Genomic DNA, 57,479 nt, shown 5'->3' with positions numbered 1-57,479 from the left:
TGCAATGGTCCGTCTTCCTCGCGGGCGGGCGAGCGAGGCTAGTGGGGTTGATGTGGTAACAGGGAGATCGAGCACGGCCGCGTCCACTGCGGCCAGGAGCACGCCGAGCCCGCGGAGGCGAGCCGGGTCACCGAGTCCGTCGTTGGGGCCGGGCAGGCCCATGGCTCGCCGGCCTTGCGTGGCCGGATCGTCGGACGGCAGTAGTAATGCGGCTCGCCGGTGGTCCTCTTCGGGGAGGCGTACGTTGGAGTGCAACGCCTTGGCCAGTCGGAGCCGTTCGCTCTGAAGGGCCCGCTTGTCCAGCTTCCAAATCCGCTCACGCAGTTCCTCCAAGCCGGGACGGGACTGCACGATGGCCAGAGCCTCTTGGGACAGTGTGGGGACCGGGTGTTCTGCTGCCTGGCGGTACATGGCGCAGGAGGCGCCGGCGGACAGGCACAAAGTGCTCGGACGGTGACGTCACGCCGCAGTCGACCTCGGACGTCCGGGCCGCGCTCCTCGCGCTGGTGACCGCGTCAAAGGTGGGTGCCGTACGTTCAGAAACGCGAGGTTGTCGCTTTCGGCCCGCGCTGCTTGTCACTACTCCTACAGTGTTTCCGGGGAAGAGCAAGGTGATCAGGAACGGGGGCTGTCGCCATGTCGACCACAGCTGATGGCAGTGCCGATGAGAGTGCATTCGTACGCGGATTCTGTCGCACCACTCTGCGCAGGCTGCTGATCGAGGCCGGAGTGGGCGCTGGCGATGCACAGGTGGTTGCCGCCGATGTGGCAGGCCGTGCGCGGATGCTGGCTGCGCTGCCTGCCCCGTACTTCGACGTACTGGTGACGCCGTTCATCGAGGAGGTCTCCCAGCATCGGCCTCTGTCGCAGCCGGTCTGGCTGCGAGCGGCCGTCGTCGTGGCTGTGCGCAACAGCCGCCTAGAGGACTTCCATGCGTTGGGTGGGCCGGTCGGTGACGAGCACATTGCAGCTATCACAGAGGCTGCCGTCGGCCCGCTGGCCGAGCACCTCCAAGGGCCTGCCGCGCCGGTCAAGAACAATGCGTTCGCCGGATTCAACATCATGTTTCCCCGTGCTTGGGCGTGCCTGACCGCCTTGTCCGACATGATGGCATCGGACGCGGATACCGAACGCCCCTATGCCATGCCCGACGGGCCATCACCCCAGCTCCCCCGCATGGAGGAGATGGTCCAGGCGAAGGAAGCTACGGGCGTCACAGGGTTCACACGTGGTCAGGCCGTGGTCGCTTCGGCGATTGATCCGCGCTTTGATCAGGCACTCATGTCCATGATGCGGCAGGTAAAAGAGGGCCTCGCTGAACTGGTTCCGCTGTCAGCACTCAGCCGTCTGTCCCGCAACAGCGGCAAGCAACTGCGTGTACTGGAGTTCCTTTTGGCGCATGGGGCTACCGTGCTCACCACCAACTACCTTCTGACCCCTGCCATGGCGGGCGCCCGCACCCGCCCACTGGTCAAGCCCGACTCCTACGATCCGCGACGCACTATCAGGCAACTGCGGGGCCTTGGCCCGGCGCACACGCACTTGGCCAAGTCGTTGAGTCAGCACCTGTAGCGCCTTCACGGCTCGTGGTGTGCGCCCGCACCGCGTTGCGGTTCACACCAGGCGTCGGTCCAGCACGGTGCATTCATTCGGCCCCGGACAGGCGTTGTAGGTGCCAAGAACTACGTCCGCGCTGGTCACGCCGCATGCTGGTACTCGTGAAGGATGCCGTATAGGCGGTCGTTTCGGTGGATGTCGAGGCGGGCGAGCCGATCAGGTTCGGTGATCGGTTCGGGCAGTGGGCGTAGGGGAGCGGCGCTTTTGAGGGTGCGGTGGGGGCGGCGCCCGTTGTAGAACTGCTCGTACTCGCTTAGTGCGTGGAGTAGATGGGCCTGGTTCCAGATGAGGGTGCGGTCGAGGAGTTCGGACCGGCAAGTTCGTACCCAGCGTTCCATGATTGCGTTCATGCTGGGGATACGGATGCCGGTCTGGACGACTTCGATGCCTTCGGCTTGTAGGACGGCATCGAAGGTGGCCGGGTAGCGCGCGTCCCGATCGCGGATGAGGAACTTCAATTTGGTTCCTGCGTCGTGGAGGTCCATGACTGTGTTGCGGGCGAGCTGGGCGACCCAGTCCGCGGTCGGGTGTGCGGTTGCGCCGAGTATCCGCACGCGTCGGGTGGCGTGTTCGATGACGGCGAGGACGTACAGGGTCGCACCGGTCAGCGTCTTGGTCTCGAAGAAGTCGGCGGCGAGGATGGCGTGGGCTTGGGAGCGCAGGAAGGTGGTCCAGGTGGTGTGGTGGCGCTCGGGTGCGGGGTCGATGCCGTGTTCTTTGAGGATGTTCCACACGATGGAGGCGGCGACCGTGATTCCGAGGGCGACGAGCTCGCCGTGGATGCGTCTGTATCCCCAGTTGGGATTCTCTCCGGCGAGCCTCAGCACCAGGACTCGGACGGAGCGGATGGTGCGCGGTCGACCGGAGCGCCTGGGGCGGGAGGCCTTGGCATGGCGCCGGCGCAGCAGGTCGCGGTGCCAGCGCAGCACCGTGTAGGGGGAGACGATCAAGTGAAGGCCACGAAGTTGCATCCGTGGGAGGTGGCGGAGGAGGGCGGCGAGCAGCGCGCGGTCTGGCCAGGTGAGCTTCGGCTTGTCGATCTGCCGTTGTAGTACGGCGAGTTGGTGGCGCAGTGCCATGATCTCAGCGTCCTTGTCCCGGTCACTCATCGGTAGGAGCCGTATCAAGGTGAACATGCTTGTCAGGGCCATGTAGGGCAGTCGCATCAGCACCGGATCATCCCGGCGCCGGCCGGAGCTGCCCGGCAATCACCGAGGGCGCCCCTATCACCGGCGATTGGCAGGAACTCACGACCACGCCCCTGCGGGACCTGACCAGCGGGGACGAGGTTTCTGGCACCCACAAGGTTGGCGCCGGTGAGGACGGCGTCGATGGCGTCGGAGAACTTGCCGTCCCGGTCACGCAGGAAGTACTGGAAGCGGTCCACCCGATCCTCGAGCGTCATTGTCAGGTTGCGGGCCTGCTGGGTGGCCCAGTCCCGGTTGGGGTGTGCGGTGATGCCGAGGATATGCGCGCGGCGCATGGCGACCTCCATGACGAACAGGACGTACAGGCGTCGGCCGAACGTGGTGTCCACGTGGAAGAAGTCGCAGGCCAGCAGCCCGGAGGTCTGGGTGCGCAGGAAGGAGGACCAGGTGTCGCGGGCACTTGGCGCTGCAGGACGGCGATCTGGTGCCGTAGCACCAGCAGTTCGACCTCCTTGGCCGTTGCCCAGCGACCACCGCATGGACTCCGATCATCCTCGTGTCGGCTCCACCCTCGCAGGGAAACGGCCCAGACCAGCCGGCCGAACCGGGATTTTCACGCGGGACAGGCTGCAGTAGGGATCAGTGGTGTCGCCGTCGGCGCCCTGGGCACCCTGCTCGGTGCCCGCATGCAGGCCAGCGGCGCTCACGCTCAGGCGGACGCCACTGACAGCAGCGTGGTCCCAGGCCCGGAACGCCGACCAGAACTGGATGGCGTCCGCTCCGGCGCACGCTTACGCCTAGCTGATCACCAACGCACTCGAACTCGAAGGAAAGATCATGTTCATGGAGGCGCACTTCAACCGCAGCGGGCGTCCCTGGTGGCGGCGGTGGACGTGGAAGCCGCCCGGCCACGACGAGCGCTCGGAGGAGTACGCCAGCGTTGCAGCGATCTTCGTCCGACTCCGGCACGCCGGCTCCGTAATCGAGATGTACGGCGGCGACACGGTGTTCGAGCGGACCGTTGAACTCGTCGGCGTCGCTGATGAGATGCGCCTGCTGGCCCGAGCGGGCGCCCTGGGTTCGGGCGCCGCAGGCTGGCCCTGTGGAATACCCCGTCGCTGTCGCGCTCGCCGAGGCCGTAGCGACGCTGCCCGCGGCGAGGGCTGGTGGTACGCGATCAAGTTCGACGGTTCTCCAGACACGTGAGGTTGTCTCGTGTTCCGACGCACCCCCACCCCATACTGGAAGACTGTTCCACGAGTATGGGTGCCGGTAAGAACCCTGTCACCAGCCACAACGGCGGTGATCAGTCCTCGGACCCACGAACGCCGCGACCAAGATCCGACCCCTGGCTATGGCCCGCCGCGGGTTCTCACGACCCGGTGCCATTCAGCGATCGGGTACACGGGCACGGCCGACCGTGTGCGGCGGGAGACGTCGGGCATGTCCTCCCCTGCGTGAAGCGGGCGTTCGGCCCATCCCTGCGCCCACTCACGTTGTGTCCCCCAGTTTGTACTGAACACCGTGCTGGCACGCGCGTTCTTGAGCGTGAGCTTGCCGTGGGCGGCGACGTTGTGGAATATCACCATCCCCGTGAAGGTCGTCGCGTGAAAGTCGGCCCGCTGCTGGAACGTGGTGCTCATGAACACGGCCCGCAGCCCGAACCAGGCGCCCCGGAACGTGACGGTGTCATAGAACACGGCGCGGTGAAAGTAGACGTGGTCAGTGAACTCAGCGAAGGCGAAGTTCGCGCCATCCTTGAACGTGACTCCTGCGAAGTTGGCCACCCTGATGCGGCAGGTAGAGAAGTCCACCCCGTACAGCTCGGCGCCGCTCAGGTCGAGGTCGATGCCTGGCCAGTACTGCTGTGGAGCATCCTGGTGGAACGCGCCGTCGACAGGAGCGGTACGAAGATGACGGGAGAGGATTTCGATCACTGCCCCTCGTACAACGAGCTCCTGTTCGCGCTGAGCCCGTGTCTCCTGATAAGCAAGCTTGGCAGCTCGCCGCTCAGCGGAGGTTGGGGCTTCGCCCTGCGCGCGGGCCAGCAGCTCGAGTTTCGTGATCCGAAGAAGCGGCATGCGAAGATACGAGCACAGCACGTTGACAATGGTCTGCCGGTGGGTGGGGTGGTCCTGGGCCAGGCGCTCGAGCGCGTACAGGCCCGCGAGGCGCACCGACGGGCTATCGCTGCCCAACTGCCCCGCCGCCGCCGTGTACAGCTCGGTGATACGCCGCTCGGTCGCATCGAACTCGGCGATCGTGTCGGCGGCCTCCTGCCGGATATGCGTGTGCTCGCTGAGCCACTGCCGGCGCAGCGCCAGCAGCAGCGCGGCCGCACCGCCGGTGCCTGCTCCGACCGTCAGGGCTGTCTTGATGGCGTCGATCCGAGCCGTGGTGCGCTGGTCACCCTGCAGAGAATTGGTCTGCGCAAGCATCGCCCACATAGTGAGCGCGACCGCCCCTGCGACAAGAGCAGCCGCCAGCACAGCCCACCACCACGAGATCGGGCGTACCCGATGCTGAACAGGAATCCGCATACCGCCCCCCAAGACCCGAGACCACGTGCCTTGCTCCAGATCTGCCCGCTCCCTCGTCGGGCAGACCATGTCTTGAGGAACATCAGAGGTCGCTCCCCAATCGTGCTCTGGCCGGACCAATGACGACCGCACTTCCTTGGCCGAGGCTGTGAGGCATCCCGTGTCTCATGAGACAAGTCAAAAGCCGACGCCGTCACTGGCTACGGAAAGCGATGGCTGCACTCTCCGGCAGGTGTGTACTACCGGCTCGTCTCGGAAGGTCTGATCTGACGTACCGGCAGCTGTCCGCGCGTCCGCGGAGGCCGTCGATCCCGAACCGGAGCCTGCCGCGATAGGAGCCCGCGGTTCGTCAGGCCGGTGTTGACGATGGTGCTGACTCTTGCGGCGGCCTCCATGTCAGGGTGTGCCGCTCGAAAATACGATTCGATGCTTGAGCTGCGGCGAGGCCGTTCGGTCAGGCGGTTCTCTGGTACTGGTTGATCAGGCCGCCGAGGAGGCGTTGTCTCCGGAGGCGGTGGGCCTGGAGTTCGGTGACGGTGGCGGGGGTGGCTGGTTCGGCGCTGTCCGGGGGCAGTTGCTGCCGGGACTGGTGGGGACGGTGCCCGTTGTAGTGCCTGATGTATTCGGCCAGGACCGCTCGGGCGTGGGCCTCGTTGTAGATCAAGATCCGGTCGAGGAGCTCGCGGCGTAGGGTGCCCACGGCTCGCTCGCAGATCGCGTTCGCTTTGGGCGCCGGCGGCGGGCTGAGCAGGATCTCCACGTCGTCGGCCTCGAAGATGGCGTCGAAGGCGCGGGTGTACTTGCTGTCCCGGTCCCGGAGCAGGTAGCGCAGCCAGTCCATCCGGCACCCCAGTGTCATGGCGAGATTCCTGGCCTGTTGCGTGGTCCACTGCGCGGTGGGGTGGGCGGTGACGCCGGCGAGGTGGAGGCGTCTCGTGCCGTGTTCGATGAAGATCAGGGCGTACAGGCGCTTGAGCGCCACGGTGTCGAGGTGCAGGAAGTCGGCGGCGATGATGCCGTGGGCCTGGGTGGTGAGGAATTGACGCCAGGTGGAGCCGGAGCGCTGCGGGGCGGGGCCAACTCCCGAGGAATGCAGGATCTCCCATACGGTGGACGGGGCGATCGGGTGGCCGAGGCGGGCGAGTTCGCCTTGTATCCGGCGGTGGCCCCAGCTGTTGTTCTCCCGAGCCAGGCGCAGGATGAGCTGTTTGACGGTGGATGCGGTGGAGGGTCTGCCCGGGCGGCAGTGTCGGAGGAAAGTCCACGTCCGGGCAACGAGTCGTCGGTGCCAGCGCAGCAGTGCGGTGGGGGTGACTGCGAAGGCTTGACGCCAGTGCTCCCGCGGGACGAGCCGGGAGAGGACGGCGAGCCAGATCCGGTCGGCGGGCTCGTAGCGGACCCGGGCGATCTGGCGGCGCAGCACGGCGTTGTTGTGCCGCAACGCCAACACCTCCGCATCCTTGGCCAGGTGGCTGCGGAACACGGCAGCGGGCACCTTGATCAGATTCCGGACCAGCGTGGTGACGATCGACAGCGACATCGAAGGATCATCCCAGGCGCCGTGGAGGCCGTTGCCCCGCGTGGAGAAGCTGCACGCCAGAGCCGGAATCGTATTTGCGAGCGGGACAGGCGGGCGGCGCCGAGCACAGCATCTGGGGTATGGCCCCGACTTCGGCCGTACTGCCGCCACACCCACGTCGCCGTTCGTCGTGGACGTGCTGCCGCAGTAACAGAACTGGTTCTCGGATGAAACACGGTGCCGCCAGGCTGACTTCATCGCGCATGGCCCTTGTCGACGGGGCGTATGCCAGCCCACGGCGCCGGGCCCACGGACGGGTCCGAGGTCGACCGTGCCCGCGGACCTCTGAGTGTCCGCGGTGGGGGTGCAGGGGCGGTGACTGCACCTCGTAGGACTCGGAGAACACCACTCCGACGTACTCAGGAGTACTTGCCGCGATGAACGACATCACGACGCGTGCTGTGCCGCACACGACGCCCCGATCGACGTACGGCCTCGCCGAACTCGACAAGGAAACCCGCATGGGCGGGGCCGGAACCGAGACCACGGCCCGGGAGATCCGCCGCATCGACCTCTCCGACTTCGAGGCCCGCAAGGCCGAGATCACCGAGGAGCTGTGGGCGGCGGCCACGGACATCGGGTTCTTCCAGCTGGTTAACCACGGCATCGAACAGGCCCTGGTGGACGAGGCGTTCACGAACGCCGAGGCATTCTTCGCGCTGCCCGAGGCCCACAAGGCCCGGCATGGGCTGAAGAAGGGCCTCAACTCCGGGTGGGAGTCCATGACCCAGGTCAGGCCGTCCGTCGGGACACCGGACCAGAAGGAGTCGTACCAGGTCACCCGCCCTCACATGGAGGGGCTGTGGCCCGACGACGTCCTGCCCGAATTCCGGCTGCGCGCCCTCGACTTCGAGACGCGCTGCCGCGAGGTGGCGATGCGGGTCCTGTCCTGCTTCGCCGACAAGCTGGGCTTCGCCGGCGACTTCTTCATCCGCGCCCATGACCCTCGGAGCAGGCACCACCAGTCCACCCTGCGAATGCTGCACTACTTCGCGATCCCCGAGGAGGCCGAGCCCGACCCGAACGTGTGGCGGGCCGGTGCGCACACCGACTTCGACTGCCTGACGCTGCTCTTCCAGCGGGACGGGCAGGGCGGGCTGCAGGTGTGCCCGGGAAAAGAGGCCGAGGCCCAGGAGTGGACGCCCGTGGCGCCCTCGGCCGACGCCATCACCTGCAACATCGGCGACATGCTGATGCGGTGGAGCGACGACCGGCTTCCGTCCAACTTCCACCGGGTCAAGTCACCGGGTCCCGGCGAGGACCGAGGCGCCCGCTACAGCATCGCCTTCTTCGCCCAGGCCGACCGCGACGTGGTGATCGAGGGGCCGGACGGCCGGTATCCGCCGATCACGGCGGAGCAGTACATCCAGCAGCGCATCGCCGCCAACTTCGCACGGTAAGGGGACTGTTGTGATGATGTCCGCGAAGCAGCTGGCGCCGTTCGGGCGGCTCGCGGTGCTGGGTCTCCAGCACGTTCTGGTGATGTACACGGGCTGTGTCACGGTGCCGCTCGTCTTCGGCGCGGCCGCAGGACTCGATGCCTCGACCATCGCTCTGCTCATCAACGCGGACCTGCTGGTCGCGGGCGTCGTCACGATGATTCAGGGCGCGGGCGTCGGGCGGGTGCTCGGCGTCCGCATGCCCGTGATGGCCGGCGCGGCCTTCACCGCTGTGACGCCGATGATCCTGATCGCCGGTGAGTACGGGCTCCAGGCCGTATACGGTTCGATGCTCGCCGCCGGGATCTTCGGCCTGCTCGTCGCCTGGCCGTTCGCCAAGGCAGCGCGCTTCTTCCCGCCGCTGGTGAGCGGTGTGGTGATCACTGTGGTCGGCCTGGCGCTGATCGGTGTCGGCGTAAACCTCGTCGTCGGCAGCGATCCCAAAGCGGCGGACTACGCGGCGCCGTCGCGCCTCGCACTCGCCGCCCTCGTCGTCATCGTGATCCTGTTGGTGGCGAGGTTCGGCCGGGGCTTTCTGGCCCAGACCGGCGTCCTGCTCGGGCTGCTGGCCGGTACGGCGGTCGCGGTACCGCTGGGTCTGGTGGACCTGTCCGCCGCCCGTGGCGCCGACTGGATCGGGGTGAGCACTCCGTTCCACTTCGGCGCGCCCGAGTTCCCGCCCGTCGCGGTCATCTCCATGTGTGTCGTGATGCTGGTCCTGTTCGCCGAGTCGACCGCGGACCTGATCGCGGTCGCCGAACTCACCGGCAAGGAGCTGACGACCGCTGACATGGCACGTGGGCTGGCCGCCGACGGCCTGTCCGGGGTACTCGGCGGAGTGATGAACGCCTTCCTCGACACCGTCTTCGCCCAGAACGTGGGCCTGGTGTCGATGACCCGGGTGCGCAGCCGCCATGTGGCCACCGTCGCGGGCGCCATCCTGGTTGTCCTGGGCCTTGTTCCTAAGCTGGGGGCGGTGGTGGCCGGGTTGCCCGGACCGGTCGTGGGCGCGGCGGGACTGGTCATGTTCGCCACGGTCGCTGCCGTCGGCATCAGCACACTGCGGAAGGTCGAGTTCGAGGGAACGCAAAACCTGCTGATCGTCGCCGTGTCGATCGGCGTGGGCCTGGCGCCCGATGTGGCACCGGACCTCTACTCCCGTTTCCCGGACGGTGTGCGCATCGTGCTGGGCTCACCGGTGACGAGCGCGACCCTGATCGCGTTCGGGCTGAACCTGGCCTTCAACCGGACCCGCCCGGCACGCACGGCGGACGACGAGGCAGTGGCGGTGGCAGAGAAGCAGACTCGGCCGACGTCCACCACCCCGGCGGAATACGTCCCATAGCGCAGGTCCGTGGTCGAGCCGACTGAACGACCTCTACAACTGTCGCTCTTTGCTCGGCGTTCTAGCGAGGGGCGTTCTGTACGGTGAGGATGTGCACCCCGGAGGGGTCCTGATCCTCCAGAACCCGCCAGCGGTGCGGGGTTCCGCCTGGGTAGAGCAGGCTGTCACCGGCGTGGAGGCGGTGCAGTTCGCGGCCGCCGGGGCCCAGTAGGTCGACCTCGATCGCGCCGTGTGTCACATAGAGGAACTCATCGCCCGGGTGGTCGTAGTACTCCTCGAAGTCGGTGGGTCCTCCCGTGTATTCGACCGGATGGACGGCGAATTGGGGTGCTCCGAGCATCCGGGCCGAGCCGCCGCTGTTGGCGACGGGGGTGCCGGTCCCTTCCCGTACGACATGGATGTCGGCGGGGAAGGTTGCCGAGTGCGCCAACAGGGCCTGTTGGGTGGTGCCGAGCGCCTGGGCGATCCGGTGCAGCGAGGGCATGCTCGGGCGGGTCAGCCCGCGTTCCAGCTGACTGAGGAAGGGGTGCGAAAGGCCTGCGCTGCCCGCGAGTTGGACAAGGGTGAGGCCGCGCTTCTTGCGTAGCCGACGGATCGCGTTGCCGAGCTGCTGGTCCGGATCGGCGGGGGTTTCGGTGGGGCGGTCTGCCATGGCGGAAATCCTAAGCGGTCACTTCGGAGTGGGGTTTACTCCCGCGAAACACATGTCTCTTACGCTCAATGTTGATGTGACGAACATTCTAGGCGAGGAGCCCGAATGACCGCGACCACCGCCGACCGACCCGCCACGGCCGGGTTCCTCGATGCCATGGCCGCCCTCGCGGGCGGCGTCTGCGTCGTGACCGCCGCCGCGGCCGATGGCACACCTGCCGGATTCACCAGCACCGCCGTGATGAGCCTCAGCCGCGCGCCGCAGTTGATCGCGATCGGTGTCCGGCGCGGCAGCCGCACCCTGCCGCTGCTCCAGGGCCGCGGCAGGTTCGCCCTCAACATACTTGCCGCGGATGGCGAACCCGTCTCGCGGCGGTTCGCCGATCCGGCCGTCGACCGATTCGCCGGGCTGGAGTGGACGACGGGAGAGGGAGGTGTGCCGCTGCTGCTCGCGCAGAGTGCGTACGCCGTGCTGTGCCGTGTACGGGAAGAGGTGGCGGCCGGGGACCACCTGCTGCTGATAGCCGACATCGAGGAGATCATCCCCGGCCAGGGCGGGTTCAGCGCTCTCGTCCACCAAGCCCGCCGCTACCACGGCATCGGCGCATGAGCGGGCGCGACTGGTTCTCGGTACGGGAGACCGGACCCGGGACCTTCCTCATCGCCGAGCCCGGGCACGTCAACAGCTATCTCGTCGTGGGCGACGACCTCGCCCTGCTGTACGACACCGGGATGGGCATCGGGGACATCGGGCGCGAGGTGCGCGCGCTGACCTCGCTGCCGCTGCTCGTCGTCAACTCCCACCACCACTACGACCACCGGGGTGGCAACGCCTCGCTCGTGGGCGAGGCCAAGGACTTCGCCGTCCACGAGGCGGGTGCAGACCTGCACGGCGAGCCCGCGCCGCGCGAGTGGCTCGAGACGTACGAGCACATAGCCCAGGACATGCGACAGCGCTACATCGAGCTGAGCGCACTCTCCGCCGAGGGCTTCTTCCTCACCGACTCGCGGATCGAGGTGCGGCCCGTCCCCGAACTGACCCAGTGGCGTATCGACGCGGTGCGCCCGACCCGGCTGCTCAGGGAAGGGGAGCAGCTCGATCTGGGCGGCCGGAGGCTGCACGTCCTGCATACCCCCGGGCACTCGCCCGACGGTATCTGCCTCTGGGAGCCCGGGAGCGGCCAGCTCCTCGCCGGCGACACCCTGATCAGCGGCACCTTCTTCGCCCATGTGCCGGGCGCCGATGTGCCCGCATTCGCCGCATCGACTCGGCGACTGGCCGAGCTCCCGGTCAGAACAGCCCTGTTGGGACACAACCTCCGCCACCGTGAGGGCCATTACTTCGTGGGACGGGTCGCCGAGGCTTTCGATCAGGTGGCACGCCGACGGACCCGCCCGGTCCGTCGCCAGGACATGTTCGGCGCGCCCGCGATGTGGCACGCCTTCGATGGCTTCGCGGTACTCACCGCACCGGAGAATGGGGACGTGCGATGACGGCGACGGCACTGCTGCTGCGCGGGGCGCGGCTGTCCGAAGGGCAGGTCCGGGACGTACTGATCGAGGACGGGCGGGTTTCGGCCGTTGCGCGGGCCGGTCAACTCCCTTCCGCGGGTGAGGAGATGGACCTCTCCGGCTTCCTGCTGCTGGCCGCCCCCGCCGAACCCCACGCCCACCTCGACAAGGCCCTCACCTGGGACCTGGCCGGTGCACCGCCCTGCGACCTGCCGGGGGCGGTCGCCGCCTGGCACGGCTATGCGGAGCAGGTGACGGAGGAGGGCGTGCTGGTCAGAGCCCGCCATGCCCTGGACGAGTTGGTCGCCAATGGTGCGACTGCCGTCCGCACCCACGCCGACGTCCTGCCCGGCCCCGATCCGCTCCGAGGGCTGCGGGCGCTGCTGCGGCTGCGCGCGGAGCTGAGTGAGCGGGTCGCGCTGCAGATCGCCGTACTGCACGTCGAGGCGCCCGACGAAGTCCTCAACCAGGCGCTGGAGTTGGGGGCCGACCTGCTCGGTGGCTGCCCGCACCTCTCCGACGACCCGCAGGCCGCTGTCGCCCGGGCCCTGACCATCGCCGAGCGGCATGGCGTCGGTGTCGATCTGCATGCGGACGAGCATCTCCGTCCGGACCCGAAGGATCTGCTGCTGCTCGCCCAGGAGGTACGGGACCGGGGCTTCGCCCACGGTGCGACCGCCAGCCACTGCGTGGGACTGGGCGGTCTGGACCCTGCCGAGGCCGCCCGGATCGCCAAGGAGGCGGCGGCATCCCGGATCGGGGTCGTCGCACTGCCGCTCACCAACCTTTACCTCCAGGGCCGCGATACCCCTGCCCGCACCCCGCGCGGTCTGACCGCCGTACGCGCCCTCCTGGACGCGGGCGTGCCCCTGGCCGGGGGCGGCGACAACATCCGCGACCCCTTCAACCCGGTGGGCAGGGCCGACCCGTTGGAGACCGCCGGACTCCTCGTCACGGCAGGTCACTTGACGCTGCGCGAGGCCGTCCATGCGGTGACCGCCGGCGCCCGCACGGTCCTCGGGCTACCCGCCGCAGGGCCGTACGAGGGTGCGATCGCCGACCTCCTCGCCGTACGGGCTGACTCGCTCTCCGGGGCCGTCGGGGCCTCGTACCCGGACCGGATTGTCTTCAAGGGCGGGCGAGCGGTGAGCTGTACCACGGTGATCCGCGAAGCGCTCTGACTGGTCCAGGGCGTAAACGCCCGAGACATCCCCGCGAAACAATGAATGTTGATGCTACGAACATCAGTGAACGCATCACAGTCCTGACGGAAGGAGCCGACGTGGCGACAGCAGTGCAGACGGCGCTGAGTTTCGCAGCCGTCGACAAGCGTTTCGACAGCGGGACCACCGCGCTCTCGGGTGTGGATCTCCGCGTCGGGGCAGGGGAGTTCGTGGCGGTCCTGGGCCCTTCCGGATGCGGGAAGTCCACACTGCTGCGGCTCGCCTCTGGGCTGGATGCCCCCAGTGCGGGGGAGATCGACACCCCGGGCGGGGACGTCGGTTACGTCTTCCAGGATGCCACCCTGCTGCCCTGGCGCAGCGTCCTCGCCAATGTGGCGCTGCCCGCCGAACTGGCCGGCCGCCCCAAGAACGAACGGCACGAGCGCGCCATGGACGCTATCCGTCTCGTCGGCCTCGACGGCTTCGAGAAGCAGCTGCCGGGACAGCTCTCGGGCGGGATGCGGATGCGGGTCTCGCTGGCCCGCGCGCTGATAATGCGCCCCGCGCTCTTCCTCTTCGACGAACCCTTCGGCGCGCTGGACGAGATGACTCGGCTTCGTATGCAGGAGGAGCTCCAGCGGATCTTCGCGGAGACGGGATTCGCGGGTCTCTTCATCACACACTCGGTGACCGAGGCGGTGTTCCTGGCCAACCGGGTCGTGGTGATGTCGGCCCGACCTGGACGTATCACCGCCGAGTTCGAGGTGCCGTTCGCTCACCCCAGGCCTGCATCGCTCCGTTACGAACCGGAGTTCGCCGCGATCGCGGGCGCGGTCTCCGCAGCCCTGCGAGGAGACGCCCAGTGACCACGAACACCCCGGCCGCCGACGTGCCGACTGCCCACGCAACCCCTGCCGCTTCGGTCACAGTCGGCTCGAGCTGTGAACCGTCTGCCGCCTCCGAGCCGGTCGTCACCGGTTCGAGCGCTGCCGCTCCGGCCCACGAGGGGAAGGCCTCCGGGCGCCAGTCCGATGCTGCCGCCGGCGCCACAGTCGAGATTTTCCCGGCCGCCGAGGCGCCCGCCCGCACCCGCCGCAGCCCCGTCGCCCTGCTCGCCCCCATCGGCTCGCTCGCCATCGCCATCGGCCTCTGGTACGCGGTGAGCTACCTGCTCCTCGCCTCCGCCCGCCGCTTCCTCGTACCGCCACCGCATCAGGTCCTCCAGGCCGCCGTCCTCGACTGGACCCACCTGCAACCCATGCTCCAGGCCCTCGCCCTCACCGCGCAGGTCGCTCTCGCGGGGCTTGCCATCGCCGCCGTCCTCGGCATCACCGGGGCCGTCGTGATGAGCCGCGCCCGCTGGCTGGAGCGCTCCCTCTATCCGTACGCCGTCATCCTGCAGACCGTCCCGATCCTCGCCATCGTCCCCCTCATCGGCCTCTGGTTCGGCTTCGGCTTCACCAGCCGGGTCGTCGTCTGCGTCCTCATCGCCCTCTTCCCACTGATCGCCAACACCCTCTTCGGACTGCAGTCCGTGGACCGCGCCCACCACGACCTCTTCACCCTCCAGAAGGCCAGCGGCGGGGCCCGCCTGCGCAAGCTCGAACTGCCCGCGGCACTCCCCGCCATCTTTACCGGACTGCGTACCTCCTCCGGGCTCTCCGTCATCGGCGCGATCGTCGGCGACATGTTCTTCAAGCAGGGCGCGCCCGGCATCGGCACCCTCCTCGACGTCTACCGCTCACGGCTCCAGTCCGAGGACCTCTTCGTCGCGATCATCCTCGCCTCCCTCTTCGGGGTCGCCGTCTTCGCGCTCTTCACTCTCCTGTCCCGCCTCGCCGTCGGTTCCTGGCACGCGTCGGGCCGCAGCTGAGCCGGCCCCCACCCCCTCTCCGCTTCCTCGTCAGAGCCCCTTCCGGGAGACAGCCATGCCAATTGCCGCCAGAAGAAGCCTTGTTGCGGGACTGAGCGCCTCGCTCCTTCTCGCCGCCACCGGCTGCGGCGCCGGCGCCACCACCGCCGGTTCGTCCGCCGACCTCAAGCCTGCTCCCGCTGCCCAGCGTCTCGACAAGGTCTGTCCCGCCACCGTCGTCGTCCAGGCCGACTGGGAGCCCGAGGCCGAACACGGTCCGATCTACAACCTGGTCGGTCCCGGCTACACCGTCGACACCGACAAGAAGCGGGTCACCGGCCCCCTCGTCATCGGCGGCGAGGACACCGGCGTCAAGATCCAGGTGCGGGCGGGAGGTTCGGCCGTCGGGTTCCAGAGCCCCGCCTCGCAGATGTACATCGACCAGTCCATCACCCTCGGCATGGTCACCACCGACAGCGCCATCCAGGCGTCCGGCAAGCAACCCGTCACCGCGGTTGCCGCGCTGATGAAGGAGAGCCCGCAGGTCCTGATGTGGGACCCCAAGACCCACCCGGACTGGCAGAGCGTCGCCGATATCGGCAAGAGCGGTGCCAAGGTCGTCTACCGCGACGGCGAGATCTTCGCCCCGATGCTGGTGTCGAAGGGCCTCATCAAGAAGAGCCAGCTGGACGGGAGTTACGACAGCGCGCCGTCCCGCTTCGTCGCCGACCCCTCCATCGCCCAGCAGGGCTTCGCGACTGCGGAACCGTACCTCTACGAGCACGAGATCGCCGCCTGGAAGAAGCCGGTCAGGTTCCGGCTGCTGGCCGATGTCGGATACACCGTCTACCCGCAGGCACTCTCCGTCCGCACCGGCGCACTGAAGAAGCTCAGCCCCTGCCTGAAGAAGCTGGTCCCCGTCATCCAGCAGTCGGCCGCCGACTTCGCCGCCGCACCGGACACAGCGATCACGCTCATCGACGACATCGTCAAGCAGTACGGCACGAGCTGGGTCTACTCCAAGGGCACCGGCCGGTACGCCGCCAAGGAGATGGTCAAGCTCGGCATCCTCGGCAACGAGGCCGACGGATCGATCGCGAGCTTCGACAAGAAGCGGGTCGCCGACTCCCTGAAGACCTTCGGGCCGATCCTCACCAAGGGCGGCGTCAAGATCCCGGCCGGGCTGAGCGCCGACGACCTGGCGACCAACGAATTCATCGACACCAAGATCGGAATGAAGTGATGGCCGTCGACCCCAAGGGCACGACCCTGTCCGCCGCCGAACTGCGCCGGATGACCGAACTTGTCGCAGACGAAGCGATGCTGGGCGCCGACACAGGTGCCACGCACCGCACCCCCGGCATCGACGAATTCTGTACAGAGGCTGCCGCACTGCTGGGTGAGAATGCCGTCGTACGCGAGGACTCCGCCCTCGACAAGGCGTCCCGCGACTGGGCGCACATGTCGCCGATCCTCGCCGCCAAGCTCCCTGCCGGTCGCGCCGAGGTGGTGTTGCGCCCGTCCTCGTACGAGCAGATCCAGCCCCTCGTCGCCCTCGCCCATCGCCTGCGCATCCCGCTCACCGCGCGCGGCAAAGGCACCGGCAACTACGGCCAGGCGATCCCGCTGCACGGCGGCGCCGTCCTCGACCTCACCGGATGCGGACGCATCCTGGGCGCGGGCGACGGGTGGATCCGGGCCGAGGCGGGCGCGAAGATGTCCGACCTGGAGGCGCATGCGCGCACGCTGGGCCAGGAGCTGTGGATGTTCCCCTCCACCTTCGGGACATCGCTCGGCGGCTTCCTCTCCGGTGGGAACGGCGGCACGGGATCGCTCGCCAATGGCACCAACGGGGACGGTTTCGTACAAGAGTTGACTGTCGTCCCGTGCACAGCGGAGGCCGAGCCCTTCACCGTACGCGGCGAGGAAGCACTCCCGTACATCCACACCTACGGCACCACCGGCATCACCACGACCGCGACCGTCGCGCTTCAGCCGGCTCGCGTCTGGACCGGCCTTTTTGCCTCCTTCGACACCTGGACCTCCGCCACCGCCGCGCTCAGCGACCTCGTACGCCTGGAGCCCGCCCCACGTCTGGTCTCCCTCGACGAGCGCGGCCTCGTCGAGACCTTCGAGGCGGACCCGGCCCTCGACCCGGCCGCGCTGAGCGTCCGCGCGATCATAGAGGAGCAGGCCGGGGACGACGCTCGGGCGATCATCGAGAAGCACGGCGGCCGGGTGACGGAGGTACGTCCCGCGCCGCGCGGTCCCGCCCTCATCTCCTCGCTCTCCTTCAACCACCCCACGTATCACCTGATGAAGGCCCAGGACGGCTACTTCCACCTGGAGATCGGCGGCGACGTACTGCTCGGCGACCCGGCGGCGGTCAAGGCCGTCTTCCCTGGCACGGTGCTGCACCTGGAGGGGATGCGCTCGGGGACCGTCGGCATGCTGATGGCGCACTACCAGGACGAAGCCACCGTGTACGAGGGGATCGCTGCTCTGGAGGCACTGGGCGTTGGCGTCCATGACGTCCACAACTGGTACGTCGACCGGCGCCTCGACCTCGTCCGTGCCACCGCCCGTACCGCCGACCCGCTGGGGCTCCTCAACCCCGGCCACCTCCTGGGAGCGCGCTGACCGTGACTTTCACCCGCTTCACCGACCTCAGCGGACCGTCGGTCACCGACCTGTCCGCCGACACCGTGGCCGTCCTTCCCGTCGGTGCGATCGAGCAGCACGGGCCCCATCTTCCCGTCGCCACGGACTACTTCATGGCGGAGGCGATAGCGAAGGGCGCCGCCCTGGCCGCATCCGACAGCTGCGACATCACGCTGCTGCCGGGCCTCGCGTACGCCAAGTCCGACGAACACGCCTGGTCGCCCGGGACGCTGTGGCTCAGTGCCTCGACGCTCTTCGCGGTACTGGACGACCTCGGACGGTCCCTCGACAAAGGGCCCGTCCGGCGGCTCGCGTTCCTCAACGCACACGGCGGCAACACTGCGCTGCTGGGAGTCGCTCTGCGCGAACTCCGCACCAAATACGGTCTGTTCACCTTCCTGCTGCACGCCGCGCTCCCCGCGGACCAGGGCGGCGCGTCCCCGTCCGGCGAGCTGGGTCTGGGGGTGCACGGCGGGCTGAACGAGACCGCGGCGATGCTCCACCTCCACCCGGAGACTGTGGACATGTCGCTGGCCGAGCGGAGTGTTCCCGAGCATCTGACCGCCTACGAGCACATCGGCTTCGGCAAGTCCGTCTCCTTCGGCTGGACGAGCGACGACTTCGGTACGGGCAACGGCGTCATCGGCGACCCCACCGGAGCCACCCCCGAACTCGGCCGCAAGCTCGTGGACACCGCGATCGCCGACAACGCGGCCGCATTGCGCGAATGCGCCCGCTTCCTGCCTTCCGCCTGACCGCCTCTTCCTGAACGCCTGACGTCGAGGACACCTGCCATGGCCATCCCCCCGCTCCACAAGCCGCTCAGCGAGATCACCGCTCACCACATCACCGCGGGCGACACGGTCAAGCTCGCCGTCCTCACCGGACCGGCTGACGGCTCACCGACCACCGTCGTCTTCGAGGTGTGGGAGCCGGGCGGCGCCCAGCCGCTCAACTGGCACCCCGAGTCCGTGGAGACCTTCGTGGTGCTCGCGGGCGAGGGCCGCGCGGTCAGCGATGAGCACGAACGCGACCTCGCACCGGGTGATGTACTCGTCCTGCCCGTCGGCTCCAAGCATCGGATCACCAACACCTCGGCCACCGAGCGGCTCTACACCCTCACGATCATGTCCCCCGACGAGGGCTTCGCCGACCTGATCCAGCGCGGCCCCTTCGTGGCGCTCGACGACGCGGACCTGGCCGTCCTCGGAGCCGCCCGATGAGTTATGTGCCCTCCCGGGGGGCAACCCCCGGACCTCCGGCCGGACAAGCAGGCCGGACCGCCACGCCCCAGCCCCCTGACGGGGCGAACCACAGCGATCTGCTCGAGGCCTTCTGGTCCTACGAACAGGCCCTCGCTGCCAATGACTTGGCGGGCCTCGACCACTGGTTCCTGGACGCCCCGGACACGGTGCGCGCCGAGGGCTCCATGGTGCTGAGCGGGCATGCGGCCATCTCGGACTTCCGTCGCGGCCGCAGCGGAGGAGCCCCGGCCCGAACGGTCGAGCGCGTCCATGAGGTGCGGATCGCCGAGGACGTCGCCGTACTGACCGCCGAAACGCTGCGGGCCGGAGGGTCGCGCGGGATGCAGACACAGGTGTGGCGGCTGACGGGGGAGGGCTGGCGGATCGCGGCCGCTCACGTCAGCGCGGTGCCAGATCCGGTGGCGGACGAGGCTCCGGACCCTGCGGTGTGGCGGGTCGTGGGCGAGCCGCTGGTCGCCGGGGCGCAGGAGGGGCCGCTCGCCGGTGTACGTACTGCCGTCAAGGACCTCTTCGCTGTTGCCGGACAGCGGATCGGCGGGGGCAACCCGCAGCGGCTGGCCGATGCGCCGGTGGAGCACCGACATGCCGACGCAGTAAGGGAATTGATCGGCGCGGGCGCCCAGCTCGCCGGGATCGCCCAAACCGACGAACTCGCCTTCAGCCTCGCGGGGACCAACATCCACTACGGCACCCCCGTCAACCCCGCCGCCCCCGGCCGGATCACCGGCGGCTCCAGCAGCGGCCCGGCAGCAGCGGTCGCCCGCGGCTGGGTGGATCTGGGGCTGGCCACGGACACCGCGGGCTCGATCCGGGTCCCCGCCTCCTACTGTGGCCTCTACGGCTGGCGCCCCACCCACGGAGCCGTCCCCACCGGCGGCCTGCTCCCGCTGGCCCCGTCCTTCGACACGGCGGGATTGCTCGCCCGGGACCCCTACCTGTTGCGTACAGCGGCGACGGTGCTCCTGCCCCGGGACGACGAAGCCCAGATGACCACGCTTCTGGTCGACGACGCCCTCACCGCGCTCGCCGAACCCGAGGTCCAGGCATCCTTCGAGGCCGCATGCCGGGCGCTTTCCCTCCGTATCGGCCTGGACCTCGTACGGACCGACACCGGCGTGGCCCCACACCTGGAGGAGTGGCTGCCCGCCTTCCGTACCGTCCAGGCGGCCGAGGCATGGGCCGCGCACGGGGAGTGGATCGAGAAGCACCCAGGCGCGCTTGAGGCCGACATCGAGGCCCGGTTCGCCGGGGGGAGCCAGGTCGCGGAGGGTCAATTGCATGATGCCACCTCCGGGCTCCTGTCCGCCCGTTCGGTCATCGTCGAAGCCCTCCCGCCCGGTACTGCGCTCCTTCTCCCCGCCACGAGCAGCCCGGCCCCCCGCCCCGACGCGACGCCGGCTGAGGTCGAGACCGTACGAGCCGCAACCCTCCGCCTCACCTGCCTTGCCTCGCTCGCCGGGCTGCCCGCCGTCACCATGCCTCGGCTGCGGGTCCGCGACTTCCCGGTCGGCCTCTGCGCGATCGGCGCACCGGGCACGGACCACGCCCTCCTGGAGCTGACCCATGCATGAGATCGGCCCCAACTCCCGCAACTCCTGGCGCGCGGACGTCACACACGTCGACCTCCGCCGCCTGCAACGCCCGGCCCGCCCCGTGACCGTGGAGGCTCGGCCCCAAATCCTGACGCTCGACCTGGCCTCAACGGCGATCGTCGTCATCGACATGCAGAACGACTTCTGCTCGCCCGACGGCTGGCTGGCCTCGATCGGCGTGGACGTGTCCCTGGCCCGCGCCCCCATCCCCGTACTCCAGCGGTTCCTCCCCGCCCTCCGGGCGGCCGACGTCCCTGTCGTCTGGCTCAACTGGGGCAACCGCCCCGACCGCGCGAACCTCCCGCCCGGTGTCCTCCACGTCTACGACCAGGACGGAACCGGAAGCGGCCTCGGATCCCAACTGCCCACGGGGGAAAAGGTCCTGGAACGCGACAGCAAGTCCGCCGACATCACCGCCCCCCTTTTCGCGGTACCCGGTGACCTGCACATCGCCAAGTACCGCATGAGCGGCTTTCAGGACACCGAACTCGACAGCGTCCTGCGCAATCTCCGCGCCGACACACTCCTCTTCGCCGGAGTAAACGCCGACCAGTGCGTCCTCGCCACCCTCATGGACGCAGCGAGCCTCGGCTACGACGTGCTGATGCTGGAGGACGCGGTGGCCACCACCTCACCCGCGTACTGCATGGACGCCACCGTCTACAACGTCCGCCAGTGCTTCGGCTTCACCCTCACCGCCACAGACCTCGAGGAAGCCCTGTGACCCTCCTCCAACCCCATCGGGCCCCGTCGACGGCGACCAATACCGCCCGCAGACCCAGCCGCGGCCCACTGGGGTCTGCTTCACAATGCCCACTCCAAGCCGGCCCTTTCGGTCCCCTCTGGCGTGATCGTCAGCCTCGACACCATCGGCAAACCGCATCTCTGCCTTGTTCAGGTCGGCCCAGCAAAAGTCGAGCGTGCCGCTGGCGACTGTCGCCGCTCGGGAGCTGCCGATCGGCGCAATCTGCGTTGCCACTCCGGCTCCTCCGGTGGCTGCTGACTTCCGTGCCCGACCTCGATGCTCGCGGGGCCGCGACCGGAACCGGGGACCGTGCTGCCGGGGCTCAGGCGTCGATGATGACGGGGATGATGAGGGGCTTGCGGCGGTGGGTGCGGAACGCCCAGTTCGCCACAGCGCGGGCGAGGAGCTGTTCGAGTTGGCGCGCGTCCCCGACGCCTTCCTCAGCCGCGGTGGACAGGGTCTTCTCGATGACGGGGACGACCGGCTCGAAGGTGGTGTCGTCGTGGACGAAGCCGCGGGCCAGGAAGTCGGGGGCCTCGGCGAGGGCGCCGGTGTCTGCGTCGACGATCGCCACCACCGTGACCACGCCTTCGGCGGCGAGGGTGAGGCGGTCCTTGAGGGACGCTTCGGTGGCGCCGCCGACTTCCATGCCGTCCACGTAGACGTTGCCGGCGGGGACCTTGCCGGTGATGGACGCGCGCCCGTCGACGAGGTCGACGACGACACCGTCCTCGGCGATGACGACCCGCTCGGGGTCGACACCGGTACGGATGGCGAGGTCGCCATTGGCCCGCAGGTGGCGCCATTCGCCGTGCACGGGCATGACATTGCGGGGTTTGACGATGTTGTAGCAGTAGACGAGTTCGCCGGCGCTGGCGTGCCCGGAGACGTGCACCTTGGCGTTGCCCTTGTGGACCACGTGGGCGCCCCACCGGGTAAGTCCGTTGATGACGCGGTAGATGGCGCTCTCGTTGCCGGGGATGAGGGAGCTGGCGAGCAGGACGGTGTCGCCCTTGCCGATGCGGATCTGGTGGTCGCGGGTGGCCATCCGCGACAGCGCGGCCATCGGTTCGCCCTGGGAGCCGGTGCACACCAGAGTGATCTTGTGGTCCGGGAGCTTCTCCAGCTCCTTCGTGCTCACGACCAGACCGGACGGGACCTCCAAATAGCCCAGTTCACGGGCGATGCCCATGTTGCGGACCATCGACCGGCCGACGAAGGCGACCTTGCGGCCGTGCTGGTGGGCGGCGTCCAGGACCTGCTGGATGCGGTGCACATGGCTGGCGAAGCTGGAGACGATGACCCGGCGCGGCGCGGTGCGCATCACCTGCTCGATCGCCGGGTTCAGCTCACGCTCGGAGGTGGTGAAGCCGGGTACTTCGGCGTTGGTGGAGTCGGTGAGGAACAGGTCGACGCCCTCCTCGCCGAGCCGGGCGAAGGCGCGCAGGTCGGTGATGCGGTCGTCGAGAGGGAACTGGTCCATCTTGAAGTCACCGGTGTGCAGCACCATCCCGGCGCGGGTGCGGATCGCGACCGCGAGGCTGTCCGGGATGGAGTGGTTGACCGCCACGAACTCGCAGTCGAAGGGCCCGAAGCCGCGCCGGTCGCCCTCTCGTACCCGTACCGTGCGCGGCCGGATGCCGTGTTCCTTGAGCTTGGCCTCCAGGAACGCCAGCGTCAGCTTGGAGCCGACGACGGGAATGTCGGACCGCTCGCGCAGCAGGTACGGCACGCCGCCGATGTGGTCCTCGTGGCCGTGGGTGAGTACCACGGCCACGATGTCGTCCAGCCGGTCCCGGATCGAGGTGAAGTCCGGCAGGATTACGTCCACGCCGGGCTGGGTCTCCTCGGGAAACAGCACGCCGCAGTCGACGATGAGCAGCTTGTCGGCGTGCTCGAAGACGGTCATGTTGCGGCCGATCTCACCTAGGCCGCCCAGGGCGATGACCCGCAGCCCTCCTTCGGGAAGGGGCGGGGCGGCTTTCAGCTCGGGGTGCGGATGACTCATACCTTGACGTTACCCGGGGCGGGGGTGATCCACTGCCTGTGTGATCTCTTCTTCCCGACGGAGCGGGGCACCCGCAGCGGCTGCCGCGGGTCAATCGGATTACGCCGGCGGCTGGTACAGGGAGTGGTGAAGGCGCAGCTTGCCCCACACCAGCCCGGCGCCCAGATGCTCGAACAGCCCGAGCGCGAGCACGAAGTTCACCCCGACGGGAGAGGGGAGGCTCCGCAATCGTTGCTCACGTGCCCCGGTCTCCTCCAATACGGCATCTAGCAACTCTGGCGGGACGACCTGCGTTAACTCTGCGCCTGGCGAAAAGTCTATCCATGCTGTTCAGGCGGCATGTTGGTATTCGTGGAGGACTCCGCCGAGGCGGTCTCTTCGGCGTACGTCGAGGTGGGAGGTCTGTGCAGGGGGGAGCGGTTCGGGGACGGCGCGCAGGGGTGCTGCCTGGTGCATCGCTTGGTGAGGCCGGTGGAGGTTGTGGTGCAACTCGAACCGGCGGAGCGCGTGGCGCAGGTGGTGCTCGTTCCAAATGAGGGTGCGGGCCAGGAGTTCGTGGCAGCAAATCTGGACCCAGCGTTCCATGATGGCGTTCATGCGTGGCATCCGGACGCCGGTGAGGACGACTCGGATGCGGGCGTCGCTCAGTGTCTCGTCGAAGAGGGCGGGGTACTTCGCGTCCCGGTCCCGGATCAGGTACGTGACGGTGGAGTTAGTGTCAGTCAGGTCCGTGGCCAGGTTGCGGGCGGCCTGAGTCAACCAGGCCGCGGTGGGGTGCGCGGTGGCGCCGAGGATTCGGACGCGGCGGGTGGCGTGCTCGATGACCGCGAGTTGTACTGGCGTCTGCCGGTTAGGGTGACGGTCTTGATGAAGTCGCAGGCCAGGAGGGCGTCGGCCTGTGAGCGAAGGAAGTCGCCCCAGGTGGTGCCGGCCCGGTCGGGTGCGGGGTCGATGCCCTCGGCCGTGAGGATTTCCCAGACGGTGGAGGCGGCGGTCTGGATGCCGAGGGTGGTGAGTTCGCCGTGCGCCCTGCGGTAGCCCTACGAGGGGTTCTCTCGGACCAGGCGGAGGATCAGCGCGCGAATTGAGCGGGCCGTGGGCGGTCGGCCCGGCCATTTCGGCCGGCATGTGCGGGCATGGCGCCGCTTCATCAGATCGCGGTGCCATCGCAGCACGGTGTCAAGCCGTATCAGGAGCCGTAACCGGGGTAGGACCTGACGGGGCAGCGGCACTAGCAGAGCGGCAAGCAACGCCCGGTCTTCCGGAGCGAGTCTCACCCGGTCCGTACCGAGCTGTCGCTCAAGGACGGTGAGCTGGTGGCGCAGGGCGAGGATCTCCGCGTCCTTGTCGCGGTCGCTCATCGGCAGCAACCGCAGCGCGCCGAACAGGTTGGTGACGGTTAAATAGGCGAGAGAAAGCAGCACGAGTGCTTATCCAGCCGCACCGTCGAAGACGCTTCTGAGCTGCATAGACGACATTTTCGGCAGGCGCAGAGTTCCCTTGGATCCGTCGGCAGCCCCAGCGCGGATTCTCCTTGGCGAGCTGCAGCACCAGAGCCTTCACTGCAGGCCCGGTCGAAGGTCGGCCGGGCCTGTTCCGGCGCTTGCTGTAGTCCCACCTCAGGGCGAGCAGCCTGCGGTGCCACGCCAGCAGCCGTCGTGGGCGCCACCGGGAACACCTGCGCCCACTGGCGCCGGGGGATCAACGAGGACAGCCCTGCGAACCACAGCCGATCCGCCGGCTCGTAGCGAACCGGCTTCGTGAGCTGCCTGCGCAGCACCGCGTTCTCGTGCCGCGGCACCAGCAATTCCGCGTCCTTCGCCACGTCCCGGCGCAGCAGCACCGCCGGAACCGCGGGCCGTTTCCGCGCCACCTGGTACTCCAGTGAAGCGATCACTCGGACAGGGTTCCAGCAGACAGTGGTGCCGCGCCAGACCGCCTCCGAGCAGTAGCGATGAGTTTCCGAACGGCACACGATAGCCACCTGAGCGGTTCGCCGGTTCACGCCGACGACCAGGTGCGGGGCGCCACGGCGCCCCGCACGCTCAGGACTCCGTGAGGGCCGCCCGTGCCAGCCGCAGCGTGACCAGCTGGAAGGGGCGCAGCGCGAACGACAGATCCGCGACGTCCGGCTCCGCCGGGGCCACCGGACGCTCCAGCAGATCGCAGCGGACCGCACCGGCCGCGTCGAACCCGGGAGTGAGGCGCACGGTCGCCCGGCCGCCCCGCGTCTCGTAGAAGCGGACGACGACATCGCCCGAGCCGTCGTCGGCCAGCTTGACCGCACTGAGTACGACGGACTCGTGGTCGACGTGTACCAGCGGCGCGACCTCGGCGCGGGCCGTGCCCGTCACCTCCCGCTCCGGCAGCGACAGCGCCGCGCCCTCGCGGACCGCGTCCCCGACGGCCGCGCCCGGCACCAGGGCGTGCCGGAAGCGATGGGTTCCCTGGTCCGTCTCCGGGTCGGGGAAGCGCGGTGCCCGCAGCAGCGAGGCGCGCACGGTCGTGGTCGTCCCGCGGTCCTCACGCACCGTACGGGTCACGTCGTGGCCGTACGTCGAAGCGGTCACCAGTGCGACACCCCAGCCGGGCTCCGCGAGGTGCACGAACCGGTGGTTGCAGGCCTCGAAGCGCGCCGCCTCCCAGCTCGTGTTGGTGTGCGTGGGCCGGTACACATGCCCGAACTGGGTCTCCGACGCGTACCGTTCCGCGTGCACGTCGAGCGGGAACGCCAGCTTCAGGAACTTCTCGGTCTCGTGCCACTCCACCTCCGTCGCGACGTCGAGGCGCCCGGAGCCGGGGGAGAGGGTGAAGGTCTGCGCGGCGACGGACTTGCCGAAGGAGCGGGTGACCCGCACCCCGTCGGCGGTCGCGGTCAGCGCGTCCACGTCCGTCAGGTCGGTGCCGGTGTTGCGGTAGAACTTGTCGACGTCCCACGCGTCCCACTTGTTCGGCAGATCCGGGTGGAGCTGGAGCAGGCCCGCCGCACGGCCCGGGGCCAGCGTCTCGCGGCCGCTCGCCAGGTGCACCAGCGAGACGACCAGGCCGCGGCCGTCGATCTCGGCCCGCAGGATCGTGTTGTCGAGGACGAAGCCGCCGCCGTCGCGCTCACGGACCGTCGTCGCCGCGAGGTCTGCAGGCTGGGGGCCCGCAGCGCCGAGCGCGGGTACCGAACTACGCCCGTGCGGCGCTGAGTTGAAGCGCAGGACACCCGTGCCGCGGCCGGCCAGGGCGCGCTGCGCGGCGTCGACGATCGCCTCGAGTTCGGCCGTGACCCGTGCGTACGTCGCGCGGGCCTCGCGGTGCACCCAGGCGATCGACGAGCCCGGCAGGATGTCGTGGAACTGGTGCAGCAGCACCGTCTTCCAGAGTCGGTCCAACTCCTCGTACGGGTAGGGGAATTCGCATTGGACGGCTGCCGTCGCCGCCCACAGCTCCGCCTCCTGGAGGAGGTGCTCGCAGCGCCGGTTGCCCTGCTTGGTCTGCGCCTGGCTCGTCAGCGTCGCCCGGTGCAGCTCCAGATACAACTCGCCGACCCACACCGCGGGATCGGTGTACTCGGCCTCGGCCTTCTCGAAGAACGCCGCCGGGGCCTCCCACTCCACGGTGGGGGAGCCGTCGAGCGACCGCAGCCGCCTGGCCCGCGCCACCATCTCGCGCGTCGTTCCGCCCCCGCCGTCACCGAAACCGGTCGGTGCGAGCGAACGGCTCGCCCGCCCCTTGTCCTTGAAGTTCCGTTCCGCGTGCGCGAGTTCACGTCCCTCCATGGCGCAGTTGTACGTGTCCACGGGCGGGAAGTGGGTGAGGACCCGGGAGCCGTCGATGCCCTCCCAGTTGAACGTGTGATGCGGGAAGGTGTTCGTCTGCGACCAGGAGATCTTCTGCGTCAGCAGCCACTTGGAGCCGGCCTCGCGGATGATCTGCGGCAGCCCGGCCGCGAAACCGAAGGTGTCCGGCAGCCACACCTCCTCGTTCTCGATGCCGAACTCGTCGAGGAAGAACCGCTTGCCGTGCACGAACTGACGGGCCATCGCCTCCGAGCCCGGCATGTTCGTATCCGACTCCACCCACATGCCGCCCGTCGGCACGAACCGCCCCTCGGCCACGGCCTTCTTGACCTTCGCGTACACCTCGGGCCGGTGCTCCTTGATCCAGGCCAGTTGCTGCGCCTGCGACATGGTGAAGACGAAGTCCGGTTCGGAGTCGAGGAGTTGCGTCATGTTCGACGCGGTCCGCGCCACCTTGCGCACCGTCTCGCGCAGCGGCCACAGCCACGCCGAGTCGATGTGCGCGTGCCCGACCGCGCTGATCCGGTGCGCCGACGGTCCCGCGGGGGTGCCGAGGACCGGTGCCAGCACGTCGCGGGCCGCCTGCGCGGTGCCGTTCACCTCGCCGAGGTCCACCACGTCCAGGGCCGCCCCCACCGCTTGCAGGATCTCCCAGCGGCGGGCGCGGTCCAGCGGCAGCTCGGCCATCAGCTGGCCCAGCACCTCCAGGTCGTGCAGCAGCTCCCACACCGTCTCGTCGAAGACGGCCAGCTCGACACGGCCCAGCGTGTAGAGCGGATCGTGACCCGCGGTGTCCGTGTCACCGAGCCATGTGGGCTTGAACGCACGGGAGTTGAAGAACCCGGGGTTCGACGCCGCCTCCACGCGCAGCTCCACCTGCTCCCCGCCCGCTGCCGGAGCTCCAACGCGCACCCAGTGATTGCGTGGGTGCAGGCCCTTCACCGGTGTCCCGTCCGGCTCGTAGACCAGGCCCTCGCACTGGAAGCCGGGACCGCCGTGCCCGTCGAAGCCGAGGTCGATCAGCGCCTCGACGGTCCGCCCCGCCCACTGCTGGGGAACCGTGCCGGTCACCGTGAACCAGCTGGTGCCCCACGGCCGCCCCCACCGGGCGCCCTCCCCGATGGACAGCGCGGGCGCCGCGAGCCCCTCCGCGACCGGCACGGGCTCGTCCGGCGCGTGCCACACCCGCACGTCCAGCGGCACGGTCTCCGGGTACACGGCGGGCCTGATGCGCTCCTCGAGCACACGTCGCAGCCGGTCTTCGATGAGCGAACGGTCGTCATGCATGGGCGTTGAGTCTCCTGGAGTACGGAAGGCGGGGCGGGCGGCCCGGTTCAGCGGTCGATCGTCGAGCGCACGGGATTGATGTCCGCGTACCGGGAGTCCAGCGGGTGGACGTCGGTCGCGTGCAGATAGATCGTGCGCGTGTGGAACAGCGGCACGACCGGCATGTCCCGGGCGATCAGGTCCTCGATGCCCTGGTAGGCGCGCGTGGCCTTCGCGGGGTCGGCGATCTTGTTCGCCTGCTCCAGACGGCTGTCGACCTCGGGGTTGCGGTAGCCGTTGGAGTTGAAATCGCCGTACGAGGCGAAGATCGGCGTGAGGTAGTCCTCGAGCGACGGATAGTCGTGCCCCCAGCCCGAGGACCGCACGCCGTCCAGCGCGCCCTTGGACGCCATCGCGCTCAGGTCGCTGCCGGGCTTGCCCACGTACTGGATCTTCAGGCCGAGGTTCTGCCGCCACATGTTGCCGAGCGCCTCGGCGAAGACCTGGTCCCCCGGGTTGTCACTCGCGTAGTACATCTTGAGGCGCCCGGAGAAACCGCCGGCCTCGCGCAGCAGCTTCTTCGCCCCGGCCACGTCCAGCGTGCAGGCGGTGCAGGTGTTCTCGCGGTGCCCGTCGAGGGTCGAGGCGGTGAAGGACGTGGCGGGGAACGCGCCCGGCTTCAGCTTGACGAGGGCCTTGCGGTCCAGGGCGAGCGAGAGCGCGCGCCGCACCTTCGGATCCTTGAACCCCGGTGTGTTGACCGGGAGTTCGAGGTAGCTGAGGTTCGGTGCGGACTTGCCCTGGCTCCACTTGCCGGGAGCGTCCGTCTTGTACGCGTCGATCTTCGAGGACGGCAGCGTCGCGTAGTCGAGGTTGCCGGCCAGGAACTCGTTGTAGGCGGTCTCCGGGTTGGAGAAGAAGCGGTAGACGAGGCGGTCGGCCTGCGGGGCGTCCTTGCCGGCATAGCCCTTGTTGCGCGTGAGGCGCACGGGCTGTCCGGCCTTCCACGCGCCGTCCAGCTTGTAGGGGCCGTAGCCGATCGGCTTGTGGCTGTACGCGTCCGGGTCCTTCAGCGTCTCCGCGGACAGGGCGGCGAGTCCGTAGTAGCTGAGCGTCGACGGGTACGGCGAGAAGGGCGCCTTGAGGGTCACGGTGAAGGTGAGGTCGTCGACCACCTTCAGCCCGGACAGCGTGGTCGCCTTCGGCTTGCCCTTGGCCGGGTTGAGGTCCTCGTAGCCCTGAACCCGCTGGAAGAAGCCGTTGCTGAGGTACCCGTGCGGTCCGTACGCGGTGTAGTTCCACGTGTCCACGAACGACTTGGCGGTGAGCTTCTCACCGTTGGTGAACTTCCAGCCGGGCTTGATCTTGATCGTCCACGTCTTCGCGTCCTTCGACGTGACCGAATCGGCGACGACGTTCACCAGCTTGCCGCTCTTCGGGTCCACCCGGGTCAGCGGCGCCCACATGGCGAAGGCCAGCTGGATGTTGGCGGAGCTGTTGTCCTTCTCCGGGTTGATCGCCGCGATCTCCGCGCCGGTCGCCACCGTCACCGTACGGCCGGCGGCACCGGAGCCCTTGCCGTCCGAGCCGCCGCCGCTGCATCCGGTCGCCGCGAGGGCGAGCGCGGCAATCGCCGCCACCGCGGCGGCTCTTCGTGTTCGCACCATGTGGACTCCCGTGCGTCCGGCCGGAATCGGGGACCCGGCGCGCCTGACTGTCGGGCGGTGACGCTAGGAACGCGGCGTTCCTGCGTGCAAGTTCCCCCTGCTGAACGTCCATTCAGCGCCCATTCAGCGGGTGCGAGGGATGCGGAATGGACGTCGGATGGACGCCGAAGGGCATCCGCCTTGACGCCCACCTGGGCCGTTCCTACTGTCGCGGCCCAACCGACCGGCGCGTCCGGGCTGGTCACGACGGTGCCCGCCGCGACCGGTCCGGCCAGGACTGCGGGAGAACTCATGGCCCGGACACGAAGAATCGTCAAAGCGGCGACCGGCACCGCGCTGGCGGTGCTGCTCGCCGGATGCAGTGGCGCCGGGAGCGGGGACGGCGCGGGAAAGGACGACGGCCACTCCATGGCGATCGCCACCGCGGCCGAGGTGCCCTATCTGAACCCGTCGAACGACAACGGCACCACGGGCATCCAGATCGAGTCCGCGCTGTGGGCGCCGCTGACCCGGGTGGACGCGAAGACCGGCAAGCTGGTGAATGTCGTCGCCGATTCGGTCACGTCGAAGGACGCGAAGACGTGGACGATCAAGATCAAGCCCGGCTGGAAGTTCACCAACGGTGAGAAGCTCACCGCCAAGTCGTTCGTGGACACGTGGAACTACACCGCGTACGCCCCGCACGCCTTCGCGAACAACGGCGCCTTTCAGCGGGTCGAGGGCTACGCGGACCTGAACCCGGCCAAGGGCAAGCCGAAGGCGACCACGCTGTCCGGGCTGAAGGTGGTCGACGATCTCACCTTCACCGTCACCCTGAAGGGGGCGTTCTCGCCGTATCTGACGACGCTCAGCTACCTCGGCGTCGCCGCGCTGTCCGCCGAGACGCTGAAGGACCCGGACCAGTTCAAGCACAAGCCGATCGGCTACGGCGCCTACAAGCTGGACGGCGGATGGAAGGCGGGGCAGCCGGTGCGCCTCATGCGCAACAAGGGCTACGCTGGCAAGGACGCCCCGCAGGCCGACCACATCACGTTCCGGTTCTTCTCCAACCCGGAGACCGCGTACAACGAGTTCCTGGCCGGCAACGTCGACTACGTCGCCGTACCGTCGTCGAAGATCGACTCGTACAAGACGGACGCACCCGGCAAGTGGAGCCAGGCCAAGGCCGCCGCCGGCATCAACTACCTCAACCTTCCGGTGACGCTGAAGCCGTACACCGACACCCGCGTCCGCCGGGCGCTCTCGCTCGCCCTGGACCGCGACTCTCTGGCCAAGCTCAAGCCCGGCAACTTCCCCGCCACCTCGTTCACCGCGCCCAGCGTCGACGGCCACCGCGAGAACACCTGCAGTGACTGCAGGCTTGACGTGGCCCGGGCCAAGAAGCTGCTGCGGGAAGCCGGCGGGTTCCCGGGCAAGCTGCGGCTCTTCTTCGCCAGCGACAACCCCGGCGAGCAGGTGTACGCCGAGGCGCTGGGCAACATGTGGCGGCAGAAACTGGGGCTGAAGATCCAGTATGTCGGCAAGCCAGGCGCCGAGATCGGTCCGCTCGCCAACGCGGGCAAGCTCGACGGCATCCGCATCATGGGCTGGGGGCACGACTACCCGGCGCTCGAGGACTACCTCACCCCGATGTTCGCGTCCTACGGCGACGTCAATACCGGCCGCTACCGCGACGCGAAGGTCGACCGGATGCTCGGCGAGGCCAACGCCCAGGTCGACCAGGCCCAGGCGACGCGCGACTACCAGGCGATCGAGGACCGCATCGCCGAGCAGATGCCGGTGCTCCCGCTGTCGCACTCACGGGACGTCTATCTGCATGCCGAGGGCGTCGAACCCCTCAACGCCCCTTTCGCGAACGTGGATCCCGTCCGGTCGACCTTCGCCGACTGACCCCGCCCGCCCCCCAATCCCGTAACTCCTCTCCGTAACTCCCAAAGGAGGACACGGTGTTGCGTTTCGCGCTCCGCCGCCTCCTGATCATGATCCCGATCGCGGTCATCGTGACGTTCCTCGTCTACGCGATGGTCTTTGCCCTCCCCGGCGACCCGATCAGGGCCCTGTCAGGACAGAAACCCCTGGCCGAATCCGTCATCGCGGCCAAACGCGCCTACTACCACCTGAACGATCCCCTGTTCGTCCAGTACCTGCACTTCATGGGCAACCTGCTCAAGGGTGACCTCGGGCAGACCTTCGACGGGCAGGACATCGGCGAACAACTCGCGCTGCGCTGGCCGGTGACCCTCCAGCTCGGACTCACCGCCCTCGCCATCCAGCTCGTCCTCGGGCTCGTCAGCGGTGTGTACGCGGGATGGCGGCGCGACGGCCTGGTGGACCGGGCGCTGCTCGGCGCCACGCTCGGGGTGCTCGCCGTGCCCGGTCTGGTCGCCATGTTCTTCGCGCAGTCCTTCTTCGCGGTCGAACTCAGCTGGTTCCCGGTCTCCGGCGCCACCGACGGCTGGCCCGGCAGCTATCTGCTGCCCGCCACCGTGCTCGGCGTCCTCGGCTTCGCCGGACTCGCCCGCGTCACCCGCACCAGCATCGCCGAGGTCGCGAGCGCCGACTTCGTCCGCACCGCACGCGCCAAGGGGCTCGCCCCGAACCGCATCCTGTGGGGGCACGTGCTGCGCAACGCCATGTTGCCCGTGATCACGTACATCGGGCTCGACCTGGCCGGCATTCTCGGCGGCGCGATCATCACCGAGGGCATCTACAACCTGAACGGCATCGGCCAGTTCATGTTCCGCTCCATCGCCATGAAGGAAGGCGGAGTGGTCGTCACCCTCTCCACGGTGCTGCTGCTCGGCTACATGCTCGTCAACCTGGTCGTCGACCTGCTCTACGGCCTCCTGGACCCGAGGGTGCGCCATGTCTGACACCGCCCTGGCGACCGCCGCGACCGCCGCCGAACTCGAGCCCGTCGGCGAGGACAGCCCGCGCGGCGCCGCCGTCCTACGCGAACTGCTGCGCAAGCCACGCTTCGTCCTCAGCGCCCTCGCCATCCTGGTCATCACGCTGATGGCCGCCTTTCCCCGGCTGTTCACCGCCACCGATCCCACCGTGTGCGACCTGAAGCTCTCCAAGGGCGCCCCGTCCGCCGCGCACTGGTTCGGCTACGACATCCAGGGCTGCGACTACTACGCCAACGTGATCTACGGGGCCCGGCCCTCGGTCCTGGTCAGCGTCTCCGTGTGTGTGGTCGGCTTCGCTGTCGCCTGCGTCCTCGGCATGCTCGCCGGATACTTCCCCGGCTTCGTCGACAGCCTCGTCTCGCGCACCGCCGACGTGCTGTTCGCCCTGCCCGGCCTCGTCGCGATGATCGTCATCCTGCAGGCCTTCTCGTCCCGCTCCGTGTGGACCATCGCCTTCGTGATCGTGCTGCTCGGCTGGCCCGCGGGCATGCGGCTGATGCGCTCCACCGTTCTGAGCGTGCGCACGCGCGAGTACGTCCTCGCCTCCCGCGCGCTCGGCGCCGGGGCCCCGCACATCCTGCGGGTGCACATCCTGCCCAACTCGGTGGCGCCGCTGCTCGCCCTGACCACGCTCACCGTCGGCGCGGCGGTCGGCACCGAGGCCGCGCTCACCTTCCTCGGCATCGGGCTCCAACCCCCCACCATTTCCTGGGGACTTCAGATCGCCATCGCCGCCTCCTACCGCGACGACGTCCACCTCTTCCTCTTCCCCGCCCTGCTCCTGACCATCACCGTCATGGCCTTCATGATCATGGGCGACACGGTCCGCGACGCTCTCGACCCGAAACTGAAGAGGTGAGCGGTGAACCGCCCCATGGCAGCTGAACCTCTGCTCGACGTACGTGACCTGAGCGTCGAGTTCGACACTCGCGCCGGCCGCCTGCGCGCCGTGGACTCCGTTTCCTGGACCCTGCACCGCGGCCGCACCCTCGTCATCCTCGGCGAGTCCGGCTCCGGCAAGAGCGTCTCCACCCAGGCCATCACGGGCATCCTCGACAGCCCGCCCGGTCATGTCACCGGCGGCCAGGCCCTGTTCGACGGAATGGACCTGCTGACGCTGACCGAGCGCGCACGCCGCGGCGTCGTCGGCAGCCGGATCTCGTTGGTCTTCCAGGACGCGCTGTCCGCACTCAACCCCGTGCACACGGTCGGTCGGCAGATCGCCGAGCTGTACCGGGTACACCGGGGCACGAGCCGCTCCGACGCCATGAAGCGGGCGGCCGAGATGCTGGACCGCGTGGGCATCCCCGGCGCGCGGGCCCGTGTCCACGACTACCCGCACCAGTTCTCCGGCGGCATGCGCCAGCGCGTGATGATCGCCATGGCGCTCGCCCTCGGCCCCGAGGTGCTCATCGCCGACGAGCCGACCACCGCGCTCGACGTCACCGTGCAGGCCCAGATCCTCGAACTCCTCGCGGAGATCCAGGCCGACACCGACATGGGGGTCGTGCTCATCACGCATGACCTGGCCGTCGCCGCGGAGATCGCCGACGACCTGGTCGTCATGTACGCGGGCCGGGTCGTGGAGTCGGGGGCCACGGCCGATGTGCTGGGTGATCCACAACACCCGTACACCCAGGGGCTGTTGCAGTCGGTGCCGTCCGCCGAGAGGCGCGGCCAGGACCTGCCCGCCATCCCCGGCACGCCGCCCGACCTGATGCGGCTGCCGTCCGGCTGCCCGTTCCGGCCGCGCTGCCCGCACGCCCACGACCGGTGCGCCACCGAACGCCCCGCCCTGCAGCCCGCCCCCGGCGAGCTCCGCTTCGGCGCCTGCCATCTCCTCGACCAGCCGCTCAGCCCGGAAGGCGCCGCACGATGACCGACGACGTGATCCTCAGGGCCGAAGGGCTGGTCAAGCACTACGGCGGCGGGCCCGCGCTGCCGTGGCGGCGCGGCCGGGGCGCGGCCGTGGTCCGGGCCGTCGATGGCGTCGACCTGGAGCTGCGGCGCGGTCAGGCGCTCGGCATCGTCGGCGAGTCCGGCTGCGGCAAGTCGACCCTGCTGCGACTGCTGTGCGCGCTGGAGCGGCCGACCGACGGGCGGCTCCTCTTCGAGGGCGAGGACGTCGCGCGGCTGCGCGGCGCCGCCCTCAAGCGGTGGCGCCGCCGCGTCCAGGTCGTCTTCCAGGACCCGTACGCCTCGCTCAACCCACGGCTGAGGGTCGGCGAGATCATCGGGGAGGCCTTCGACGTCCATCCCGATGTCGTCCCGCGCGCCGGGAGGCGGGCCCGGATCGCCGAACTCCTGGAACTGGTCGGCCTCGACGCCCGTCACGCGGACCGCTATCCGCACCAGTTCTCCGGCGGACAGCGCCAGCGCATCGGCATCGCCCGCGGCCTCGCCCTCGGCCCCGACGTGCTGCTGTGCGACGAGCCCGTCTCGGCGCTCGACCTGTCGGTGCAGGCCCAGGTCGTCAACCTGCTCCTGAAGCTCCGTCGCGAATTGGGTCTCGCGCTCGTCTTCGTCTCCCACGACCTCGGCGTCGTACGCCACGTGTGCGACGACGTCACCGTGATGTACCTGGGCAAGGTCGCCGAACAGGCCCCGGTGGACGCCCTCTACGCGGCCCCGGGCCACCCCTACACCGAGGCGCTCCTGTCGGCCGAACCCTCCCTCGACCGCATCCGCGACTCGCACGCCCCGCGCCGCACCCGCATCGTCCTCGCGGGCGATCCGCCGTCGCCGTCCGCACCGCCGCCGGGCTGCCGGTTCCACACCCGGTGCCCGCGCGCACAGGACCTGTGCCGTGACACCGAGCCCCTGCTGACGGTGCGGGGACAGCGGGCCGGCGCCTGTCACTTCACGGACGCGATGCTCGCCGGGAGTGTGGACTGACGGGGTGTCAACCTGCCGATGCGATACGGGTTCTGGCGGTGCGCGGGCCGTCCGGGAACCCCGGGTGCGAAGCGGGCGGCCCGCCGATGTCGTCCACCCGGGCCGCTTCGTCGGCGGCCCGCGCGGCGGCGAGCCGCAGCGCCAGCGGATGCCCGGCGCAGCCGTCCGCGAGGCTGTGCAGAGCGGACGCAGCCGTCGCGGTGGCCGCCGAACGGTACGGCAGCGCCGCGACCGAGGCCAGCGGCGCCCCCGAAGCGAACCGGCGCAACAGCCGCAGGGACTGGGCCGCGTCCAGCGGGCCGAGCCGGAGCGGCACCCGGCCGGGCAGGTCCCGCAGCGGGGCCCGGCTGGTCACCAGCACCGCGCAGCCGGGCGCCGCGGGCAGCAACTCCCGCAATTGGTCCGTGGACTGGGCGTCGTCGAGCAGGACGAGGAGCCGACGTTCGGCGGTGAGCGTACGGAACCGGACGGCGCGCCGCTCCAGACCGTCGGGCACCTCGTGCGGCGCCACCCCGAGGTCCTCCAGGAACCGGCCGAGCACGTCGGCAGGGGCGCGCCCGCCGAGCACCGCGTAGAGCTGGCCGTCCGGGAACCGGTCCCGCACCTGGTGGGCGACGTGCACGGCAAGCGTGCTCTTGCCGAGGCCCGCCGCACCGGAGATCACCACGGTGGGGCAGACGGCGGCGGGGGAGTCGGGGCGCCGCAGCAGTTCGCGCAGCTGCCGCACCTCCTCCTCCCGACCTGTGAAGTCGGCGCTGTCGCGCGGCAGTTGAGCGGGCACGGGCAGGCGGTGGGCCGGTGCCGGACACGCGGGCGTGGGTGACCGCGGCGGCTGCCGGGGCGCGGCCAGCGAGGGGTCGGCGTGCAGGATGCGCTCGTGCAGCCGGCTCAGTCCCGGGCGCGGTTCGACACCCAGGTCGTGCACGAGGGCGCGCCGCACTCCGCGGAACAGGGCGAGGGCCTCGGGCGTGCGCCCGCTGCGGTACAGCGCCAGCATCAGCAGCGCCTGCAACCGCTCGTCGTACGGTCTGCCCGGCACCAGCGGGGCGATCCGCTCGGCGGCCTCGGCATGTTCACCGAGGTCGAGCAGTGCCTCGGCGTGTTCGAGGCGGGCGTCGAGGCGCAGCCCGGCGAGCCGGTGCCGGGCATCCGCCGCACAGCGTTCCGGCACCCCGCTCAGCGCCTGCTCGCCCCGCCACTGGGCGAGGGCCCGCTCGTAACAGGTGCGGGCGGCGCCGGCCCGGCCCGCGCGGCGCTCCCGGCGCGCCTCGGACAGCGCGTCCTCGAAGCGCCACAGGTCCAGTGCGTCCCGCCGCAGATGCAGCCCGTAGGTGGTGCCCCGCGTGATCAGGAGCCGGGGTGCGGCGCGGCGGGCTCGGTCCGGCTCCAGCGCCTTGCGCAGGCGTGCTGTGTACGTGGCGAGCAGGCCCGCCGCGCTGTCCGGCGCGTGCTCGCCCCAGACGGCCCGCACCAGTTCGATGCGCTCGACCTGTTCACCGCCGCGCAGCAGCAGCGCCGCGAGAAGCGCCTGCTGTTTCGGGGTGCCCGGCGGTAGCGGCTCTCCGGCACGCTCCGCGCGTACCTGGCCTAGGAGGCGGTACCGCACCAGAGCGCTGTCGTACGCGGGCGGGAGTGGGGGGAGGTCCGTCGAGATGCTCGGGGCCACGGGTCGTTACCTTCCTCGTCGGGGCCGTGTTCGGAGAGCCGTGCGGGCTGCTGGGCCGGGGGGCGCGCGGGCTCAGGCGGCGCGGCTCCACGCCACCAGCCGAGGCACGCACCGCTCGGCGAACTCCTCATAATCGGCGGGGGTGTTGTAGACGTGCGCGGAGAGCCTGATATAGCCGACCCCGTCGAAGGACGTGAACGCGGTCTCCGCGCCGAGTTCCTGTGCGGCCCGGTCACGCAGCACATCACTCGCGAACCGGTCGGGGCCGAGCTCGTCGGGCAGTCTTACCAGGCGTAGCGCCGGCGCGGGTGTGCCAACCGCCGGCACGGCGTCCTGTCCGATGTGCCGGGCGAACGCGTCCGCGACGGTGTGCTGCCCGTAGTCGGCGAGCGCGCTCAGATAACCGCGGACCGTCTCCCACCCCCACGTCCGCTCGACGAAGGACAGCGCGGCCGGGGCCGCGAGCCAGGCGGAGGTGTCCTGGGTCCCGGTGTGATCGAAGCGTGCGGGGAAGGGCAGTTGGGTGCCCCAGGAGTCGATCAGCGGGTACAGGGCCGCGCGCAGTGGACCGCGCGCGACGAGGGCGGAGGTGCCGCGCGGGGTGCAGGCGAACTTGTGCAGATTGCCGGTCCAGAAGTCGCAGGCGAGACCGTCCAGCGGCGCGGCCAGCATGCCGGGGGCGTGCGCGCCGTCCACCAGGAACGGGATGCCGCGCCGTCGGGCGAGCCGTGCGATCCGCTCGACCGGCAGCAGTCGGCCGGTCGACGACGTGATCTGGTCGAGCAGGATCAGCGCGGTGCGATCGCCGACCTGTTCGGCCACGGCCGTAAACGCCTCGTCCGCGTCGGCCGCGAGAGGGATGTGCGCGGTCCGCACCCGCCCGCCGCAGCGCAGGGCCGTACGCTGCGCGGCCATGGTGACCGCGCCGTATCCGTGATCGGTGACCAGAATCTCGGCCTCGGGTGGCAGGGTGAGCGAGGCCAGGACGGTGCTGACTCCGGCGCTCGCGTTCGGTACGAGGGCCAGATCGTCGGCGTCCACACGCAAGAACGCGGCGAGTTCGGCGCGGGCCGTGGAGATCCGCCGCGGCTGAGCCGGGAACCATACCACCGGCGCCCTCTCGGCCCGCTCCCGCAGCCGGTCCTGCTCAAGCTGTGCCGCCACCGGCACCGCACCGAACGAACCGTGGTTGAGATGCAGCAACTCCGGGTCGAGCGACCAGGCATCCGCGGCGGGTCGGCCGTTGGGCAGGGACAAGGGTTTCGGCGGGGCGACGGCCAGGCCCGTACTCATGCGACTCCTAGGAGGAACTACCCAAGACGTATGATGACATGCGTCATCCTGGCATGTGCATCGCTGCGATTAAAGTGCTCCTTCCCCTAGTTTTCAGGGAAGGTGGCTGATGACAGGAGCGCGAGTCGATCTCAGTCTCCTGAAGACATCAGATGACTTGCTAGGGTCTCATCAGTCGAAGCACGCATGACGGAGCACGGGCCGTGGGGCACGGGACGGATCGGGGGAGCGGGATATGTCCGCAGTGGAGAAGGCCTTTCACGGCCTGCGGCACATGATCGCCGACGGGCGGCTGACAGCCGGTGCGCGCATGCCGCCCGAGGCGGACCTGTGCGCCGAACTCGGAGTCTCCCGCGGGCCGTTGCGGGAGGCCGTGCGGATGCTCGCCGCGCTGCGCGTGGTCGAACCGCGCCACGGTTCGGGCACCTACGTTTCGGCACTGCGGCCCGAGGACATCATCGGCAGCCTCTCCCTCACCGTGGACCTGCTGCCGCTGCCCGGCCTGCTCGAGGTCTACGAGCTGCGCCGGGTCCTGGAGGCGCACGCCGCCTCGCAGGCCGCCGCGCGAGTGGGCGCCGAAGCGTTGGAGCGCATGCATGCCCACCTCGCGGCAATGGAGGCCACCGATGATCCGGCGGAAGTCTCCGACCTGGACCACCGGTTCCACTCGGAGGTCGCGCGCGTCGCGGGCAACCCCGCGCTGGATTCACTGCTCACCGTGTTCCGTACCCGCTCGCGCCGCCACCAGATCTTCACGTTGCCCGAGGGCCCGGACATCAAGCGGGTCAGCGACGCGGGCCACCGCGAGATCGTCGGAGCGATCAGTCGCCACGACCCGGTGGCGACCGCGTCGGCCGCCGCGGCGCACATCGCGCATTCGGAGAAGTGGCTGCGCCATCTTCTGGACCAGGAGCGACAGGCCTGACCGGAGGCTCGTTCCCGGCAGGTTTGACGACCTGGGTACGGCTACTCGCCTGCGAGCCGCATGATCCGGGGGAAGGAGCCGAGGTGTGTCGCTCGAAAATACGACTTCGGTCTGTGGGCTGCGGTGATGCCGTTTGGTCAGACACTGCGGGTGCCGATTAATCATCCGGCCTGGTCAGCAGCATGTCGGTACTCGCGGAGGGTTCCGCCGAGCCGATCTCGTCGACGGACTTCCAGGTGTCTGATGTGCGCTGGCACGTTGATCGGTTCGGGTAGTAGGCGAAGCGGCGCGGCTTGCTTCAGGGTGCGGCCGGTGCCCGTTGTAGAACGTCGTGAACTCGCGCAGCGCGTGGAGGAGGTGGCGCTGGTTCCAGATCAGGGTGCGGTCAAGAAGCTCGCGCCAGCAGGTCTGTATCCACCGTTCCATGATCGAGCTCATGCGGGGCACGCTATTGCCACACTTGATGACCGCCAGTCCGGCATCGATCAGGACCGCATCGAAGGCCGCGGGAACTTGGAATCTCGGTCGCGGATCAGGAACTTGGCCCTGCTGCCCACATCCTCCAAGTCCATGACGAGGTTGCGCCCGAGCTGCGTGACCCAGGCGGCGGTGGGGTGGGCGGTGGCGCCCAGGATCCGGATGCGCCGGGTGGCGTGCTCGATGACCGCGAAGACGTACAGGCGCGCCCCGGTCAGGGTGCGGGTCTCGAAGAAGTCGCAGGCGAGCAGGGTATCGGCCTGGCTGCGCAGGAAGTCGGCCCAGGTGGTGTACTGGCGCTGGGGAGAGGGGTCGATGCCGTGCTCTTTGAGTATCTCCCAGACGGTGGAGGCGGCGACCTTGATGCCGAGGGCGGCCAGCTCGCCATGGATGCGCTGGTATCCCCAGGCGTTGTTTTCGCGGGCCAGGCGCAGGACCAGGGCGCGGATGGAGCGGAGAGTGCACGGGCGTCCGCGCCGTCGGGGCGGGCATGTCGAATCGTGACGACGTTTTAGGAAGTTGCGGTGCCGGCAAAGGATGGTGTCTGGGCGCACCAGCAGGTGGAGCCGTCGAAGCTTGTCCATCGGCAGGTGGTGGAGCAGCCCGGCGAGCAGGAACCGGTCGCCCGGCGTGAATGCTGGCTTGTCGACCTGGCGTTGCAAGACCGTGAGTTGGCGCCGCAGCACCAGGATCTCGATTTCCTTGTCGCGGTCGCTCATCGGCAGCAGGCGTATGAGCGAGAAGGTGTTCGTCATGGCGAGGTAGGCCAGGCGCAGCAGCACGGCAGACCACGATGCCGCCGTCCACCATGTGCTGGAACAGCGCGGTCGTGGGCGGCGTGACCGCCCACGACTGTGATCGATGATCAGGGCCTTCACCTGCGCGGATGATTCATCGGCACCCGCAAGGCCAGACGCAGCAGCACAACTGATCATCATGCCAGCGCGCACCCCGGCGGATCGCTGGCCGCACAAGATATCGCGATCACGCCTCCGACCAGGCCGGATGATTATTCGGCACCCGCAGTCTTATGGGTATGGGCTAGCGCTCTTCGAGCAGGTCACACTCGCTCCCAGTGGGAGCGGGGCTGGGAGCGGCGGCCCCATAACGGGAACCGACGGTATGGGGCCATGCGAAATCTTGGCCCCATGTCCGATTTCCATGACCCCATATGCCCGATGCTTGTCCGGGCCGTTGTGGGCGGCATCGAGAAGTTGAACGCGGCTGGGAGACGCTGCGCTGGTGCGGGTGGCGGCAGATAGGGCAGGTGACTCGGAGCAGCGGTAGGCCCGGTCTCGTCGGCCATGGGGGTCTCGACAGCGGTTGACGAGGCGATGTGGCGGAGCCCAGGATCGAGAAGCCAAGCTCCGGCCCCGTCCTCTGCATACTGGACATCCCGAAGGCAGGGCCCTGAGCTCGGACGTCCAGTCGGAGCGGATCAAGCTCACTCCCGCAGGCCGCCGCATCCGTGCGGAAGAGGTCTGGGACGCCCTTCACGGGACGGAAGGACGCTGGCCGGCGGAGAGTCCGATCCGAGGGCAGGGCATCGCGACGACCATCTGGTGCAGCCCTGAGGAAGCGTGGTGCGCCCTGTCCTCAGCCGCGCTTTCCTGGACTGACCGCGCCGACCTCGCCGCCCTGATCCGAAAGCAACCCAGGGCGCTGCGACGACACCGCCTGGTCACGCCCGACACGATTCTGCGGTGGCACCGCCGACACGTGACGAAGAAATGGACCTACCCGAACCGGAGCGGCCGCCCGCCGATCGCCGCGCTCATCGAACAACTCGCCCTGGAAACACCGCGTGGGGATACCAGCGCATCCAGGGTGAACTCCTCAAGCTAGGCCACCGCGTCGCTGCTTCGACCATCCGTAGAGTTCTCGAGCGCTTGAAGACACCTGTCGGGCTCGGAAAGTCATCGCCGCTGGTCAGGCGGTGTAGTGGTACTCGTTGAGGGTGCCGCCGAGGACGCGGGTGCGCAGGAGCCTGCGGCTGCCCAGATTGTGCACAGTGGCGGGTTGGTCCTGGGCATCGGGAGGCAGTTGATTCCGGGACCGATGGGGCCGATGCGTGTTGTAGTGCCGTTGGATGTCAGCGAGAACGTGTCGGGCGTGGGCCTCGTTCATGACCAGGACGTGATCCAGCGCTTCGCGCCGGATGGTGCCGATCACCCGCTCGCAGTGTGCGTTCATCCGGGGAGCCCGGGGTGTGCTGAGTAGTACGTCCATGTCTTCGGCCTGGAAGACGGCGTCGAAGGCAGGCTCGTACTTGCCGTCGCGGTCGCGCAGGAGGAACCGCAGGGACTCGATGCGGACGCCCAGGTAGGCGGCGAGGTCCGTGCCTGCTGCACCACCCACTCCCGGCCGGGGTGGGCGGTGCAGCAGGTGATGTGCAGGCGTCGGGTGCCGTGCTCGAGGAATGCCAGCGCGTACAACCGGTGGCCCAGAGCGGTGTCGAGATGGAAGAAGTCCGCGGCCACGATGCCCTCGGCTGGTGGGTCAGGAACTCGCGCCAACTTGGGCCGGTGCGGCGCGGGGCGGGGTCGATGCTGGCAGCATGCAGGATCTCCCACAGCAGTGGATGCGGCGATCGGGTGCCCGAGACGAGCGAGCTCGCCCTGGATCCGCCGGTGGCCCCACCTCGAGTTTTCCCGAGCGAGTCGTAGTACGAGGCTCTTGAGCGCCGCTCTGGTCGGAGGGCGCCCCGTGCGGGCGCGCCGTGTGCTGTAGTCCCACTTCGCTGCGATGAGTCGGCGATGCCAGGCCAGGAGCGTGCCGGGCATGACGCGGAAGACCGCCTGCCAGCGGTGACGGGGTATCAGGCTGGACAGTGCCGCCAGCCAGAACCGGTCCGCGGGCTCGTAGCGGACCCGGCCGGCGAGCTGGCGGCGCAGTACTGCGTTCTGATGCCGGAGCACGAGCAACTCGGCATCCTTTGCTGTGTCGCGGCGCAGCAGCCCCCCCGGGGACGCACAACAGCTTGCGGGCCGGCTTGTACAGCATCGAAGCGAACACGCGGACATGGTGCCAGCTGAGATCGCCCGACCGCTGCTACCTGCGGCGACGGCTTTCCGAGCCCGACAGGCACGAGCTAGGAAGGCGCGGTCGGCCGCCTGAAAGCCGGGGTGCTGGTTGCCGGGCCGACGTTGCAGGACGGCGAGCTGGTGACGCAGCGCGAGGATCTCGATGTCCTTGTCGTGGTCGCTCATAGGGATCAGTCGCAGGGCGGTGAAGGCGTGAGTGACGGCAATGCAGGCCAGGCGTACGAGCATGAGCGGTGATCATTGCCGACCGTTGTCGTCGGCGCGGTAGCGGGGTTGAACTGCACCGACGTAATATTCGGCACCCACAGGGTCAGGCCAGGTTGATGTTCTCTGCCTGAGGGCCCTTCTGGCCCTGGGTAACGTCGAACGTCACGCTGTGGCCCTCCTGGAGCTCACGGAAGCCCGTGGAGTTGATCGCCGAGTAATGGGCGAAGACATCCGGCCCGCCGGCGTCCTGGGCGATGAAACCGAAGCCCTTCTCCGCGTTGAACCACTTCACAGTTCCCGTAGCCATGTCTCATGCCTTCCAGTCACGAACGTCTCCCGCACCATGGGAAGGCGGAGGTGGTCGTCCTGGTTCCTGCGACACAGCACAGCAAAACGCCCACGCCGAAGCGCGGGAAAAAGGGGAAACATCCGAACCACGACATCTGACCCAAACGCTACACACCCTCACACCCTGTCACCATCGGAACTGGGCGCATGCACCACGCCCCCGACGAGTGCGCGCTGGCACATTGCCGCCTCAGACCGCGGGCGGTGTACCCGATTCGGTTGCGCGGCGGTATTCGGCGTTGATGCGCTGGGCCTCTTCGAGCTGGTCCTCGAGGACGATGATGCGGCAGGCGGCCTCGATGGGAGTGCCCTGGTCGACGAGTTCCCGGGCGCGGGCGGCGATGCGCAGCTGGTAGCGGGAGTAGCGGCGGTGTCCGCCCTCGGAGCGCAGCGGGGTGATGAGACGGGCTTCACCGATGGCACGGAGGAAGCCCTGAGTGGTGCCGAGCATTTCGGCGGCCCGGCCCATCGTGTAGGCGGGATAGTCCTCGTCTTCGAGACGGTCGAACGAGTCGTCTGCTGTCATTTGCACCTCTCTGTGGAACACGCTTGAGGGGCCCTGGTGCCATATGGCACCAGGGCCCCGAAGGAACATTTACACCATCTGCCGGCCCTGGAACTGCGCCGGCCTTCTGTGTCCGCTGACCCGACCTGGAAGTTGTCGGGGTTGCGGGGATCGCGGTTGCTTGACCGGAGACCACCTCACTATCGATGTCCTGCGGTACCCGGGCTCAACACTCCGCCCGGGCGATCCTGATGGCGCTCGTTCCTCCGTTCTTCCCTCGGTAATCAGCTACTTACTAAACGGGGGACTACGTACTGCTGGCACTGCTCTACTGCGTACTGCTCAGTGGCCTGTGGCAGCGCCACTGTTCGGCAGCCAGCCCCGTCGCCCATCGTGCGTCTGCTCTGGCTTAGAACCCCACTGCCGAACCTCCCGGTGCGCGCGCCCGCAGCCGACGCCTTCACCGAGGTACTGCTCACTGACTTCACTGCTGGGTACCGCGAACTGCACTGACGGGTACCGCCACTGTTGACTGCGGTCCCGCTGCGGTGGCCCCTGATCACTGCGGGCCACCCGGTCCGGTCGTCAGCTCCGTCGCCGTCCTGCGACTGCTCTGGCTTCGGAACTCCACCACCGCACCGTCCTGCGCACTGCAACTTCTGTAATGCTGCCCGGCAGTTCGTTTCTGCCGGGCCCTGCTGACTTCTGGCTGCGAGAGAAACCATAACCACGCCGCCGTCCAATGTCTACTCTGGCCGACATAGATTTCCGCGTGTTCGACGGTGAGGTAATCGGCCTCGAACAGTGAGGGCAGACCCAAGGGCTGTCATCGCCGAGTGTCGAGTAGGGGCCGCAGACTGGGGCGCAAACACCGGGGCGCAAACAGCCGGGCAGCCAGGGTCCGGCATCGCGGATCCAGAAGGCCGCGAGGCCGACCTGAGGTGTCAGCCGGCCCGGTTCTTCGGATCTGGACTGTCCGCCTGGCGGCGGCGCCGAACGCGCCACACGATGAGCCCGCCCACCACCACGATCACTGCGACGGCGATGGCAACGACGCGGCCGACAACCGCCTCGACCCGCTGGTAGGCGGAGCCTGCGAAGTAGCCCAGCAGGGTGAAGCCGACTCCCCAGACCAGGCCGCCGAGGGCATTGAAGAGGAGGAAGCGGCGGTAGTCCATGAGGGAGATACCGGCGAGCGCCGGCATCATACTGCGAAGAAGGCGATGAAGCGGCGCAGGAAGACCCGCTTCAGGGCCTCGGCGGCGGATGAAGTCCTGTGCCTTCTCGCTGCGTTGCTCGTGTCGGCGCAGCGGTCGGGTAGTAAGGATTTTCGGGCCGAAGTGGTGGCCGACGGAGTGGCCCACGGTGTCTCCGGCGATTGCGGCGGGCACGACGGTCATAACGAGCCAGTAGACCGAGACCTGCGCCTTGATTGGCGAGTACGCCGCCCAGGACGACGGCTGTCTTACGCGGCAGGACGAAGCCGAAGAACAGCGCGTCCTCGGCGAACACCAGGGCGCCGACGGCCGCGTAGACCAGTGGGCCGGACAGGCCGCCGAGCCAGTCGGTGATCGCGTTCATGTGCGGTGTCCTCCGGGCCATGGTCCCCGTGGCCCAGTTTCGGGGAACGGCTACACCGATGTGCGGCATGTCGACCCACGCTGGCCGAGGCGAAACTCCTTGCCCCAGGTCCTCTCCCCGCAGTGGTGTTCAAGCTGATGGAACGAAGGAGGGCTGCCGATAGGTCAGCCGACTCCTCCGGGCGAGGCGACGCGTCATGTGTTTTCCGCGGCCCAGGGACGCTGCTCGCCGACTCCGGTCCGCCCCGTCGCACTCACACCGCCGGTGGCGACTCGTACACCACGGCGCGGCCTGGTCGTCGTCGAGGTCCTGGCGGGGCCAACCCGGCACGCCGTGGTGACTGTGATGTGGAGCAGGCAGCCGCATTGGACGGCGGTCACGGCCGGGCGAAGAGGGCTTGTAACGAGGACGCCTCGTAGCTTGTGTGGTGGGGTGTCCGGACGGGCTTTGCGTCGTTTGCCGGTCATGACCGACACCGCTGCGCCGCTCCCGGCGCAACTGCGCCATCTGATCGAGAGTGACCCTGCTGCGGCTCGTCAGGCCATCGACGGTCTCCTGCTGGAGTTGCACTCGCTCACGACGACGGCGACGCGGACCGCTCGCAAGACTGGCGTGAACCTCGAGCAAGTCGGCCGGGCGCTGCGGCGCGTTGATGAGGCCGTGGTGCTCCTGGATGAGGCCGCCGATCTGCTGCTCGGCGCGCTCGCCGACACCGGACGTACGAGGACGTAGGGCTTCATTGCATGCTGCGGCCACCGTGGCTCTGGTCCGCGGTTCGCGGTTCGGCGCTCGGGGCCCCGAGCGCGGCGCAGTCCGTACCCCCCATACGGCACGCGGTGCAGCAGAGCCCCAAGGTCACGCTCCGTGCGGATGACAAGCGGCTGGAAATGGCGGCACAACAACGGCAGTGAGGCTGCATCTGTGGCCAACCGCCGGGCTCCGCAGCGACTCGAGGCAATATCTGCGCCGGCGAGGTCAGAATTTGACGGACCACGCGGTGAGAGTTTTTGCCGCAATAAGCAGAGTGGAATTATTCAACACACGAAGGCCCGTTCCGGCGTGCTACTGTCGATCTCAGTTGCAGTTGTGGTTGCCGAAACTTCAAGTGCCCTCACTCGGCTCCTGCCGGTGGGAGCACTTTTGTATTTCCGGTCATTTTCCGGGCGGGGTAATCATCGCGGCGACACGGTGTCCACACAGTGTGGATTCCGATGCACTGCCCCAAAGGAGATATGACATGGCTGCTGGTACCGTGAAGTGGTTCAACGCGGAAAAGGGCTTCGGCTTCATCGAGCAGGACGGTGGCGGCGCTGACGTGTTCGCCCACTACTCGAACATCGCCGCCCAGGGCTTCCGTGAGCTGCTCGAAGGCCAGAAGGTGACCTTCGACATCGCGCAGGGCCAGAAGGGCCCGACGGCCGAGAACATCGTTCCGGCCTGACGCTGACGCACACTTGTAGCTGGGGCCCGCATCCTTAGGGGTGCGGGCCCCAGCTACACGCATTTCTGGCAGTGGTTTCGCCTGCGGGACGGCTCGGAGGAGTCCGCAATCTCGCGCAGCTCCTCCTTCAGGAATGCAGGCGCATCCTGAAGAGCTACACCGCACCTCGGCGCCCGGATTTTACGTCCCTACTGCGTCGCCTATTTCAGCATTTTCGCCCGCGCGGATTACCGACGGCCCGGATTTGCTTTGACATCGGTCCATACTTGTAATTCTCGATGCCGCTCATCGCTGCGGGGATTCCTTGATATGTGCCACATCGAGGAAGGTTCCCTGCATGAACCGCACACGCACCAACGACCGTTCCACCCGCACCCGTAGCGGCACTGCTGACGGCGCCACGGGCGGCAGCCGCTTCGGCTCGCAGGCACCGCGCCGTTCCGGCGGCCCGGCCCGTTCCGGCGGCTACGGCCGCCGGCCGGCCGCAGTGCAAGGCGAGTTCGCGCTCCCCAGGACAATCACCCCCGCGCTGCCCGCTGTTGAAGGCTTCGAGGATCTGGGCATGCCCGCCCAGTTGCTCGCCGAACTCGGCAGGCAGGGCGTGACCGCGCCGTTCCCGATCCAGGGCGCGACGCTGCCGAACTCCCTGGCGGGCCGTGACGTCCTGGGCCGCGGGCGCACCGGTTCCGGCAAGACCCTCGCCTTCGGCCTCGCCCTGCTCGCCCGCACCGCCGGGCAGCGTGCTGAGCCCCGTCAGCCGCTGGGGCTGATCCTCGTGCCGACGCGTGAGCTGGCGCAGCAGGTGACCGACGCACTCACCCCATACGCTCGCTCCGTCAAGCTGCGGATGGCCACGGTCGTCGGCGGGATGTCGATCGGCAAGCAGGCCGGCGCGCTGCGAGGCGGCGCAGAGGTCGTCGTCGCGACCCCGGGCCGGCTCAAGGACCTCATCGACCGCGGCGACTGCCGACTGAGCCAGGTGGGCGTCACGGTGCTGGACGAGGCCGACCAGATGGCCGACATGGGGTTCATGCCGCAGGTCACCGCCCTGCTCGACCAGGTGCGTCCGGAGGGGCAGCGGATGCTGTTCTCCGCCACCTTGGACCGTAACGTCGACCTGCTGGTGCGCCGCTATCTGACCGACCCCGTCGTGCATTCGGTCGACCCGTCCGCGGGTGCGGTCACGACGATGGAGCACCACGTGCTGTACGTCCACGGCGCCGACAAGCACGCCGCCACAACCGAGATCGCCGCCCGCGACGGCCGCGTGATCATGTTCCTGGACACCAAGCACGCGGTCGACCGGCTCACCCAAGACCTACTCAACAGCGGGGTACGGGCCGCCGCGCTGCACGGCGGCAAGTCACAGCCACAGCGCACCCGCACGCTGGCGCAGTTCAAGACGGGGCACGTCACCGTCCTGGTAGCGACCAACGTCGCGGCGCGCGGCATCCACGTCGACAACCTCGACCTCGTCGTCAACGTCGACCCGCCGACCGACCACAAGGACTACCTCCACCGCGGCGGCCGTACCGCCCGCGCCGGCGAGTCAGGCAGTGTCGTCACCCTCGTCACACCGCACCAGCGCCGCGGCATGGTCCGCCTCATGTCGGACGCCGGAATCCGGCCGCAGACCACCCAGATCCGCTCGGGCGACGAGGCTCTGAGCCGAATCACCGGCGCCCAGGCCCCGTCCGGCATCCCGGTCGTCATCACCGCACCGGTGGCCGAACGCCCCAAGCGCAGCGCCTCCTCCCGAGGCCGACGCCGCCCCTCGTCGGCGACCCGGCGCGCGCCCGTACGCCGGCCCGTCTTCGGTGCGGCGGCCTAGAACCTTCGTGATCAGGAAGCTGACCCATCTCTGCAGGAGGCACCTTTTGACGCTGGTTCAGATGCAGCTCCGCCTGGCGAGCACCAACCCCGTGCACAGGAAGACGGTTGAGGCCAGGGACGCGGCCGGACCGCAGGTCTGTGACGACATGAGTGTCGAGGTGGCGCTGTCCGTCATGGCCGCAGCCCACACGGGTCGGCTGGTCGTCTGCGACCAGGACGGCCAACGCACCGGCCTGGTCACCCAGACCGAACTCACCGCCGTCCGCGACAGCTCCGCTTACACGGACCGCGTCCGCCTGCGCGACATCATCGGCGATCACGGGTCGTTCACCTCGCCCGGAGCCATTGGCTCCGAATCCGAGCACGTGCTGCGCTCCCGCCGGCTCGGCGCACTGCCGGTCATCGACGGGCAAGGCAGCGCCCTGGGCGTCCTCGCCCTCTCCCGCTGACCCGCCTCACCCCTCGTCGGACCGTTATCCCCTTCTCCTTGTGAGGCCACATGCGCTGCGTCATCGCCCGCTTCCCCTTCGAGCTCACCAAGAGCGGCGTGCTGGAATCGATGAAGGGCGTCAAGCCCGAACCGGGCACCGGCGAATCCGTGATCATCGGCCGCCGCCACTACCCCGTCAAACAAGTCGGCCAGGTCATCACCCGCCAGGACCGACGTGACTTCAGCGCCACCGAAGTCCTCCGGGCCATGACTCAGCTCGGCTTCACCTGCCGTAGCCTCCCCACGGCCGCACCCGTACGCATCCTCAGCTCGCTCCAGCGAGCTTCCGCGATGCTCGGCACCCCCGTATCCGTCTGACCGAGGTAACAGGCACGAGCCGACACCTGAACAACGGTGTGGGCCCGACCGGCGCGCGCCGGTCGGGCCCACACTGCTGTTAGCGGGTTCCTGTCGCAGTGATTGCTCAGTGGTCGGAATAGCTGAAGTCGCCCACGGTCCAGGTGCTGATGTCCTCGATCGCCACGCGGTACATCCCGCCTGTCTCGGGAATCCCGACCGTGCCCTGCAGGATCCGGGCGACATGGAAGTGCAGATGCGTAGGCGGCCCGTCCTTCTTCGCGGGGGTGTCGAAGACGGAGGAGAACTCTCCCAAGCGGTCCGAGTCCGACAGCACCTCCGACACCCTCTGCCTCCACACTGCTTCGGGAGCCAGCCGACCGGTGATGACAGCACCACCGGTGACCACGGTCAGGGACATCTGGTTGCTCTGCCCGGATTCCACCAGGGCAGCGACGTCAACGAGCAGCTCGTCAGGCTTCGACATGGGGCAGATTATATTCAACGTCATCCAGCTGATTGAGCGGCGGCGCTACAGGGCGTGCGCTCACGGTCTTACCGCCTGAGGCCCGGCGAGTGACGGGGCTTCGGCTGCCCCATGGTCAACCGCCTCGCCCGCTCCACCGCGGTGGTGCCGCCGTTCAGGTCGGGGTGCGCTTGCGCATGCCGACTGGGGTCGTGGACGGCCACCTCGATGGTGTCGGGGTGTGCAGTCAGTTCCCATGTGCAGCGGCCCCCGCCGTGGCGCATGGGCGTTGGTGACGAGCTCGGACACGACCAAGTCCACGGTGTCCGCTGACCGACCTCCCATCACGCTGTCGAGGTGAGGTCTCCTAGCCTGATCACATGGTTGCCAGTGACGCCCGAGAGACCGGGCAAGGACGGGAAGCCGTGTCCCGCGACGCCGCTGAAGTCGAATGCAGTCACGTCGCCTCAGCGCGTGAAGAACGCCGTGAAGAGCGGCTGCCCTGCGGATCACCAGGTGGAGATGCAGGGGGGAAGACGCCCTCGGCTGCTGCTCTGGTGGAGCAGGCGGCCGACCTGGCCGAACCGATCAAGCCGAGATTGCGTGGCTGGCTTCATGCCGGAATGGTCCCTGCCGCACTGATCGCAGGCGTCGTACTCATCTGCCTGGCCCCGACTCCGCAGGCGGTCCTGGCCTGCGCCGTGTATTCAGCCACCGCCTGGCTGCTGTTCGCAACGAGCGCCTGGGGGGCTCGGAAAGTCGTCGCTGCAGCTCAGGCGGCGTACCGGTACTCGTTGACGACGCCGCCGAGGACGCGGGTGCGCAGGAGTCTGCGGGCGTCGAGGTCACGCACGGTGGCGGGCTGGTCGTGCGCCCGGGGCGGCCGTTGGTCTCTGGACCGGTGGTGCCGATGGCCGTTGTAGTGGTCCTGGTATGCGGCGAGGACGTGCCGAGCGTGGGACTCGTTCATGATCAGGATGTGGTTTCGAGGGCCTCGCGGCGGATGGTGCCGATGACGCGTTCGCAGTGGGCGTTCATGCGCGGCGCCCGCGGCGCGTTGAGCAGCACCTGTATCTCCTCGGCTTCGAAGACGGCGTCGAAGGAGTCGGTGTACTTGGTGTCGCGGTCGCGGAGCACGAAGCGCAAGGACGCGCCCGGGTGTCGAGCTGGTCGGTGAGGTTGCGGGCCTGCTGGGTGGCCCACTGCGCGGTCGGTTGGGCGGTGACGCCGGTGATGTGCAGCCTGCGGGTGCCGTGCTCGAGGAACGCCAGCGTGTACAGCCGCCTGCCGGTCACCGTGTCCAGGTGGAAGAAGTCCGCCGCGATGATCCTCTCGGCCTGCGCGGTCAGGAATTCGCGCCAGCTCGGGCCGGTGCGGCGCGGGGCCGGGTCGAGGCCGGCCGCGTGCAGGATCTGCCAAACCGTCGAGTGGGCGATCGGGTGTCCCAACCGAGCCAGTTCGCCCTGGATCCTGCGATGGCCCCAGCGCGGGTTCTCCCCGGCCAGGCGCAGCACCAGCTTCTTGAGCGCGGCCGCGGTCGGCGGGCGTCCGGTGCGGCCGCGGCGGGCGGAGTAGTCCCACTTTCTCGCGATCAGCCGTCGGTGCCAGGCCAGCAGCGTCCCCGGTGTGACCGGGAAGACGCTGGCCCAGCGTCGGCGCGGTATTAGTGACGAGAGCGCGGCGAGCCAGAACCGGTCGGTCCGCTCGCAGCGGACCGGACCCCTGAGCTGCCGCCGCAGCACCGCGTTCTCGTGCCGGAGCACCAGAAGTTCGGCATCCTTGGCAGTGTCTCGGCGAAGCAGCACCGCAGGCAGGGGCAGTAGCGCGCGGGTGGCCCGGTAGCGCAGCGGCACGATCATCCCGGCAGCATTCCAGCCACCACCAACGACCTTGAACACCGGCCTTCACCTGCGGCGATGACTTTACGAGCCCCACAGGGACACCAGCACCCGGGCCGTCATCTTGGGCAGGCCCTGTTGCATGAGCAGGGTGGTGAACGCCTCCTCGTACTCGCGTACGGCCTCGGCGTCGCGTCCGTGGGACTGCTCGGGCCCCTGCGCTCCTCGGGAGGTGGCCTGTCTGCGCCAAGTGGGTGCGTTGCTCGGTGGCGCGGTAGGTCAGGTGGGCGCGGTAGGAGGTGGGCCCCCGTTGCGCATCACCTCACGCGTGACCGTCGAGGCGTCTGGCGATCTCCGCATAGGCAAGGCCGTCGGCCAGTCCCAGCGTAATCTGCTGGCGCGGCGATCGCGTTGCCGGAGAGGCGAATTGACGCCTTGATGGACCAGGGCAGTCGTAAGCGGCTTCGATCAGGAGCCTCGAACTGCGCGGTTCGGGCGCGTAGTTCCGCAAGATGCACTGTGATTAGTGCAGAAGTCCCACAACTGGGGTCAAGGGGTCGCAGGTTCAAATCCTGTCGTCCCGACAGAGATGTCGGAAGTTTGAGCAGCTCAGGGGGTATCTACGGATGGCCCCTTCTGCATGCCGGGGAGCAACCAGGGAGCCCTCTTCCGCCCCCTTGCTCCCCTCGGGGGCGCCAACCGGCAAGGGGTCACCTCAGGGTGACCCCTTGCGACCAGGCATGAGCCCACACCCCGGCGACCGTCCCCTCGGGGCGGGCGCCGGGGCCGGCTTTACGGGATACGCTGCGGCCGCACTCCTTCCAGCGTGGGCGTGACGGGGTGCATCAGCCCGTCCGCCCCGAACGTCACCTTGTCGATGGTCGTCTCACGGCGCGTGCCGTCACCGTCGGGGATCGCGAAGCGGTGGTAGGCGATGTACCAGTCGTCGGTCCCGGGTACCTGGAGCAGGGAGTTGTGCCCGGTGCCGAGGATCCCCTGGGCCGGGTCCTTCTCCAAGACCACACCGTGGTAGGTGAATGGCCCGTTCGGGGAGTCGGAAGTGGCGTATCCCACGCGGTAGTTCTCGCTTCCGGTGTCGTCGATCGAGTATGTCAGGTGGTACACGTCCCCCCGCCGGACGACGAATGTGCCCTCGCGGAAATCCTCAAGTCCCTTGATCTGTTGCATCTTTGACGAGTCGAAGGACACCATGTCGTCATTGAGCGGGACCACCCACGCCGAACTGTTACCCCAGTACAGATACGCCTGCCCGTCCTCGTCAGTGAAGGCGGCCGGGTCGATGGCCTGCCCGGCGCCGTCCGGGTTGGCCGCGATCAGGACCTTGCCGGAGTCCGTGAACGGCCCGGTGGGTGAGTCGGCAGTCGCGACACCGATCTTCGCCTCGGCACAGTAGTAGAAGAAGTACTTCCCGTCCTTCTCGGCGATGGTGGGCGCCCAGGCGCGCGCATCCGCCCAGCCCACGTCCTTCCCGAGATCCAGAATGACGCCCTCGTCCTTCCAGTCGACGAGGTTCTGCGACGACCAGACGCTGAAGGTAGTGCCGCTCCAGCCGGCGAACCCGTCGGTGGTCGCGTAGATGTAGTACGTCCCGCCGAACGCGACGATGTTGGGATCGGCGTAGAGCCCCGGCAGCACCGGCGTACGCATCTCCACCGCGGATACCTTCCACGCGCGCTGCGCGCCCGCCGCCGAGGTGACGGTGTACGTCACCGGCTTGCGCAGATCCATCCGCTTCCCGTTCGCCGGGCTGATCCGCGCACCGGGCGCGAGCGTGAACTTGGGCCTCAGCCGCCGCCGGTCAGTCCCCGGCATGACCGGCAGGACGACGGTGGCGCCCTCCCCCTCGATGACGGCGGGAACCTTGAGCTCCTTCACCTCCACGCCACGGACGCGGGTCGCGTTGGCGGGCAGCGCGGCGATCTCGTCGTCCGACAGGGCCCGGTTGTACAGCCGGACGTCCCGCAGCCGCCCCTTGAGGGTGTGGTCGGAGGTGTACTGCGATCGGCCGAGGTAGTTGGCCGTGGTGCGACCGCCGCCGATGTCCGAGGGCATGAGGGTGATCGCGGTGTTGCGCGCGACGACAACGCCGTCGAGGTACAGCAGAGCGGTGTCCCCGTCGACGGTGTACGTGACGTTGGTCCAACGCCCGTGCTCCAGGCCGCTGTTGGCGTTCGTCTCCTGTTCCTTGCTCCAGTTGCCGTCGGACAGGGCGGCCCGGAACCCGCTGCTGGTGCTGCCGCCGGTCGCGAAGAGATAGCCGTTGCCGTAGCCGGTGGCGGAGGCGGTGTTCCCGAACCCGTAGAGGAAGTAGGGCGTCGCCTGATCGCTGTCCACCCACACATCGGCGGCCACAGTGACGGCGTCCACCCCGGACAGCATGTTGTCGGGCAGCTTGATGTGCCCGCTCGCGCCGCCGAGTACGAGAGCCCCCTCGGCCCAGCTGATGTCCCCGGTGGCGGTGCCGTGACAGCCGTGCCCGGAGGTGTCGTCGGCGCTGGTGTCCAGCGGCCAGTGGGCGACGAGCCCGTCCGCGTCGGCCAGGACAGGGGCGACGCCCCACTTGGCGTTGACCTGGTCGAACTCGTCCTTCGTCACCGGAAGCACGGTGCCGTGCCGAGGGGCCGAGGGCAGCCGGTACTCGGCCGACTTGGTCCACACCCCGCCGGCCAGGTCCGTCGACTCGAAGGGCATGTAGCCGCTCGCGGTGTAGTCATCGACGAACAGGTACCACTTCTCCTCCGTGTTGGACTTGAAGACGAGCGGCCCCTCGCCCTGCGTCATGGCCCCGCTGCCGATGCACTCGGACACCGTGTCCCAGTCCGTGTCGAGCAGATCGGTCGCTTTCTCCTCCAGGATGAACTTCCCGCACGAGGACTGCTCCGCCGACCGCTCATCCTTCGTGAACCGGTAGTACGTCCCGTCGTGCGCGATCACCGTCGAGTCGATCACCGAGTACCCGGGGTCGTTCCACACCTTGGCCTCGCTGAACGTCACGAAGTCCGTGGTCGTCGCGTACAGCATCCGGTTGTAGGTGTCCCCGGTGTGCTCCGTGTCGTCATCGGCGTACAGCTTCGACGCCCAGAAGACGACGTACGCACCGACCTCCTCACTCCAATAGGCCTCGGGCGCCCAGGTGTTGCCCGCCGTCGCCGGAGACACCCGCACCAAACGCTCCTGGGACCAGTTCACCAGGTCCGTCGACTCCCACACCATGATCGACCGGGAGCCGTGCCGCTGGACGTAGTCCCAGCCGGCCCCGCCGTAGATCTTCAGGTCGGTGGCGATGAGAAAGAACGTGTCCCCTTCGGGCGACCGGATGACGAAGGGATCGCGTACGCCCTTGTCGCCGAGGGCGGAGGTCAGCACGGGCTCACCACCGTTCAACTCCCGCCAGTGAAGCGGGTCGTCGCCGCGGCTGAGCGCGAAACGGATCTGCTCGCCGTCGGCGGTGCCCTCACCGGTGAAGTAGACGAAGAGGTAGCCCTCGTAGGCGGCGGCGCTCTTGTCCCCCGCACGGGCGGGAGCCGGGGCGGCAAGCGTCGCGGCCCCCAGAGTGAGAGCTCCGGCGACGAGAAGGTGCCGCCGCGACAGGTTGGCAGCGGGCAGACGGGATGTTCCGTTACGGGGCATACGTACTGGTCCTCGGGGTGCGGGGGGAGCCGGTGGGGGCAGAGCTCGTGGGGGTGGCGGTGGTGTCGGCGTTGGCCAGTGAAGAAGCCCCCAGAGGCCCGGTCAAGGTCCTGGACACGGATTGGTCCGAAAACTCGAAGGCCGATCGATATGCCGAACGGCAAACAGTGGAAAGTCATCGATAAGGGACGCCTTCCGGTGGGTCTACGGGGTCGGCCCGTCCCGCGTCATCTCCATGATCTCCTTGCCGCTCAGCCCGAGTTGGCGCCCCTCTGACACGAGTGCCCGCACCTTCACTACGAGCCGGGCCACCCCCCCGGTCCCGTCCCCCGGCGAGCAGCGCGACGCCAAGCCGCCCGCGCGTCATGAGTAACGAGCGGTTCTCAACGGTCCGCCTTGCGCGAGACCTTGACGACAGAGAGGCCGGATGTGACGATTCCGGCGCTGCGATGTTTGCGTAAACATCGGCAGCGGCCGGGTCTGCCCGCAATGCCGGGCCCACGCCTGTCCCAGCGTGTGTGCGCGCGTTTCCCGCGCCCAACCCGGCAATGCGGCACCGCTGTTCACCGAGTCGCTCTCTCCTGAAGGGGAATATCCGTGCGCATGGCCCGAACCCGTCGTATCTCCTCCGCCGTGGCTGTCGCGGCGGCCGCTCTCGGCGTCGCCGCTCTCTCCGCCGGACCCGCCACCGCGGCCCCGCGAGCGGACACCACCCGGTTCAAGGGCGTCAACTGGGCCGACCCCCGGGACAACTTCGCCGACGACGAGCTCCAGCTCTCCGGCCTGTTGACCACCGACAGCTACCGCGAGACGTACAGCAAGGCGAAGCGGATCATCTCGGCTTTCCGCGCCAACCTCGGGGCCAACACCGTCCGGCTTCCCATCAACCCGTACACGGTGAACGGCAGTTACTGGGACTCCTACCAGGGGGTCATCGACGCGGCCTCCGACCAGGGCTTCAAGGTGATCGTTTCCTACTGGGAGGGAACGGGCGAGCGCAAGGACGGCCTGATCGACGACACCACCACCTACTGGCCCATGTGGAACAGAGTCGTCGACACGTATAAGAACGACTCGCGGGTCTACTTCGAGCCCATGAACGAGCCGCACGGCTACACCGAGACCGAGTGGGCCGACCTGGCCGCGAGGTGGCTGGACACCTACTCCTCCGTCCCGCGCGACCGGGTCTTCGTCAGCGGCGCCGGCTACAACGACCACGTCACCTCCGTCTGCGCCGACCCGCGCCTGGCCGGCACCTATCTGTCGCTGCACCACTATGGCTTCTGGAAGTCGTACGCCACCTACGACCAGTGGGTCGCCGACCTCAAGGAACGCATCGGCGACTGCGCCGGCCGGACGGTCGCGGACGAGTTCGGCTCCCCGATGACCACCGGCCTCGACTACAACGTGCCTACCCCGGACGACAACTTCGTCAACTACCTCCAGGCCGTCACCGACACCTTCCGCGAGCTGAAGATGGGCTCCGTCTACTGGCCCGGCCTGCGCAGCGACGACACGTACTCGCTGCAGACCCTGACCGGCACCGAGGACCGCCCCTGGCTGGCCACCACCAATCAGTCGGGTGCGGACAGGCTCGCCTGGGCGTGGGGGCGCGGCGAGGCGGTCGGGGACTGAGGGTCGCGTGCGAGCGGGGCGGGCTTCGTCGGCCCGCGCCGCTCCCCGCGCCGCTCCCCGCGCCGCTCCCCGCGCCGCTCCCCGCGCCGCTCCCCGCGCCGCTCCCCGCGCCGCTCCCCGCGCCGCTCCCCGCGCCGCTC

44 protein-coding genes and 6 pseudogenes are annotated in these 57,479 nt (G+C 68.8%); 27 read left to right on the top strand and 23 right to left on the bottom strand.

All coding sequences use genetic code 11. The annotated features are described in order from the left end of the window. The first annotated feature begins 636 nt into the window (after window positions 1-636). Window positions 637-1,572, top strand: a complete 936-nt coding sequence (locus AC07EJ_RS30105) for a hypothetical protein (RefSeq protein WP_478885441.1) — start codon at window positions 637-639, stop codon at window positions 1,570-1,572. A gap of 125 nt (window positions 1,573-1,697) precedes the next feature. On the opposite strand, the gene AC07EJ_RS30100 is transcribed toward AC07EJ_RS30105, so the two are convergent. Both AC07EJ_RS30100 and AC07EJ_RS30095 read right to left on the bottom strand, forming a co-directional pair. After that, entirely contained in the window at window positions 1,698-2,789 is a 1,092-nt protein-coding gene (locus AC07EJ_RS30100; protein WP_478885440.1) for an integrase core domain-containing protein, read from the bottom strand. Continuing rightward, window positions 2,783-3,304 (bottom strand): hypothetical protein, encoded by a 522-nt coding sequence (locus AC07EJ_RS30095; RefSeq protein ID WP_478885439.1) that lies wholly within the window; start codon window positions 3,302-3,304, stop codon window positions 2,783-2,785. Before AC07EJ_RS30095 ends, AC07EJ_RS30100 begins: the two co-directional genes overlap by 7 nt. Before the next feature lie 298 nt (window positions 3,305-3,602). Between AC07EJ_RS30095 and AC07EJ_RS30090 the strand changes: the two genes are divergently transcribed. Beyond that, a complete protein-coding gene (locus AC07EJ_RS30090) occupies window positions 3,603-3,971 on the top strand; it encodes a hypothetical protein (protein ID WP_389491595.1) in 369 nt (122 codons plus the stop codon). A 146-nt stretch (window positions 3,972-4,117) separates the two neighbouring features. Here the strand turns inward: AC07EJ_RS30090 and AC07EJ_RS30085 are convergent, their stop codons facing one another. Further along, entirely contained in the window at window positions 4,118-5,203 is a 1,086-nt protein-coding gene (locus tag AC07EJ_RS30085; protein ID WP_389490465.1) for a pentapeptide repeat-containing protein, read from the bottom strand. A 556-nt stretch (window positions 5,204-5,759) separates the two neighbouring features. Further along, window positions 5,760-6,845, bottom strand: coding sequence for an integrase core domain-containing protein (locus AC07EJ_RS30080; RefSeq protein ID WP_478885438.1), 1,086 nt, complete (start codon window positions 6,843-6,845; stop codon window positions 5,760-5,762). 416 nt (window positions 6,846-7,261) lie between these two features. On the opposite strand from AC07EJ_RS30080, the gene AC07EJ_RS30075 reads away from it, so the two are divergent. Together AC07EJ_RS30075 and AC07EJ_RS30070 are read left to right on the top strand one after the other, a co-directional pair. Continuing rightward, window positions 7,262-8,284 carry an isopenicillin N synthase family dioxygenase gene (locus AC07EJ_RS30075; protein ID WP_389490461.1) on the top strand — a complete coding sequence of 341 codons (1,023 nt, stop codon included), beginning with the start codon at window positions 7,262-7,264 and terminating at the stop codon, window positions 8,282-8,284. A 13-nt stretch (window positions 8,285-8,297) separates the two neighbouring features. Next, window positions 8,298-9,668, top strand: coding sequence for a nucleobase:cation symporter-2 family protein (locus AC07EJ_RS30070; protein WP_478885437.1), 1,371 nt, complete (start codon window positions 8,298-8,300; stop codon window positions 9,666-9,668). A 61-nt stretch (window positions 9,669-9,729) separates the two neighbouring features. On the opposite strand, the gene AC07EJ_RS30065 is transcribed toward AC07EJ_RS30070, so the two are convergent. Beyond that, window positions 9,730-10,320, bottom strand: coding sequence for a helix-turn-helix domain-containing protein (locus tag AC07EJ_RS30065; RefSeq protein WP_329567908.1), 591 nt, complete (start codon window positions 10,318-10,320; stop codon window positions 9,730-9,732). 105 nt (window positions 10,321-10,425) lie between these two features. Between AC07EJ_RS30065 and AC07EJ_RS30060 the strand changes: the two genes are divergently transcribed. From AC07EJ_RS30060 to AC07EJ_RS30010, 11 genes are all read left to right on the top strand, one after another. Beyond that, window positions 10,426-10,929, top strand: a complete 504-nt coding sequence (locus tag AC07EJ_RS30060; protein WP_389490456.1) for a flavin reductase family protein — start codon at window positions 10,426-10,428, stop codon at window positions 10,927-10,929. Further along, window positions 10,926-11,813, top strand: coding sequence for an MBL fold metallo-hydrolase (locus AC07EJ_RS30055; RefSeq protein WP_389490454.1), 888 nt, complete (start codon window positions 10,926-10,928; stop codon window positions 11,811-11,813). The genes AC07EJ_RS30060 and AC07EJ_RS30055 overlap by 4 nt, the downstream gene beginning before the upstream one ends. Beyond that, the gene (locus AC07EJ_RS30050; protein ID WP_478885436.1) at window positions 11,810-13,012 is read left to right on the top strand and encodes an amidohydrolase family protein; all 1,203 of its coding nucleotides are present in this window, start codon (window positions 11,810-11,812) and stop codon (window positions 13,010-13,012) included. The genes AC07EJ_RS30055 and AC07EJ_RS30050 overlap by 4 nt, the downstream gene beginning before the upstream one ends. A gap of 101 nt (window positions 13,013-13,113) precedes the next feature. After that, window positions 13,114-13,860: an ABC transporter ATP-binding protein gene (locus AC07EJ_RS30045; protein WP_389490451.1), complete on the top strand. Its 747-nt coding sequence runs from the start codon at window positions 13,114-13,116 to the stop codon at window positions 13,858-13,860. After that, window positions 13,857-14,867 carry an ABC transporter permease gene (locus tag AC07EJ_RS30040; protein WP_478885435.1) on the top strand — a complete coding sequence of 337 codons (1,011 nt, stop codon included), beginning with the start codon at window positions 13,857-13,859 and terminating at the stop codon, window positions 14,865-14,867. Before AC07EJ_RS30045 ends, AC07EJ_RS30040 begins: the two co-directional genes overlap by 4 nt. A gap of 55 nt (window positions 14,868-14,922) precedes the next feature. Next, window positions 14,923-16,089 (top strand): substrate-binding domain-containing protein, encoded by a 1,167-nt coding sequence (locus AC07EJ_RS30035; RefSeq protein WP_389490447.1) that lies wholly within the window; start codon window positions 14,923-14,925, stop codon window positions 16,087-16,089. Then, window positions 16,089-17,486 carry an FAD-binding oxidoreductase gene (locus tag AC07EJ_RS30030; RefSeq protein WP_478885434.1) on the top strand — a complete coding sequence of 466 codons (1,398 nt, stop codon included), beginning with the start codon at window positions 16,089-16,091 and terminating at the stop codon, window positions 17,484-17,486. The genes AC07EJ_RS30035 and AC07EJ_RS30030 overlap by 1 nt, the downstream gene beginning before the upstream one ends. A gap of 2 nt (window positions 17,487-17,488) precedes the next feature. After that, complete coding sequence (locus AC07EJ_RS30025; protein WP_389490443.1) at window positions 17,489-18,262, top strand: creatininase family protein; 774 nt, start codon at window positions 17,489-17,491, stop codon at window positions 18,260-18,262. Window positions 18,263-18,301: 39 nt separating this feature from the next. Beyond that, window positions 18,302-18,730 carry a cupin domain-containing protein gene (locus AC07EJ_RS30020; protein ID WP_389490441.1) on the top strand — a complete coding sequence of 143 codons (429 nt, stop codon included), beginning with the start codon at window positions 18,302-18,304 and terminating at the stop codon, window positions 18,728-18,730. Next, window positions 18,727-20,343: an amidase gene (locus tag AC07EJ_RS30015; RefSeq protein ID WP_478885433.1), complete on the top strand. Its 1,617-nt coding sequence runs from the start codon at window positions 18,727-18,729 to the stop codon at window positions 20,341-20,343. Before AC07EJ_RS30020 ends, AC07EJ_RS30015 begins: the two co-directional genes overlap by 4 nt. Further along, window positions 20,336-21,088, top strand: a complete 753-nt coding sequence (locus tag AC07EJ_RS30010) for a cysteine hydrolase family protein (protein ID WP_326773155.1) — start codon at window positions 20,336-20,338, stop codon at window positions 21,086-21,088. The genes AC07EJ_RS30015 and AC07EJ_RS30010 overlap by 8 nt, the downstream gene beginning before the upstream one ends. Before the next feature lie 343 nt (window positions 21,089-21,431). On the opposite strand, the gene AC07EJ_RS30005 is transcribed toward AC07EJ_RS30010, so the two are convergent. The 6 genes and pseudogenes from AC07EJ_RS30005 to AC07EJ_RS29980 form a co-directional block, all read right to left on the bottom strand. Beyond that, window positions 21,432-23,117, bottom strand: coding sequence for a ribonuclease J (locus AC07EJ_RS30005; protein ID WP_478885432.1), 1,686 nt, complete (start codon window positions 23,115-23,117; stop codon window positions 21,432-21,434). 99 nt (window positions 23,118-23,216) lie between these two features. Further along, on the bottom strand, window positions 23,217-23,438 hold the full coding sequence (locus AC07EJ_RS30000; RefSeq protein WP_389490467.1) for a transposase domain-containing protein: 222 nt from the start codon (window positions 23,436-23,438) through the stop codon (window positions 23,217-23,219). A 9-nt stretch (window positions 23,439-23,447) separates the two neighbouring features. After that, window positions 23,448-24,541: pseudogene (locus AC07EJ_RS29995) on the bottom strand (integrase core domain-containing protein). Window positions 24,542-24,605: 64 nt separating this feature from the next. Beyond that, window positions 24,606-25,014 (bottom strand): annotated as a pseudogene (locus tag AC07EJ_RS29990) (helix-turn-helix domain-containing protein); the annotation flags it as partial. A gap of 148 nt (window positions 25,015-25,162) precedes the next feature. Next, on the bottom strand, window positions 25,163-28,192 hold the full coding sequence (locus AC07EJ_RS29985) for an alpha-mannosidase (RefSeq protein WP_478885431.1): 3,030 nt from the start codon (window positions 28,190-28,192) through the stop codon (window positions 25,163-25,165). Between the two features lie 47 nt (window positions 28,193-28,239). Further along, window positions 28,240-29,838 (bottom strand): peptide ABC transporter substrate-binding protein, encoded by a 1,599-nt coding sequence (locus tag AC07EJ_RS29980; RefSeq protein WP_389490433.1) that lies wholly within the window; start codon window positions 29,836-29,838, stop codon window positions 28,240-28,242. A 291-nt stretch (window positions 29,839-30,129) separates the two neighbouring features. Here AC07EJ_RS29980 and AC07EJ_RS29975 point away from each other — a divergent pair, with 291 nt between their 5' ends. From AC07EJ_RS29975 to AC07EJ_RS29955, 5 genes are read left to right on the top strand one after another with little or no spacing between them, the layout of a single operon-like run. Further along, window positions 30,130-31,728 (top strand): peptide ABC transporter substrate-binding protein, encoded by a 1,599-nt coding sequence (locus AC07EJ_RS29975; protein WP_478885430.1) that lies wholly within the window; start codon window positions 30,130-30,132, stop codon window positions 31,726-31,728. Between the two features lie 56 nt (window positions 31,729-31,784). After that, window positions 31,785-32,711, top strand: coding sequence for an ABC transporter permease (locus AC07EJ_RS29970; RefSeq protein WP_100597836.1), 927 nt, complete (start codon window positions 31,785-31,787; stop codon window positions 32,709-32,711). After that, window positions 32,704-33,606 (top strand): ABC transporter permease, encoded by a 903-nt coding sequence (locus AC07EJ_RS29965; protein ID WP_326773151.1) that lies wholly within the window; start codon window positions 32,704-32,706, stop codon window positions 33,604-33,606. Before AC07EJ_RS29970 ends, AC07EJ_RS29965 begins: the two co-directional genes overlap by 8 nt. 15 nt (window positions 33,607-33,621) lie before the next feature. Continuing rightward, the gene (locus AC07EJ_RS29960; RefSeq protein WP_478885429.1) at window positions 33,622-34,626 is read left to right on the top strand and encodes an ABC transporter ATP-binding protein; all 1,005 of its coding nucleotides are present in this window, start codon (window positions 33,622-33,624) and stop codon (window positions 34,624-34,626) included. Continuing rightward, the gene (locus AC07EJ_RS29955; protein ID WP_389490425.1) at window positions 34,623-35,642 is read left to right on the top strand and encodes an ABC transporter ATP-binding protein; all 1,020 of its coding nucleotides are present in this window, start codon (window positions 34,623-34,625) and stop codon (window positions 35,640-35,642) included. The genes AC07EJ_RS29960 and AC07EJ_RS29955 overlap by 4 nt, the downstream gene beginning before the upstream one ends. Before the next feature lie 7 nt (window positions 35,643-35,649). On the opposite strand, the gene AC07EJ_RS29950 is transcribed toward AC07EJ_RS29955, so the two are convergent. Together AC07EJ_RS29950 and AC07EJ_RS29945 are read right to left on the bottom strand one after the other, a co-directional pair. Further along, window positions 35,650-37,308, bottom strand: a complete 1,659-nt coding sequence (locus AC07EJ_RS29950; RefSeq protein ID WP_393587202.1) for an AfsR/SARP family transcriptional regulator — start codon at window positions 37,306-37,308, stop codon at window positions 35,650-35,652. A 72-nt stretch (window positions 37,309-37,380) separates the two neighbouring features. Then, window positions 37,381-38,601, bottom strand: coding sequence for an aminotransferase class V-fold PLP-dependent enzyme (locus AC07EJ_RS29945; protein ID WP_478885428.1), 1,221 nt, complete (start codon window positions 38,599-38,601; stop codon window positions 37,381-37,383). 235 nt (window positions 38,602-38,836) lie between these two features. Here AC07EJ_RS29945 and AC07EJ_RS29940 point away from each other — a divergent pair, with 235 nt between their 5' ends. Continuing rightward, entirely contained in the window at window positions 38,837-39,526 is a 690-nt protein-coding gene (locus AC07EJ_RS29940) for a FadR/GntR family transcriptional regulator (RefSeq protein ID WP_478885427.1), read from the top strand. Window positions 39,527-39,687: 161 nt separating this feature from the next. On the opposite strand, the pseudogene AC07EJ_RS29935 reads toward AC07EJ_RS29940, so the two are convergent. The 5 genes and pseudogenes from AC07EJ_RS29935 to AC07EJ_RS29915 form a co-directional block, all read right to left on the bottom strand. Further along, window positions 39,688-40,785: pseudogene (locus AC07EJ_RS29935) on the bottom strand (integrase). Window positions 40,786-41,932: 1,147 nt separating this feature from the next. Next, window positions 41,933-43,018 (bottom strand): annotated as a pseudogene (locus AC07EJ_RS29930) (integrase core domain-containing protein). Between the two features lie 339 nt (window positions 43,019-43,357). Continuing rightward, on the bottom strand, window positions 43,358-43,561 hold the full coding sequence (locus tag AC07EJ_RS29925; RefSeq protein ID WP_389491368.1) for a cold-shock protein: 204 nt from the start codon (window positions 43,559-43,561) through the stop codon (window positions 43,358-43,360). 231 nt (window positions 43,562-43,792) lie between these two features. After that, window positions 43,793-44,128 carry a MerR family transcriptional regulator gene (locus AC07EJ_RS29920; RefSeq protein WP_266675612.1) on the bottom strand — a complete coding sequence of 112 codons (336 nt, stop codon included), beginning with the start codon at window positions 44,126-44,128 and terminating at the stop codon, window positions 43,793-43,795. Between the two features lie 923 nt (window positions 44,129-45,051). Then, window positions 45,052-45,507 carry a DedA family protein gene (locus tag AC07EJ_RS29915; RefSeq protein WP_478885426.1) on the bottom strand — a complete coding sequence of 152 codons (456 nt, stop codon included), beginning with the start codon at window positions 45,505-45,507 and terminating at the stop codon, window positions 45,052-45,054. Between the two features lie 646 nt (window positions 45,508-46,153). Between AC07EJ_RS29915 and AC07EJ_RS29910 the strand changes: the two genes are divergently transcribed. The 5 genes from AC07EJ_RS29910 (at window position 46,154) to AC07EJ_RS29890 (ending at window position 49,770) form a co-directional block, all read left to right on the top strand. Continuing rightward, window positions 46,154-46,420, top strand: coding sequence for a hypothetical protein (locus AC07EJ_RS29910; RefSeq protein ID WP_389491374.1), 267 nt, complete (start codon window positions 46,154-46,156; stop codon window positions 46,418-46,420). A gap of 505 nt (window positions 46,421-46,925) precedes the next feature. Next, window positions 46,926-47,129 (top strand): cold-shock protein, encoded by a 204-nt coding sequence (locus AC07EJ_RS29905; protein ID WP_023586116.1) that lies wholly within the window; start codon window positions 46,926-46,928, stop codon window positions 47,127-47,129. Between the two features lie 337 nt (window positions 47,130-47,466). Next, the gene (locus tag AC07EJ_RS29900) at window positions 47,467-48,960 is read left to right on the top strand and encodes a DEAD/DEAH box helicase (RefSeq protein ID WP_389491377.1); all 1,494 of its coding nucleotides are present in this window, start codon (window positions 47,467-47,469) and stop codon (window positions 48,958-48,960) included. Window positions 48,961-49,006: 46 nt separating this feature from the next. Further along, window positions 49,007-49,411 carry a CBS domain-containing protein gene (locus tag AC07EJ_RS29895; protein ID WP_389491379.1) on the top strand — a complete coding sequence of 135 codons (405 nt, stop codon included), beginning with the start codon at window positions 49,007-49,009 and terminating at the stop codon, window positions 49,409-49,411. Between the two features lie 50 nt (window positions 49,412-49,461). Beyond that, window positions 49,462-49,770: an SCO5918 family protein gene (locus tag AC07EJ_RS29890; RefSeq protein WP_116507125.1), complete on the top strand. Its 309-nt coding sequence runs from the start codon at window positions 49,462-49,464 to the stop codon at window positions 49,768-49,770. Window positions 49,771-49,876: 106 nt separating this feature from the next. On the opposite strand, the gene AC07EJ_RS29885 is transcribed toward AC07EJ_RS29890, so the two are convergent. The 4 genes and pseudogenes from AC07EJ_RS29885 to AC07EJ_RS29870 all read right to left on the bottom strand — a co-directional run bounded on the left by AC07EJ_RS29885 (window position 49,877) and on the right by AC07EJ_RS29870 (window position 55,704). Further along, window positions 49,877-50,236, bottom strand: coding sequence for a hypothetical protein (locus tag AC07EJ_RS29885; RefSeq protein WP_116507254.1), 360 nt, complete (start codon window positions 50,234-50,236; stop codon window positions 49,877-49,879). A gap of 751 nt (window positions 50,237-50,987) precedes the next feature. Next, a pseudogene (locus AC07EJ_RS29880) lies at window positions 50,988-52,074 on the bottom strand (integrase core domain-containing protein). Between the two features lie 72 nt (window positions 52,075-52,146). Then, window positions 52,147-52,522: pseudogene (locus AC07EJ_RS29875) on the bottom strand (hypothetical protein); the annotation flags it as partial. A gap of 323 nt (window positions 52,523-52,845) precedes the next feature. After that, window positions 52,846-55,704 (bottom strand): family 43 glycosylhydrolase, encoded by a 2,859-nt coding sequence (locus AC07EJ_RS29870; protein WP_478885425.1) that lies wholly within the window; start codon window positions 55,702-55,704, stop codon window positions 52,846-52,848. Window positions 55,705-56,307: 603 nt separating this feature from the next. Between AC07EJ_RS29870 and AC07EJ_RS29865 the strand changes: the two genes are divergently transcribed. Continuing rightward, complete coding sequence (locus tag AC07EJ_RS29865; RefSeq protein WP_389491384.1) at window positions 56,308-57,339, top strand: glycoside hydrolase family 5 protein; 1,032 nt, start codon at window positions 56,308-56,310, stop codon at window positions 57,337-57,339. Here the strand turns inward: AC07EJ_RS29865 and AC07EJ_RS29860 are convergent. Continuing rightward, on the bottom strand, window positions 57,279-57,479 hold a 201-nt coding region (locus AC07EJ_RS29860), incomplete at its 5' end, for a hypothetical protein (protein WP_478885424.1). The two genes, AC07EJ_RS29865 and AC07EJ_RS29860, sit on opposite strands and share 61 nt — an antisense overlap.

The sequence above is a fragment of the Streptomyces sp. NPDC045026 genome, assembly GCF_056432625.1.
This window is presented reverse-complemented; position numbering and strand designations above follow the sequence as displayed.

Coding starts and splice junctions, on each gene's coding strand:
- AC07EJ_RS29915 (WP_478885426.1), bottom strand. CDS start 45,507: ATGACCGTCGTGCCCGCCGCAATCGCCGGAGACACCGTGGGCCACTCC.
- AC07EJ_RS30085 (WP_389490465.1), bottom strand. CDS start 5,203: ATGCTTGCGCAGACCAATTCTCTGCAGGGTGACCAGCGCACCACGGCT.
- AC07EJ_RS29985 (WP_478885431.1), bottom strand. CDS start 28,192: ATGCATGACGACCGTTCGCTCATCGAAGACCGGCTGCGACGTGTGCTC.
- AC07EJ_RS29965 (WP_326773151.1), top strand. CDS start 32,704: ATGTCTGACACCGCCCTGGCGACCGCCGCGACCGCCGCCGAACTCGAG.
- AC07EJ_RS30035 (WP_389490447.1), top strand. CDS start 14,923: ATGCCAATTGCCGCCAGAAGAAGCCTTGTTGCGGGACTGAGCGCCTCG.
- AC07EJ_RS29925 (WP_389491368.1), bottom strand. CDS start 43,561: ATGGCTACGGGAACTGTGAAGTGGTTCAACGCGGAGAAGGGCTTCGGT.
- AC07EJ_RS29890 (WP_116507125.1), top strand. CDS start 49,462: ATGCGCTGCGTCATCGCCCGCTTCCCCTTCGAGCTCACCAAGAGCGGC.
- AC07EJ_RS29955 (WP_389490425.1), top strand. CDS start 34,623: ATGACCGACGACGTGATCCTCAGGGCCGAAGGGCTGGTCAAGCACTAC.
- AC07EJ_RS30005 (WP_478885432.1), bottom strand. CDS start 23,117: ATGAGTCATCCGCACCCCGAGCTGAAAGCCGCCCCGCCCCTTCCCGAA.
- AC07EJ_RS29885 (WP_116507254.1), bottom strand. CDS start 50,236: ATGTCGAAGCCTGACGAGCTGCTCGTTGACGTCGCTGCCCTGGTGGAA.
- AC07EJ_RS30065 (WP_329567908.1), bottom strand. CDS start 10,320: ATGGCAGACCGCCCCACCGAAACCCCCGCCGATCCGGACCAGCAGCTC.
- AC07EJ_RS30095 (WP_478885439.1), bottom strand. CDS start 3,304: ATGCGGTGGTCGCTGGGCAACGGCCAAGGAGGTCGAACTGCTGGTGCT.
- AC07EJ_RS29905 (WP_023586116.1), top strand. CDS start 46,926: ATGGCTGCTGGTACCGTGAAGTGGTTCAACGCGGAAAAGGGCTTCGGC.
- AC07EJ_RS29980 (WP_389490433.1), bottom strand. CDS start 29,838: ATGGTGCGAACACGAAGAGCCGCCGCGGTGGCGGCGATTGCCGCGCTC.
- AC07EJ_RS30080 (WP_478885438.1), bottom strand. CDS start 6,845: ATGTCGCTGTCGATCGTCACCACGCTGGTCCGGAATCTGATCAAGGTG.
- AC07EJ_RS29940 (WP_478885427.1), top strand. CDS start 38,837: ATGTCCGCAGTGGAGAAGGCCTTTCACGGCCTGCGGCACATGATCGCC.
- AC07EJ_RS30060 (WP_389490456.1), top strand. CDS start 10,426: ATGACCGCGACCACCGCCGACCGACCCGCCACGGCCGGGTTCCTCGAT.
- AC07EJ_RS30090 (WP_389491595.1), top strand. CDS start 3,603: ATGTTCATGGAGGCGCACTTCAACCGCAGCGGGCGTCCCTGGTGGCGG.
- AC07EJ_RS30050 (WP_478885436.1), top strand. CDS start 11,810: ATGACGGCGACGGCACTGCTGCTGCGCGGGGCGCGGCTGTCCGAAGGG.
- AC07EJ_RS30010 (WP_326773155.1), top strand. CDS start 20,336: ATGCATGAGATCGGCCCCAACTCCCGCAACTCCTGGCGCGCGGACGTC.
- AC07EJ_RS30105 (WP_478885441.1), top strand. CDS start 637: ATGTCGACCACAGCTGATGGCAGTGCCGATGAGAGTGCATTCGTACGC.
- AC07EJ_RS30055 (WP_389490454.1), top strand. CDS start 10,926: ATGAGCGGGCGCGACTGGTTCTCGGTACGGGAGACCGGACCCGGGACC.
- AC07EJ_RS29960 (WP_478885429.1), top strand. CDS start 33,622: ATGGCAGCTGAACCTCTGCTCGACGTACGTGACCTGAGCGTCGAGTTC.
- AC07EJ_RS29865 (WP_389491384.1), top strand. CDS start 56,308: ATGGCCCGAACCCGTCGTATCTCCTCCGCCGTGGCTGTCGCGGCGGCC.
- AC07EJ_RS30015 (WP_478885433.1), top strand. CDS start 18,727: ATGAGTTATGTGCCCTCCCGGGGGGCAACCCCCGGACCTCCGGCCGGA.
- AC07EJ_RS30075 (WP_389490461.1), top strand. CDS start 7,262: ATGAACGACATCACGACGCGTGCTGTGCCGCACACGACGCCCCGATCG.
- AC07EJ_RS29945 (WP_478885428.1), bottom strand. CDS start 38,601: ATGAGTACGGGCCTGGCCGTCGCCCCGCCGAAACCCTTGTCCCTGCCC.
- AC07EJ_RS29920 (WP_266675612.1), bottom strand. CDS start 44,128: ATGACAGCAGACGACTCGTTCGACCGTCTCGAAGACGAGGACTATCCC.
- AC07EJ_RS29975 (WP_478885430.1), top strand. CDS start 30,130: ATGGCCCGGACACGAAGAATCGTCAAAGCGGCGACCGGCACCGCGCTG.
- AC07EJ_RS30020 (WP_389490441.1), top strand. CDS start 18,302: ATGGCCATCCCCCCGCTCCACAAGCCGCTCAGCGAGATCACCGCTCAC.
- AC07EJ_RS30030 (WP_478885434.1), top strand. CDS start 16,089: ATGGCCGTCGACCCCAAGGGCACGACCCTGTCCGCCGCCGAACTGCGC.
- AC07EJ_RS29910 (WP_389491374.1), top strand. CDS start 46,154: ATGACCGACACCGCTGCGCCGCTCCCGGCGCAACTGCGCCATCTGATC.
- AC07EJ_RS29870 (WP_478885425.1), bottom strand. CDS start 55,704: ATGCCCCGTAACGGAACATCCCGTCTGCCCGCTGCCAACCTGTCGCGG.
- AC07EJ_RS30070 (WP_478885437.1), top strand. CDS start 8,298: ATGATGTCCGCGAAGCAGCTGGCGCCGTTCGGGCGGCTCGCGGTGCTG.
- AC07EJ_RS29900 (WP_389491377.1), top strand. CDS start 47,467: ATGAACCGCACACGCACCAACGACCGTTCCACCCGCACCCGTAGCGGC.